Annotated in this window: 56 protein-coding genes, 1 pseudogene and 1 other annotated feature (1 of these 58 cut by a window edge); of the genes and pseudogenes, 20 read left to right on the top strand and 37 right to left on the bottom strand. The window is 36.9% G+C overall.

What is annotated here, in order from left to right; genetic code table 11:
* Positions 1-1,692: the 5' portion of a DNA polymerase III subunit gamma/tau gene (gene dnaX, locus AC4BBX_RS05520; protein WP_490455443.1), read on the bottom strand. Its footprint begins 42 nt before the window's first position; only the first 1,692 of its 1,734 coding nucleotides appear in the window; the start codon lies at positions 1,690-1,692; its stop codon lies off the left edge, out of view.
* Between the two features lie 178 nt (positions 1,693-1,870).
* Here dnaX and AC4BBX_RS05525 point away from each other — a divergent pair, with 178 nt between their 5' ends.
* The 6 genes from AC4BBX_RS05525 to celB all read left to right on the top strand — a co-directional run bounded on the left by AC4BBX_RS05525 (position 1,871) and on the right by celB (position 9,743).
* Positions 1,871-3,088 (top strand): SPFH domain-containing protein, encoded by a 1,218-nt coding sequence (locus AC4BBX_RS05525; RefSeq protein WP_490455444.1) that lies wholly within the window; start codon positions 1,871-1,873, stop codon positions 3,086-3,088.
* A 99-nt stretch (positions 3,089-3,187) separates the two neighbouring features.
* On the top strand, positions 3,188-4,294 hold the full coding sequence (locus AC4BBX_RS05530) for a TFIIB-type zinc ribbon-containing protein (RefSeq protein ID WP_490455445.1): 1,107 nt from the start codon (positions 3,188-3,190) through the stop codon (positions 4,292-4,294).
* On the top strand, positions 4,291-5,106 hold the full coding sequence (locus AC4BBX_RS05535; RefSeq protein WP_490455446.1) for a TPM domain-containing protein: 816 nt from the start codon (positions 4,291-4,293) through the stop codon (positions 5,104-5,106). Before AC4BBX_RS05530 ends, AC4BBX_RS05535 begins: the two co-directional genes overlap by 4 nt.
* A 698-nt stretch (positions 5,107-5,804) precedes the next feature.
* Positions 5,805-6,821 carry a branched-chain amino acid aminotransferase gene (locus tag AC4BBX_RS05540; RefSeq protein WP_490455447.1) on the top strand — a complete coding sequence of 339 codons (1,017 nt, stop codon included), beginning with the start codon at positions 5,805-5,807 and terminating at the stop codon, positions 6,819-6,821.
* Positions 6,822-7,001: 180 nt separating this feature from the next.
* The gene (locus tag AC4BBX_RS05545; RefSeq protein WP_490455448.1) at positions 7,002-8,402 is read left to right on the top strand and encodes a glycoside hydrolase family 1 protein; all 1,401 of its coding nucleotides are present in this window, start codon (positions 7,002-7,004) and stop codon (positions 8,400-8,402) included.
* A 6-nt stretch (positions 8,403-8,408) separates the two neighbouring features.
* A complete protein-coding gene (gene celB, locus AC4BBX_RS05550; RefSeq protein ID WP_490455449.1) occupies positions 8,409-9,743 on the top strand; it encodes a PTS cellobiose transporter subunit IIC in 1,335 nt (444 codons plus the stop codon).
* Positions 9,744-9,920: 177 nt separating this feature from the next.
* Here celB and AC4BBX_RS05555 read toward each other — a convergent pair whose 3' ends face one another.
* Positions 9,921-10,544 (bottom strand): response regulator transcription factor, encoded by a 624-nt coding sequence (locus AC4BBX_RS05555; RefSeq protein WP_490455450.1) that lies wholly within the window; start codon positions 10,542-10,544, stop codon positions 9,921-9,923.
* A 30-nt stretch (positions 10,545-10,574) separates the two neighbouring features.
* Positions 10,575-11,645 carry a sensor histidine kinase gene (locus AC4BBX_RS05560; RefSeq protein ID WP_490455451.1) on the bottom strand — a complete coding sequence of 357 codons (1,071 nt, stop codon included), beginning with the start codon at positions 11,643-11,645 and terminating at the stop codon, positions 10,575-10,577.
* Between the two features lie 676 nt (positions 11,646-12,321).
* Between AC4BBX_RS05560 and AC4BBX_RS05565 the strand changes: the two genes are divergently transcribed.
* The 3 genes from AC4BBX_RS05565 to AC4BBX_RS05575 are packed head-to-tail and all read left to right on the top strand — an operon-like array spanning position 12,322 to position 15,589.
* On the top strand, positions 12,322-13,254 hold the full coding sequence (locus tag AC4BBX_RS05565; RefSeq protein ID WP_490455452.1) for an ABC transporter ATP-binding protein: 933 nt from the start codon (positions 12,322-12,324) through the stop codon (positions 13,252-13,254).
* A 33-nt stretch (positions 13,255-13,287) separates the two neighbouring features.
* A complete protein-coding gene (locus AC4BBX_RS05570) occupies positions 13,288-14,418 on the top strand; it encodes an ABC transporter permease (RefSeq protein WP_490455453.1) in 1,131 nt (376 codons plus the stop codon).
* Entirely contained in the window at positions 14,405-15,589 is a 1,185-nt protein-coding gene (locus tag AC4BBX_RS05575) for an ABC transporter permease (protein ID WP_490455454.1), read from the top strand. Before AC4BBX_RS05570 ends, AC4BBX_RS05575 begins: the two co-directional genes overlap by 14 nt.
* A gap of 56 nt (positions 15,590-15,645) precedes the next feature.
* On the opposite strand, the gene AC4BBX_RS05580 is transcribed toward AC4BBX_RS05575, so the two are convergent.
* The 12 genes from AC4BBX_RS05580 to rpmG all read right to left on the bottom strand — a co-directional run bounded on the left by AC4BBX_RS05580 (position 15,646) and on the right by rpmG (position 24,012).
* On the bottom strand, positions 15,646-16,080 hold the full coding sequence (locus AC4BBX_RS05580; RefSeq protein ID WP_490455455.1) for a universal stress protein: 435 nt from the start codon (positions 16,078-16,080) through the stop codon (positions 15,646-15,648).
* 487 nt (positions 16,081-16,567) lie between these two features.
* Entirely contained in the window at positions 16,568-16,936 is a 369-nt protein-coding gene (rplL, locus tag AC4BBX_RS05585) for a 50S ribosomal protein L7/L12 (RefSeq protein ID WP_490455456.1), read from the bottom strand.
* Between the two features lie 70 nt (positions 16,937-17,006).
* Entirely contained in the window at positions 17,007-17,507 is a 501-nt protein-coding gene (rplJ, locus tag AC4BBX_RS05590; protein WP_490455457.1) for a 50S ribosomal protein L10, read from the bottom strand.
* Positions 17,508-17,551: 44 nt separating this feature from the next.
* Positions 17,552-17,677 (bottom strand) — a sequence feature (ribosomal protein L10 leader region).
* 64 nt (positions 17,678-17,741) lie between these two features.
* The gene (rplA, locus tag AC4BBX_RS05595; protein WP_490455458.1) at positions 17,742-18,431 is read right to left on the bottom strand and encodes a 50S ribosomal protein L1; all 690 of its coding nucleotides are present in this window, start codon (positions 18,429-18,431) and stop codon (positions 17,742-17,744) included.
* A gap of 106 nt (positions 18,432-18,537) precedes the next feature.
* Positions 18,538-18,960 (bottom strand): 50S ribosomal protein L11, encoded by a 423-nt coding sequence (gene rplK / locus AC4BBX_RS05600; protein ID WP_490455459.1) that lies wholly within the window; start codon positions 18,958-18,960, stop codon positions 18,538-18,540.
* Between the two features lie 418 nt (positions 18,961-19,378).
* Positions 19,379-20,251 (bottom strand): L-serine ammonia-lyase, iron-sulfur-dependent, subunit alpha, encoded by an 873-nt coding sequence (sdaAA, locus tag AC4BBX_RS05605; RefSeq protein WP_490455460.1) that lies wholly within the window; start codon positions 20,249-20,251, stop codon positions 19,379-19,381.
* A 60-nt stretch (positions 20,252-20,311) separates the two neighbouring features.
* Positions 20,312-20,977, bottom strand: coding sequence for an L-serine ammonia-lyase, iron-sulfur-dependent subunit beta (gene sdaAB / locus AC4BBX_RS05610; protein WP_490455461.1), 666 nt, complete (start codon positions 20,975-20,977; stop codon positions 20,312-20,314).
* A gap of 50 nt (positions 20,978-21,027) precedes the next feature.
* On the bottom strand, positions 21,028-21,672 hold the full coding sequence (locus AC4BBX_RS05615; RefSeq protein ID WP_490455462.1) for a zinc-binding metallopeptidase family protein: 645 nt from the start codon (positions 21,670-21,672) through the stop codon (positions 21,028-21,030).
* A 15-nt stretch (positions 21,673-21,687) separates the two neighbouring features.
* A complete protein-coding gene (locus AC4BBX_RS05620) occupies positions 21,688-21,888 on the bottom strand; it encodes a hypothetical protein (RefSeq protein ID WP_490455463.1) in 201 nt (66 codons plus the stop codon).
* Positions 21,889-22,930: 1,042 nt separating this feature from the next.
* Positions 22,931-23,476 carry a transcription termination/antitermination protein NusG gene (nusG, locus tag AC4BBX_RS05625; RefSeq protein WP_490455464.1) on the bottom strand — a complete coding sequence of 182 codons (546 nt, stop codon included), beginning with the start codon at positions 23,474-23,476 and terminating at the stop codon, positions 22,931-22,933.
* A gap of 166 nt (positions 23,477-23,642) precedes the next feature.
* Complete coding sequence (secE, locus tag AC4BBX_RS05630; RefSeq protein WP_490455465.1) at positions 23,643-23,813, bottom strand: preprotein translocase subunit SecE; 171 nt, start codon at positions 23,811-23,813, stop codon at positions 23,643-23,645.
* Positions 23,814-23,859: 46 nt separating this feature from the next.
* Entirely contained in the window at positions 23,860-24,012 is a 153-nt protein-coding gene (gene rpmG, locus AC4BBX_RS05635; RefSeq protein WP_490455466.1) for a 50S ribosomal protein L33, read from the bottom strand.
* A gap of 164 nt (positions 24,013-24,176) precedes the next feature.
* Between rpmG and cbpA the strand changes: the two genes are divergently transcribed.
* The gene (gene cbpA / locus AC4BBX_RS05640; protein ID WP_490455467.1) at positions 24,177-24,809 is read left to right on the top strand and encodes a cyclic di-AMP binding protein CbpA; all 633 of its coding nucleotides are present in this window, start codon (positions 24,177-24,179) and stop codon (positions 24,807-24,809) included.
* A 90-nt stretch (positions 24,810-24,899) separates the two neighbouring features.
* On the opposite strand, the gene AC4BBX_RS05645 is transcribed toward cbpA, so the two are convergent.
* Entirely contained in the window at positions 24,900-25,811 is a 912-nt protein-coding gene (locus AC4BBX_RS05645; RefSeq protein WP_490455468.1) for a ketopantoate reductase family protein, read from the bottom strand.
* Between the two features lie 185 nt (positions 25,812-25,996).
* On the opposite strand from AC4BBX_RS05645, the gene AC4BBX_RS05650 reads away from it, so the two are divergent.
* The gene (locus AC4BBX_RS05650) at positions 25,997-26,491 is read left to right on the top strand and encodes a QueT transporter family protein (protein WP_490455469.1); all 495 of its coding nucleotides are present in this window, start codon (positions 25,997-25,999) and stop codon (positions 26,489-26,491) included.
* Positions 26,492-26,590: 99 nt separating this feature from the next.
* Here AC4BBX_RS05650 and AC4BBX_RS05655 read toward each other — a convergent pair whose 3' ends face one another.
* Positions 26,591-26,860, bottom strand: a complete 270-nt coding sequence (locus tag AC4BBX_RS05655; protein ID WP_490455470.1) for a hypothetical protein — start codon at positions 26,858-26,860, stop codon at positions 26,591-26,593.
* Between the two features lie 1,516 nt (positions 26,861-28,376).
* On the opposite strand from AC4BBX_RS05655, the gene AC4BBX_RS05660 reads away from it, so the two are divergent.
* On the top strand, positions 28,377-29,333 hold the full coding sequence (locus AC4BBX_RS05660) for a diacylglycerol/lipid kinase family protein (protein WP_490455471.1): 957 nt from the start codon (positions 28,377-28,379) through the stop codon (positions 29,331-29,333).
* Positions 29,334-29,403: 70 nt separating this feature from the next.
* Here AC4BBX_RS05660 and recD2 read toward each other — a convergent pair whose 3' ends face one another.
* The 4 genes from recD2 to AC4BBX_RS05680 form a co-directional block, all read right to left on the bottom strand.
* Positions 29,404-31,926, bottom strand: a complete 2,523-nt coding sequence (gene recD2, locus AC4BBX_RS05665) for an SF1B family DNA helicase RecD2 (RefSeq protein WP_490455472.1) — start codon at positions 31,924-31,926, stop codon at positions 29,404-29,406.
* A gap of 30 nt (positions 31,927-31,956) precedes the next feature.
* On the bottom strand, positions 31,957-32,583 hold the full coding sequence (locus AC4BBX_RS05670; RefSeq protein WP_490455473.1) for a histidine phosphatase family protein: 627 nt from the start codon (positions 32,581-32,583) through the stop codon (positions 31,957-31,959).
* 13 nt (positions 32,584-32,596) lie between these two features.
* Entirely contained in the window at positions 32,597-33,100 is a 504-nt protein-coding gene (gene trmL / locus AC4BBX_RS05675) for a tRNA (uridine(34)/cytosine(34)/5-carboxymethylaminomethyluridine(34)-2'-O)-methyltransferase TrmL (protein ID WP_490455474.1), read from the bottom strand.
* Between the two features lie 350 nt (positions 33,101-33,450).
* Positions 33,451-34,293, bottom strand: coding sequence for a putative RNA methyltransferase (locus AC4BBX_RS05680; RefSeq protein WP_490455475.1), 843 nt, complete (start codon positions 34,291-34,293; stop codon positions 33,451-33,453).
* An 85-nt stretch (positions 34,294-34,378) separates the two neighbouring features.
* On the opposite strand from AC4BBX_RS05680, the gene AC4BBX_RS05685 reads away from it, so the two are divergent.
* Both AC4BBX_RS05685 and AC4BBX_RS05690 read left to right on the top strand, forming a co-directional pair.
* The gene (locus AC4BBX_RS05685; RefSeq protein WP_490455476.1) at positions 34,379-35,017 is read left to right on the top strand and encodes a copper homeostasis protein CutC; all 639 of its coding nucleotides are present in this window, start codon (positions 34,379-34,381) and stop codon (positions 35,015-35,017) included.
* A gap of 183 nt (positions 35,018-35,200) precedes the next feature.
* Positions 35,201-35,638, top strand: coding sequence for a hypothetical protein (locus AC4BBX_RS05690; protein ID WP_490455477.1), 438 nt, complete (start codon positions 35,201-35,203; stop codon positions 35,636-35,638).
* Positions 35,639-36,044: 406 nt separating this feature from the next.
* Here the strand turns inward: AC4BBX_RS05690 and mgtE are convergent, their stop codons facing one another.
* Genes mgtE through yjbM form a run of 4 tightly spaced genes read right to left on the bottom strand, consistent with a single transcriptional unit; the run spans position 36,045 to position 39,803 of the window.
* On the bottom strand, positions 36,045-37,412 hold the full coding sequence (mgtE, locus tag AC4BBX_RS05695) for a magnesium transporter (protein ID WP_490455478.1): 1,368 nt from the start codon (positions 37,410-37,412) through the stop codon (positions 36,045-36,047).
* Positions 37,413-37,417: 5 nt separating this feature from the next.
* Complete coding sequence (locus AC4BBX_RS05700; RefSeq protein WP_490455770.1) at positions 37,418-38,320, bottom strand: RluA family pseudouridine synthase; 903 nt, start codon at positions 38,318-38,320, stop codon at positions 37,418-37,420.
* A 5-nt stretch (positions 38,321-38,325) separates the two neighbouring features.
* Positions 38,326-39,132: an NAD kinase gene (locus AC4BBX_RS05705; RefSeq protein WP_490455479.1), complete on the bottom strand. Its 807-nt coding sequence runs from the start codon at positions 39,130-39,132 to the stop codon at positions 38,326-38,328.
* Entirely contained in the window at positions 39,129-39,803 is a 675-nt protein-coding gene (yjbM, locus tag AC4BBX_RS05710) for a GTP diphosphokinase (protein ID WP_490455480.1), read from the bottom strand. The genes AC4BBX_RS05705 and yjbM overlap by 4 nt, the downstream gene beginning before the upstream one ends.
* A gap of 204 nt (positions 39,804-40,007) precedes the next feature.
* Between yjbM and AC4BBX_RS05715 the strand changes: the two genes are divergently transcribed.
* Together AC4BBX_RS05715 and AC4BBX_RS05720 are read left to right on the top strand one after the other, a co-directional pair.
* On the top strand, positions 40,008-40,574 hold the full coding sequence (locus AC4BBX_RS05715; protein ID WP_490455481.1) for a CYTH domain-containing protein: 567 nt from the start codon (positions 40,008-40,010) through the stop codon (positions 40,572-40,574).
* Positions 40,575-40,675: 101 nt separating this feature from the next.
* Complete coding sequence (locus AC4BBX_RS05720; protein ID WP_490455482.1) at positions 40,676-41,326, top strand: DsbA family protein; 651 nt, start codon at positions 40,676-40,678, stop codon at positions 41,324-41,326.
* A 56-nt stretch (positions 41,327-41,382) separates the two neighbouring features.
* Here the strand turns inward: AC4BBX_RS05720 and AC4BBX_RS05725 are convergent.
* The 8 genes and pseudogenes from AC4BBX_RS05725 to AC4BBX_RS05760 all read right to left on the bottom strand — a co-directional run.
* Positions 41,383-41,475, bottom strand: a pseudogene (locus tag AC4BBX_RS05725) (glucosamine-6-phosphate deaminase); the annotation flags it as partial.
* 44 nt (positions 41,476-41,519) lie between these two features.
* Positions 41,520-43,337, bottom strand: a complete 1,818-nt coding sequence (gene pepF, locus AC4BBX_RS05730; RefSeq protein ID WP_490455483.1) for an oligoendopeptidase F — start codon at positions 43,335-43,337, stop codon at positions 41,520-41,522.
* Positions 43,338-43,473: 136 nt separating this feature from the next.
* A complete protein-coding gene (locus AC4BBX_RS05735; RefSeq protein ID WP_490455484.1) occupies positions 43,474-44,439 on the bottom strand; it encodes a competence protein CoiA in 966 nt (321 codons plus the stop codon).
* A gap of 549 nt (positions 44,440-44,988) precedes the next feature.
* Positions 44,989-45,981, bottom strand: coding sequence for a nuclease-related domain-containing protein (locus AC4BBX_RS05740; RefSeq protein ID WP_490455485.1), 993 nt, complete (start codon positions 45,979-45,981; stop codon positions 44,989-44,991).
* 80 nt (positions 45,982-46,061) lie between these two features.
* A complete protein-coding gene (locus tag AC4BBX_RS05745; protein WP_490455486.1) occupies positions 46,062-46,907 on the bottom strand; it encodes a glycoside hydrolase family 25 protein in 846 nt (281 codons plus the stop codon).
* Between the two features lie 81 nt (positions 46,908-46,988).
* Positions 46,989-47,201: a DUF2922 domain-containing protein gene (locus tag AC4BBX_RS05750; protein ID WP_490455487.1), complete on the bottom strand. Its 213-nt coding sequence runs from the start codon at positions 47,199-47,201 to the stop codon at positions 46,989-46,991.
* A gap of 21 nt (positions 47,202-47,222) precedes the next feature.
* A complete protein-coding gene (locus tag AC4BBX_RS05755) occupies positions 47,223-47,429 on the bottom strand; it encodes a DUF1659 domain-containing protein (RefSeq protein WP_490455488.1) in 207 nt (68 codons plus the stop codon).
* A gap of 65 nt (positions 47,430-47,494) precedes the next feature.
* Positions 47,495-47,980, bottom strand: coding sequence for an RNA polymerase sigma factor (locus AC4BBX_RS05760; protein WP_490455489.1), 486 nt, complete (start codon positions 47,978-47,980; stop codon positions 47,495-47,497).
* Positions 47,981-48,159: 179 nt separating this feature from the next.
* On the opposite strand from AC4BBX_RS05760, the gene AC4BBX_RS05765 reads away from it, so the two are divergent.
* From AC4BBX_RS05765 to AC4BBX_RS05775, 3 genes are all read left to right on the top strand, one after another.
* Entirely contained in the window at positions 48,160-48,972 is an 813-nt protein-coding gene (locus AC4BBX_RS05765) for a hypothetical protein (protein WP_490455490.1), read from the top strand.
* 121 nt (positions 48,973-49,093) lie between these two features.
* Positions 49,094-50,407, top strand: a complete 1,314-nt coding sequence (locus tag AC4BBX_RS05770; RefSeq protein ID WP_490454242.1) for an IS3 family transposase — start codon at positions 49,094-49,096, stop codon at positions 50,405-50,407.
* A 227-nt stretch (positions 50,408-50,634) separates the two neighbouring features.
* On the top strand, positions 50,635-51,747 hold the full coding sequence (locus AC4BBX_RS05775; RefSeq protein WP_490455491.1) for a GGDEF domain-containing protein: 1,113 nt from the start codon (positions 50,635-50,637) through the stop codon (positions 51,745-51,747).
* A 115-nt stretch (positions 51,748-51,862) separates the two neighbouring features.
* On the opposite strand, the gene AC4BBX_RS05780 is transcribed toward AC4BBX_RS05775, so the two are convergent.
* On the bottom strand, positions 51,863-52,582 hold the full coding sequence (locus tag AC4BBX_RS05780) for a hypothetical protein (protein WP_490455492.1): 720 nt from the start codon (positions 52,580-52,582) through the stop codon (positions 51,863-51,865).
* 102 nt (positions 52,583-52,684) lie between these two features.
* Between AC4BBX_RS05780 and AC4BBX_RS05785 the strand changes: the two genes are divergently transcribed.
* On the top strand, positions 52,685-54,739 hold the full coding sequence (locus tag AC4BBX_RS05785) for a methyl-accepting chemotaxis protein (protein WP_490455493.1): 2,055 nt from the start codon (positions 52,685-52,687) through the stop codon (positions 54,737-54,739).
* A gap of 427 nt (positions 54,740-55,166) precedes the next feature.
* On the opposite strand, the gene AC4BBX_RS05790 is transcribed toward AC4BBX_RS05785, so the two are convergent.
* From AC4BBX_RS05790 to AC4BBX_RS05800, 3 genes are all read right to left on the bottom strand, one after another.
* On the bottom strand, positions 55,167-55,697 hold the full coding sequence (locus tag AC4BBX_RS05790) for a nucleotidyl transferase AbiEii/AbiGii toxin family protein (RefSeq protein WP_490455494.1): 531 nt from the start codon (positions 55,695-55,697) through the stop codon (positions 55,167-55,169).
* Positions 55,694-56,287 carry a type IV toxin-antitoxin system AbiEi family antitoxin domain-containing protein gene (locus AC4BBX_RS05795; RefSeq protein ID WP_490455495.1) on the bottom strand — a complete coding sequence of 198 codons (594 nt, stop codon included), beginning with the start codon at positions 56,285-56,287 and terminating at the stop codon, positions 55,694-55,696. The genes AC4BBX_RS05790 and AC4BBX_RS05795 overlap by 4 nt, the downstream gene beginning before the upstream one ends.
* A gap of 389 nt (positions 56,288-56,676) precedes the next feature.
* Entirely contained in the window at positions 56,677-57,480 is an 804-nt protein-coding gene (locus AC4BBX_RS05800; RefSeq protein ID WP_490455496.1) for a DUF6574 domain-containing protein, read from the bottom strand.
* Between the last annotated feature and the right edge of the window lie 191 nt (positions 57,481-57,671).

Here is a 57,671-nt window from a genome sequence, read left to right on the forward strand (position 1 = left end):
GGCTTTTGTCACAACCGAGTCGTCTTGAGGCTCTTCTGGAAGTAAACTGATTTCCTCATCTTCCTCAAAAACTTCTGTTGCTTCTTCTTGGTTACCAGAGACAAATTCTTTTCGTAACTCTGGCCAACTATCCGCTGGAATAAAAATCGGATCAGGTGCATAATCAGCAATCATTCGACTCAAATTATTCTGGACCGCCAATGAAAAATCTGGGTCATTGGCTGCGCGTTGACAAATAATTTCATAATCAAAAGCAATTACCAAACCACTAGGACTAGCAGCTTTAGGTTCACTGGCACGCAACATCGCTTTTTGAGTGGCAGACAAACTGTCTAACAAATCATCCCACACCTGTTTAGTATTCGTCAAATGTTCCCTCGTAGCTTCTTTTAGCACTTGGAAAACTCGCTCCCGTGGAACTCGATACCCCATGGTACCTTTTCGTTTAGCTACTGTATTATTTGCTGAACTGGTTTGATTGGTCGGTCTAGCAGCCACACCCGTTTGTTTTAATTGCTGGATTTCTTGACGTAAACCTTGCAATTCACGTCTTAACTCTTGAACTTCCTGACTATCCGCCACTTCTGTTGATGCTAAAGCTAATTGTGGACTCGTCGTACTTGCCAATTTAACTGTCGCCACTTCTAAATAAATCGTTGGATTCGTCGTAAAACGAACATCATTTTGTGTATCATTTAGCGTATCAATCCATTGATAAATTTGTTCAGGAGAAGCTGTTTTTGCTAAATTTTGGAAGCCTTCCGTTAACTGACCTGTTTTTTCACTGAGTAAACGAGGAGCTTGCTGAAATACTAATAAATCTCGGCAATAAACCAATAAATTTTCCAACAGTCTACGTGCTTCTTTTCCTGAAGCCAACATTTCTGCTAACAATTCTAATCCATTAGCGACATTTTTTTCTTGGCAGTTTTGCATAAACTGATCCATCATTTCAAAGGTCAAACTACCCGTGACTTCCATGGCATTTTCCATGGTAATTGTTCCATCACTAAAAGAAATTGCCTGGTCCAAAATACTTAAAGCATCCCGCATGCCACCTTCAGCCGCGCGAGCAATTACTCGAATCGCTTGTTCTTCAAAATTGACATTGATTTCTTGCAAAATATGTTTTAAATGCTCAACAATATCTTCTGTTCGAATTCGTTTAAAATCAAAACGTTGAGTTCTTGAAATAATCGTTGCAGGAATCTTATGGGGTTCCGTTGTCGCTAAAATAAAAATCACATTTTTTCGCGGTTCTTCTAAGGTTTTCAAAAGGGCATTAAAAGCTCCAGTTGAAAGCATATGAACCTCGTCAATAATATAGACTTTGTAAGTTGCTTGAGTGGGTGCATAGTTCGCTCGATCACGGATAAAACGGATTTCTTCTACGCCATTATTACTCGCTGCATCAATCTCAATCACATCTTCTTGGCTACCTGCAGTAATTGACCGACACATTTCACACTCATTACAAGGTTCGCCATCTTGACTATTGGGACAGTTGACTGCTTTGGCAAGAATTTTTGCTGCACTGGTTTTCCCAGTTCCTCTAGGTCCTGTAAACAAATAGGCATGAGAAATCTGTTTTTGAATGATTGCGTTTTTTAAGGTTTGGGTAATTGCCTGTTGTCCAACTACATCTTCAAATCGTTGAGAACGCCATACACGGTATAGTGCTTGATATGCCAAACTTGCCACCTCTTTTCAAAATTCGCTATCTTATATTATACGCAATATTACGAAAAAAAACTACCAACTTAACGGAACTTCTCTCTTTTTCTACGACTATGGTCCGATACAAGAAAATGATTCTTTTGTGTTATAATTTATTCGTAAAGATTTTTTATTATCAAAGGAGGAACTCATCATGGGATTAATTAAAGCAGCTACAAGTACAGTTGGTGGTGGATTAGCAGACCAATGGTTAGAGGTTATTGAACCAAATGATATGAGCGATACAACCGTAATGACGAAAGGGGTAAAAGTTCGTCAGGATAGCAAACGTGGCTCCAACCGCAAAGGAACCGATGATGTAATTACTGACGGTTCAGTGGTTCATGTTTATCCAAACATGATGATGCTACTCGTTGACGGTGGACGTGTCATTGATTACACAGCAGAAGAAGGCTATTACACAGTTAAAAATAACTCTGCGCCTTCCATGTTCAATGGATCTTTAAAGGCAGCGATTGCTGAAACCTTTGACCGTTTCAAATTTGGCGGCGTAACTCCACAAAAACAACAAATTTTTTACATTAACTTACAAGAAATTAAAGGGATTCGTTTCGGTACCTCTTCTCCCCTAAATTATTTTGATAATTTTTACAATGCCGAGTTGTTCCTAAGAACTCACGGAACTTACTCAATTAAAGTGACAGATCCAATTTTATTCTACACCAATGCAATTCCAAAAAATAAAACACAAGTAGAAATTAACGATATTAATGAACAATACTTACAAGAATTCTTAACCGCTTTACAAGCAACCATCAATAAAATGTCTGCTGACGGCGAAAGAATTTCTTATGTTCCTTCTAAGAGCATGGAATTAAGTAAATATATGGGGAATGTATTGGACGAAAGCTGGCGGGAATTACGAGGTATTGAAGTCGTTTCAGTCGCTGTATCAAATATTTCTTATACTGATGATTCTGTTAAATTAATTAACATGCGTAATCAAGGAGCGATGTTAGGGGATGCTAATATTCGTGAAGGGTACGTTCAAGGTTCAATCGCCAAAGGCTTAGAATCTGCTGGTAGCAATCCTGGTGGTGCGGCACAAAGCTTTATGGGGATGGGTGTTGGCATGAATGCAGGCGGTAATTTTATGGGTGCTGCTTCTCAATCGAACCAACAACAAATGCAACAGCAAGCAAAATCATCTGCTGATACTTGGGTATGTCCTGAGTGTGACACAGAAAACACAGGGAAATTCTGCAGTAATTGTGGAACAGCGAAACCATCCGCAAGTGGTCCAAGCATCAAAATGAAATGTTCAGCCTGTGATGCAGTCGTAGACTTGTCTAATGGTGTACCAAAATTCTGTCCTGAATGTGGCAAACCATTCCAAGGAGTGCCAATTTAATTTTCTAATTAGATTTTGTTATCATTTTTAGTTTCATTATCTGATAAGAAAATAATTACTAATCATTGGTCTTAATTTTGTAACGGAGGTGTTGTTGGTATGGATGTTATTACACATAAATGTCCCAATTGTGATGGTGCGCTAACTTTTGATCCTAGCGATCAGAAGTTCCACTGTCCCTATTGTGGAAGTGTGTTTACAGAAGAAGAAGTCTCCCTCTATGAAGCAAATCAAAAAGAAGCCAGAATGAGTTCGGATGCGCCGACAGATAATCAGCCTGAAGAAACAGCTCGTAGCGAACTTTCAGATGAGGACGACGATGTTGGGGAAATGGATTTATTCACTTGTCCTAGTTGTGGCGCCGAGATTGTAACTGACGCTACAACAGCTGCGACTTATTGTTATTTCTGTCATAATCCTGTGGTGTTGACTGGAAGGTTGAGTGGGAAATTTTTACCTAATAAAGTGTTGCCCTTCTCGATTGAAAAAGAAGCAGCTACTAAACAATTTTTAGAGTGGGTTCAGAAAAAATGGTTTGTTCCCAAAGATTTCTTTGATGAAGCACAGATTGAAAAATTAACCGGTGTCTATTTCCCCTACTGGGTGGTAGAAGCCGATGCCGATGCCGAAATCAGTGGGACAGGAACTTCCATTCGTGTATGGCGTGTCGGCGATATCGAATATACAGAAACCAAAATTTATGATGTTCTTCGTGGAGGAACTATGAAGTTTCGAGATTTGGTAAAAAATGCCTTATCCAAAAATACGCAACAAAAAATGGTAGAAAGTGTCCAACCTTTTCCGCTAGGTAAAGCCGTTCCTTTTAAAAATCAATATTTGGCAGGCTTTCAAGCGGAGAAACGTGACATTGAATACCAAAAAATTCAGAAAAATGTCCAATCAGAAATTTCTAACTATGGTGAAACTATGCTACGTAACTCAATCAATGGCTACACCAGTTTTAATCGAAAACTTCGCCATGTCAATATTACAAACGAGGACAATCAATATATGTTACTTCCTGTTTGGTTAGTGACTTATCGAAATGACGAACAGTCAGATAAATTTTTTTATTATGCAATGAATGGTCAGACTGGAAAAGTCAGTGGTATTTTACCAATCAGTTACAAAAAACTTGGCTTAGCTACGGGTGGTATCTTCGCTATCTTGGCAATTCTCTTTATGATTGTGGGGTATTTGATATGAAAAAATTAATGACTCCCCTCCTACTTTTCTTTGGATTTTTTCTTTTAGCTACACCTGTCTATGGAGCTACTCAAACAGTCGTTGATGAGGCTGAATTATTTACTGCCGAAGAAATTGAAAGCTTCAATGAGCTCGCTCAGACAATCAATGAAAAAATAAAAGGTGAAGTATTTATTGTCACAACAGACACAAATCGAATCAAACCTGAAACGCATGCAGATAACTTATTGCGTGACCGAATTGGCAATGACAATAATGGTTCTTTATTGTTATTGGATATGCGACAAAGAGAAATCTTCATTGCCACTTCTGGAAATATGATTGATTATTTAAATGATCGACGGATTGAATCCTTATTAGATGATGTTTATGACGGCATGTCCACTCAAAATTACGGACAAGCCGCTCGCAGTTATCTGGTCGGTGTCTCTAATTATATTGATGAGGGTGTACCTAAAGGACATTATCGGATTGACCGTGATACTGGAAAAATTACCTATTATAAAGTACTGACAATGGTAGAGATAGCCATTGCTCTGATTATTGCAGCAGCTATCAGCTTGGGAATTTTCTTTTTTATCAAATCCAGATATCAAATGACTTCTGGCACCTTTAAGTATGATTCTACAAGAAATACTTCTTTTAACGTCTTACGCAAAGAAGATCGTTTAGTTAATTCATTCGTTCGCACTCGTCGTATTCCTAGGAATACATCAAGCGGCGGCGGTGGTGGAGGCGGTCGTTCTGGTGGTGGAAGCACCACTCGTTCAAGCGGTGGCGGTACTTTTGGCGGTGGCGGAAGAAAATTTTAAACTCTTCGATTTATTTCGAAGAGTTTTTTTGCTTTGCTAGCTAATTTCGGCTCGATGAGTGTTACTATAGAGAGTTTTTAAACAGGAGCTTTTGGACCTAGGTTCGAGTTTATCCGTTTTTTCGAACAGTGGAACTTTCCACCGTTTGAATTTCTCCTATTTTCGAACAGTGGAACTCGCCACCGTTTGAATTTCTCCTATTTTCGAACAGTGGAACTTTCCACCGTTTGAATTTCTCCTATTTTCGAACAGTGGAACTCGCCACCGTTTGAATTTCTCCTATTTTTGAACAGTGGAACTCGCCACCGTTTGAATTTTTCCTATTTTCGAACAGTGGAACTTTCCACCGTTTGAATTTCTCCTATTTTCGAACAATGGAACTTTCCACCGTTTGAATTTCTCCTATTTTCGAACAGTGGAACTTTCCACCGTTTGAATTTCTCCTATTTTCGAACAGTGGACTATTCCATCGTTTCGTTTTCTCACACAAGGTGGCCTTACACTCCTATCCCTCCTAATCTATTCCTAAAAAAATAATAAAAAAGGAAAATATCCTTCTTTCAGAAATAAATTTAGAAAATTTTCAGAATAATGACAATAATTTAATTTAGTGATATACTAGCTAAAAAATAAAAAGGGGTTATTTCTACAAAAGACGGTGTTAGATCAGTAGAAACAGCTAAAAGGAGTGCATTCTTATGAGTATTGATTGGAATAATTTAGGTTTTGAATATATGAAAACACCCTTCCGCTATTTAGCAAAATGGAAAGATGGCGCATGGGGTGAAGCAGAAATAACTGAAGATAATGTCTTGCATATCAGCGAGTCCTCTCCTGCTCTTCATTATGGTCAGCAATGTTTTGAAGGCTTGAAAGCTTATGGTCGTAAAGACGGTGGCGTGAACTTATTCCGTGTGGACGAAAACAGCAAACGATTAAATCGTAGTGCGACTCGTCTTCGAATGCCATTAGTTCCTGAAGATATGTTTATTGACGCAGTGAAAGCGGTCGTTAAAGCAAATAAAGATTTTGTCCCTCCTTATGGAACTGGAGCTACATTATATGTTCGCCCACTATTGATTGGTGTAGGCGATACAATTGGAGTAAAACCTGCTGCAGAATTTATTTTTACTGTATTCTGTATGCCAGTTGGTCCTTATTTCAAAGGTGGTTTAACGCCAACCAACTTTATCGTTTCGGATTATGACCGAGCAGCACCCAATGGAACTGGAGCAGCTAAAGTTGGCGGAAACTACGCAGCAAGTTTACTTCCTGGCGAAGAAGCTCATGAGAAAAACTTTTCAGATTGTATTTATTTAGATCCTGAAACACATACAAAAATTGAAGAAGTCGGTTCGGCAAACTTCTTTGGTATTACCAAAGACAATGAGTTTATCACACCAAAATCACCGTCTATTTTACCAAGTATTACGAAATATTCTTTATTACATTTGGCTGAGCATACTCTTGGATTGAAAGCTATCGAAGGAGATGTCTACATCAATGACTTGGATAAATTTACCGAAGCCGGTGCTTGTGGAACAGCGGCTGTTATTTCTCCGATCGGGGGTATTCAAACAAAATACACTTTCCATGTATTTTACAGCGAAACGGAAGTTGGACCAGTCACTAAAGAATTGTATGATGAATTAGTCGGCATTCAATATGGCGATCGTCCGGCACCAGAAGGTTGGATTTTTGACGCGGGAGTTTAAAAATATTCGAATAAACAAATAAATAAGTAGCACCGATGAAAATAGTCATTTCATCGGTGCTTTTTTCTTTGCAATGAAAGTCAAGACGGTTCGATTTTTTGACGGAATCAAGTATACTAAGATAGAAATCATTTATCTCTGAATTTCAGAGCAATTTATACCAAGAAGGAGTTAAAATTTATGACACATACTTTCCCAAAAGATTTTCTCTGGGGAGCTTCGATTAGTGCCCATCAAACAGAGGGAGCTTATCAAGCTGACGGTAAGGGATTAAGCGTTCAAGATACACGCCCAAGAGACAATCATGAAATTACTGATTTTACGGTGGCAGTCGATCACTACCATCGCTACAAAGAAGATATTCGTTTATTAGGAGAACTAGGTATCAAAGTTTTTCGTTTTTCAATTGCTTGGACCCGAATTTTTCCTCAAGGTCGCGGAGAAATCAATCAAACTGGTTTAGCACATTACAGCCAAGTCATTGATGAATGCCTAAAAAATGGGATCGAACCAATGATTACCTTAAACCATTTCGATTTACCTCAAGCCCTGGAAGATGAAGGTGGTTGGACAACACGCAGTACAGTAGACGCCTTTGTTGAATATGCTAAAACCGTGTTTACTGCTTATGGAGATCGAGTTAAAAAATGGCTGACCATCAACGAACCAAATATTATGTTATTGGTTGATAAAAAAATTCTGGGTCACACTATTCCTTTACAAGAGAAATACCAACAATTTCATCATTTAATGATGGCAGAAAAGTATGCTTTTAAATGGTGCCATGAATTGATTGAAGATGGAAAAATTGGACCCGTGCCAAATATTTCTTTGGTCTATCCTGCAACAAGTAAGCCTTTAGACAACCAAGCCGCTTTGTATTTTAACAGTGTACGAAATTGGGCTTACCTTGATTTTTCAGTCTTTGGTCGTTACAATGCCGTGTTTAAAGATTATTTATACAGACAAGGTGTAGAAATTGATTTTGCGCCAGAAGATCAAGAAGTGATGGAAAAGTATTTTCCTGACTTTATTGCGATGAATTTCTATACTACTGTTACTGTGGAAAAACCGGTCAAAAAAGATGGTATGTCTGATGGAATTAGTGATCAACAAAGTGAAGACATTATGGAATGGGGCTTTTACAAAGGTTATACCAATCCCTTCTTACAAAAAAATGAATTCAATTGGACGATTGATCCAGACGGTCTAAAAACAACCTTACAAACCTTGTACGATCGCTACCATCTACCAATTATTATTACTGAAAATGGGTTAGGTGCTCGAGATGAATTGACTACCGACGGACGCATTCATGATAGCTATCGCATTAATTATTTGGAGCAACATATCAGCCAGTGCTTGTCTGCGATTGAAGCAGGTGTTGATTTATTTGGTTACAGTCCTTGGTCAGCAATTGATTTGGTCAGCGTCCATGAAGGAATCAGTAAACGTTATGGTTTTATTTATGTCGATCGTAATGAAACCGACGAAAAAGAATTAGCTCGTTACAAAAAAGATAGCTTTTATTGGTATCAAGAATTAATCAAAACCAATCAGCTACCTTTGAAGAAAGGGTGATAAAAAATGAATCGAATTTTTCAGTTTTTAGAAACCAAGTTGATGCCACCATTAAATAAAATGGCGAATTTACGTTTTATTCGTGCAATTATGCAAGCCGGTGTCATCACTGTTCCTTTTACAATCGTAGGTTCTATCTTTTTGATTATTAACAATTTACCACAAATTATCCCTCCTTTAGCGCCATTTTTTGAGGGAACAATTTTGAAATTTTCTCCTTTATATAGTGTTGTTATCACGATGTCGATTGGTTCGATTGCTATTTTTTATAGCTTGGCAACAGCTTACTATTTAACCGATAGTTATCGTCAAGATGATAATCGCTTGAGTAGTTTTGTCGGGGCTATTTTAGGACTATTTGCCTTCTTACTAACAATTGTCCAAGTAGAAATTAGCGATGGCGGCGCCCAATTGATTCAAGAAACTACCGATACTTCCATGATTTACAATGGGGTGTCAATTGGTGGATGGATTAATCGTTTTGGTGGTGTTGGGATTTTTATTGGTATCATCACAGCCCTAATTGCAACGCAAATTTATCGTTTTTGTATCAAAAAAAATCTAACCATTCATATGCCTGACGGAGTACCTGATGGTGTCAGTAAAGCCTTTGCTTCTTTGATTCCAGCGATTTTAATTGCTTCAGTCATGGTACTGATTAATGGTGTATTGGCCTTTTTCCAAACCGATCTTCATGGTTTATTATCAAAACCTTTTGAATTCGTAAAAGATTTGACTGGTTCATGGTTCGGTATTGTTGTGATTATGTTGTTGATTCATTTACTTTGGGCTGTTGGGGTTCACGGAACGGCTATTATCAAAAATAGCTTTATCAATCCAATTCTTTTGGTGGCTTTAACTGAAAATATTGAAGGTGCCAATAATATTTTTGCCGGTGATTTTATCAATATGTACATCTTTATTGGCGGTGCCGGTAGTACTTTAGGGTTGGTTTTATTGATGATCTTATTTGCAAAATCCGATCAACTAAAAGTTCTTGGTCGTGCAGCACTTTTACCAGGCTTATTTAATATCAATGAACCCGTTATTTTTGGAGCACCAATTGTGTATAATCCTTACCTGATTATTCCTTTTATTATTACACCCATTGTCACTGCTTCGATTGCTTATTTGGCAACTTCTATGAATTTCGTCAGCAAAGTTTTAACAGGTATTCCTTGGATTTCACCTGTTGGAATTGGTGCCTTTCTAGGAACAAGTGGAGATTGGCGTAGTGTGATTCTTGCCTTTGTTAATCTAGCCGTTTCCATGCTGATTTATTATCCATTTTTCAAGATGTATGATGGAAAATTGTATACCGAACAAACGACTTCAAAATAAGAGTTAATTACAAAAAAGGACTGTGACATAAGTAAAAACAAGACAAAAATATCCGAATAAAATAGAATGCATTTCGTTCATTAGAGACGAATTTGCGATTCGGACCAACTGGACCGCAGGTGCAACCTTCTATCTTTCGGATATTTTACTGTTAAACTACTTATGTTACAGTCCCTTTTATGTTTGCAGATTCTTGTAATAATAAATGGCCAATTGTGTACGATCTCTGACTTCTAATTTGTCTAACAATTGACTAATATAATTACGCACCGTCCCCTCACTTAAATACAAGATTTGGGCAATCTCTTTATTGTTTTTCCCCTCAGCAATTTGCTCTAGAATTTCTTGTTCTCGATCAGTTAATTCAATCGTTATTCCTTTCGCCTTTTGGCTTAAAATACTCGATAATTTACCAACAATTTCATTACCAAAAACCGATTGACCTTTATTAACAGCTTTAATTGCTGGAATAATGTCTGCTAAGTTTTGCTTGATGAGATAGCCTTTCACACCAATTTGCAATGCCTCACGAATGTATTCTTCATCAGAAAAAGTAGTCAATAACAAAACGACCGCCTCTAAATCGAAGGAAAAGATTTTTTTTGCTGCATCAATTCCTGTATGCTCTCCCATTCGAATATCCATCAACATAACATCTGGTTGAAATTCCTGATACAGACTGACTGCTTCCTCAGCGGAGTGACCAATCGCAGGTACTCTAATCTCTGAATCAATCTCTAAAATTGTTCGTAAGGATTCTGTCACCAAACGATCATCGTCCACTACAATGACACTAATCATCCAATCCCCTCCCTTTCTTGCATACTATCGTCAAATTTTTGGTAAAATCATCGTCACAGTAAAACCATTATCTGTTTGATTGATGTGAAGCTGACCACCAATTTCTTCCATTCGTTGTTGCATACTCAATAAACCAATCCCTTTTTGACCAACTGATTGCTTAGTCCCATTGTCCACAATTCGACAGCGATAAAAAGCAGGTAAATTGGACTGCTCAATCCTTACTTGAGTTGCATTACTATGTTTCATAATATTTGCCAAAGCTTCACGAATGACCGTCAGAAAAATTTGATTTTCTTTCTCAGACAACTCATCTGAAAAATCACCTTCAATGGTAACTGGACAAAAATGAAAATCTTCAACTAAAAGCTCCAAACCCTTTTTAAATGCCAATGAAGTTTGATGTAAGTCATGGACACTTTCACGAATTCGATTCATTCCTGTATGCACAGTTTCTTTTAATTGAGTTAAAGGTTGTTCTAATTTTTCATCTTGATTAACGACTTCCAATGCTCCTAATTGAATAATTGCACTCGACAATAAATGTCCCACATTATCGTGAATATCTCGAGCAATTCGATTACGTTCCTCGGCAATTTCTAAATTTAACATCATCTCTTGCGACCTTTGTAATTCTTCATTTTTTCTTCGTAGGACTTGTTCTTTTTCCCAACTATCATCTTTTAATTCCAATAACTGATGCGTCATATCTAAATAATTAAACCGTAAATAGCTGAGGTAGACAGTCAATAAGATTAGCACTGCGACTGTTACTTTAACAATCCACAATAAATCTAAGAAAAATATCCCAATTAGCCCAATTGCCGACCACCAAATTGGCACAATCTCATATCGATTAATCACCCACCAAGCTGCTGGCAAAAAATACCCTATTTCCGGAAAAAAAAGACTAACGCCATAAAAAATAATTAACGTTACACTCTTTCCTCTTACACCTTCAATAAATAAGGTGGGAAACATAAAAATGATACTCAATAATAAAAACAACACAAACAGCGGTTGGAAACCTTCTTGAAAGAGCAACAAAAAACTTAAACTTTGTAAAAAAAGATACACAATAAAAAAAGACTGTCTTTCCATCGTTTCCTCCTTATTTCTATTAAAGTATTAAAATTTCTAAAAATCGAAATTTTAGTTCGATTGAAATGCCGTATACCATTCCACTAGCTTAGAGGTCCTAGTAAGTGGAACTGGCATCCTTATTTCTATTTGAAATATAAGCTACTTCGATTTAGAGTAATCAAATTTTCGAAGTACAAAAATTTGAATTTTATTCTCTATACGCATACCATTCCGCTAGCTTGGTGTTCCTGGTGCTACTTCGTCTTAATGTAATCAAATTTTCGAAGTACGAAAATTTGAATCTTATTCTCTATCGCATACCATTCCGCTAGCTTGGTGTTCCTAGCGCTGCTTCGATTCAATGAATTTAAATTTCTGAAAAACGAAATTTAAGTTTGTTCCTCTTCACGCATACCATCTCACTAGCTTGGTGTTCCTAGTGCTACTTCGTCTTAATGTAATCAAATTTTCAAAGTACGAAAATTTGAATCTTATTCTCTCTACGCATACCATTCCGCTAGCTTGGTGTTCCTAGTAAGCGGAACTGGCAAAGTGAGACTGGCAAAGCGGAACTGGCAAAGTAGGACTGGTAATATGACAAATGTCATGTTGCTTTTAGCCAATCGACACTACTATCCATGACTTATTTCTATTATAGTCAGAGTATAAAGAAAAAGAAAAGGAGTTTTTCATTATGGTGATACAAATCGAAAATTTAGTCAAACGCTACAAAGATTTATTGGCTTTGAATCATTTTAATTTAGTAGTTGAAGAAGGAACAATTTTGGGCTTACTTGGTCCTAACGGAAGTGGGAAATCTACTGCTATCCACTGTATGCTTTCCTTATTGAATTACGACAGAGGATCAGTAAAATTGTTTGGCGAAGAAATGTCTCCTACTCGTTTTGATATTAAACGTCGGATTGGGATTGTGCCACAAGAAGTAGCAATTTTCCAAGAATTAAACGTCACTGAAAATATTGACTATTACTGTGGATTATATGTTAGTGATAAAAAATTACGTCAACAGTATGTAGAAGAGGTCATTGAATTAGTCGGATTGGATAAATTTCGAAAATTTTTACCTAATCAATTAAGTGGTGGCTTGAGTCGTCGCCTGAATATCGCTTGCGGTATTTCTCATAAACCTGAACTAATTTTCTTAGATGAGCCAACCGTTGCGGTGGATCCTCAAAGTCGGAATAAAATTTTGAGTAGTATCAAAGAGCTCAATAAGCAAGGAGCAACGATTGTTTATACCACTCACTACATGGAAGAAGTCGAAATTCTTTGTGATCAGATTGTCATTATTGATCAAGGACAAGTTATCGCTAAAGGAACCAAAGAAGAACTAAAAGACATGGTTCGAACAGGTGAAAAATTATTGCTGGAAGTTCCTTCATTCACAGAGACTGCCAAAGAAGATTTAAAAAATATTCCTGGTGTATTAGATGTTGAATACGATCAACTAATCTTAACTTTAAGAGTTGAATCAACCAGAGATAGTTTATTGCCGATTTTGACTTATTTAGAAAATCAACAAATCGCCTATGCTAATCTGCACACCGAAGAAGTCACCTTAAACGATGTCTTTTTGGAAATTACCGGAAAAGAATTACGAGATTAAGCAGCTACTAAACAAACAAGGAGGAGAAAGTTTATGTTTTGGCATTTATTTACCTATCGCTTAAAAATTTTATCAAGAAATCTTTCATTAATTTTCTGGACGATGTTATTTCCTATTCTCTTAGGACTTTTGTTTATGGCAGCATTCGGCAATCTATCATCTCCAATCTCATTAGAAACTTCCCCAATTGCTATCGTAACAAATGGCGAAGACAGTGCAGCATTTGAAGCTATTTTGGAAGAAGTAAAATCTGATGATACTGTGTTGTTTGAAGTCCATCACTTAGAAAAAGCAGAAGCAGATGAACAACTTGCTACCGACGATATTGTCGGCTACTACGAATTTACTGAAGGAGACATTGAATTATTTGTTGGACGTAATCAAATTCCTCAGTCAATTTTATTGGACTTTTTAAATCAATATCTTCAATCACAAGACAAAGTCGAAATTTTGATGGCAGCAGGTCTTTCCTATGAAGAAATCGCCTCAGAATTAAGTCAACAAACCAACTTTATTACCGATCAAGAGCAAGCTCATGCCAATCAAAGTGATTATTTTTTCTACACTTTAATTGGAATGTCTATTATGAACGGTTTAATTTGGGGACTGGGTAACACGAATGACCAGCAAGCCGATCAATCAGCCAACGGCATTCGCGTCTGTCTCTCACCTAGAAAAAAATTTGTTGTCTCTTTAGCCAATTTACTTGCTAGTTTTGTCCTATTTTTCGCACAAACATTGATTATTTTAGCTGTCTTTCACTTTATTTACGGAGTCGAGTTTGGTAATCAGTGGCAATGGCTCTTAGTCCTCGTTGCTTTAGGCGTGCTAAACGCCTTATCTTTAGGCACCTTGTTAGGTAATTTTTCTTCTAAAATTACCTTTGAACAGAAAATTAGTATTGGTTCCACTGTCACGATGATTATGAGTTTCTTAGCCGGAATGATGGGTACCGTTGACTTAAAATTTTGGATTAGCCAAAATTTACCGATTCTGGGACGAATTAATCTAGTCAATTTAATTAGCGAAAGTTTTTTCCAATTATTTTATTATCAGTCACTAACTCCTTTTTATCATAATCTTATATGGTTAGGTGGATTTACTATACTCTTTTTCTTAGCAAATGTTTATTTTGAAAGGAGAGTTTCCTATGAACATTTATAAAACAGTCTTTAAAATTTTACGATCAAATCGAGGAACGTTATTACTTGGTGTAGCAATTACTGCTTTTATTATCTTTGCTCAATCTGGTGCTATCAGTACAGATCATGAAGCACAAGCACGCAAAGCCAATATCACCATTTTATCTGAAGATGATTCCTTGATTACTCGTGAGTTGATTGACTACTTGGAAGAAGAACAGAATGTGGTCAAACTTGCAGATACCTCCGAAAAAGCTTTGGATGATGCTTTGTATTTTGAAGAAATTGCTTATATTTTGACAATTCCTGCTTCTTTCAGCGAGGAATTGTTACAAGGCAATCCTCCCAAATTAGTCGCTCGGACCAGACCAGGAACCTTTTCCAAAGTTCTTGTGGATACATCAATTAATCAATTTTTGAATACTTATTTACTTTTCCAAAGAAATCAACCAGAAGCTTCACCAGAGACAATTTTACAGCAAACAAGAGAAACCTTACAAACAGAAAAAAGTTATCAACTCGATTCGGGATACAACCAACGTGTGAGAAAAAGTGTCGCTGCTCGTTTAGTTAATCTTTTAGCATATGGTTTATTTACAGCTATTTTCTCAGCCTATGGACTAGTCAATGTCTCCTTTAATCGTCCAGTTGTTCGCATGAGAAATAATTGTTCACCCATGTCTCGTCGAAAACTTTCCCGAAAAGTCGGTACTGCTAATCTGCTTTACTCTTTGATATTGACCATCGGGTTTGGTGCTTTTGTCCTATATTTCTCTAAAATACAAGACTTACAGATTCTCGGACTGTTTGTGGTGAATATTCTGGCATTTTTCTTCACCATGATTGCTTTTTCGATAATGGTCACCAATCTAACCAACAATATTGATACCATCAACGGTGTTAGTAATATCTTTATTCTGGGAAGCTGTTTTATCAGTGGTGTGTTTGTTCCGTCAGAGATTCTGCCCGATATTGTCAATCGTATTGCAGCTTTTACACCTTCTTATTGGTTCATTCAAAACAATCAATTGATTGGTGAAAGTCCAAGTTTTGGCAATGATTTTTATCAATCATTTGGTTTGAATCTATTCGTTCTACTTGCTTTCTCTTTGGCTTTTCTAATCGTTCAATTTATTAGTACCAGAGAAAAAAGTTTAGATGTCTTAAATAAAAGTAAACGCACTGCAAGATAAATAAAAAAAATATCCTAGTGATAGACAATTAAATTCTATCACTAGGATATTTTGATTTACTTGATAACCATCACATTACAAGGGGCTTGATTAACTACATAAGAAGTCGTTGATCCGACCAACATCTGCTGAACAGAATCTTTTCCAGTTGATCCCATAATAATCAAATCAATGTCATATCTTGCAGGCAATTCCGTAGCAAGCATTTGTTTAGGAGCACCCATTTCAATAACTACTTCAATATCTTCTACTCCAGCTTCTTGCATTTCGTGAATACGATTGGCAATCATTTCTTCCACACGCACTTTTTCCTCATTTAACAAACCGGTATACGTAGGATCCGTAGTAGAAAATTCAGAGTCATTGATAATCCAAGTTAAAAACACTTTTGACTTATTTCTTTTCGCAATACTCGTCGCTTCCAAATATGCCTTTTCTGACTGAGGAGACCCATCTATTGCAACCAATAGCCGTTTGTATTCCACAAACATTCAAACCGCCTCCTTTAGTTAATTACATCACAATTTAATTCTTGTTTAAAATAATAGCTTAACGGTTAGAATTGATAATTTGGTAGATGAATAGCGTAAATTATCGATTTTTTGTTTTTTAGACAGTCAGGCAAGTTTGTGTTTGATGGTTTTCGAACAGATGTAGGATTTTGTGTACGATTATTTCCGATTTTCGAACAAAAGATAAAGTTTGTGTTTTATTTTCCCAGTTTTTCGAACACAAGACAATCTTTATGTTTCATTTTCCCAGATTTTCAAACACAAGATGATGCTTGTGTTTCATTTTTCAAGTTTTTCGAACACAAGATGATGTTTGTGTTTCATTTTTTCAGATTTTCAAACAAAAGACAATCTTTATGTTTCAATTTTTCAGTTTTTCGAACACAAAAATTTATTTTTATAAACAAAAAAAAGACCAGAAAGCCTAATTTAATAGGTTTTCTAGTCTCATCATCTTTAAATAAGATTATTTTACAGTTACAGTAGCTCCAACTTCTTCTAGAGAAGCTTTTAATGCTTCAGCGTCTTCTTTAGAAACGCCTTCTTTAACTGGTGCAGGAGCGCCGTCAACTACAGCTTTAGCTTCTTTCAAGCCTAGGCCAGTTGCTTCACGAACTGCTTTGATAACTTTAACTTTTGAATCACCAACAGCTGTTAATTCAACTGTGAATTCAGTTTGTTCTTCAGCAGCATCACCAGCACCACCAGCAGCTACAGCTACAGGAGCAGCAGCAGATACGCCAAATTCTTCTTCGATAGCTTTAACTAAGTCGTTTAATTCTAAGATTGTCGCGCCTTTTAGCTCTTCGACAATGTTTTCAATGTTCAATGCCATTTTTGTTTTCCTCCATATAATAGGTAATTTTTTAGTTTTTGTTATTTACGATACGTGTATCATGCGGCAATTAAGCTGCATCTCCGTCTTTTTCTGCCACTGCATTGATAGCGTAAGCCACGTTGCGGACTGGCGCTTGAAGTACAGATAAAAGCATAGATAGTAAGCCTTCGCGGTTTGGTAGTTTTGCCAAAGCAATAACTTCCTCCAATGAAGAAACTTTACCTTCAATGATACCGCCTTTGATTTCCAATGCTTTAGCATCTTTAGCGAAATCGTTGATGATTTTCGCAGGTGCTACTACATCTTCATTACTGAATGCTACTGCTGTCGGGCCAGTGAATACTTCACCCATGCCTTCCAAACCAGCTGCTTCAGCTGCACGTGAAAGAATAGAGTTTTTGATAACTTTCATTTCCACGCCTGCTTCACGCAATTGTTTACGTAAACGAGTAACTTCATCAACTGTTAATCCACGGTAGTCAACGACTACTACAGATGCAGCTTCTTTGAACTTAGCACTTACTTCTTCAACAATTGCAGCTTTTTTAGCGATAGTTGCTTCACTCATTATTAAAATTCACCTCCTGGTTTTGATGGAAGAGTTCTTTTGTCAAAAGACAGAAAAAAACTCTATGCCACCGTAGACATAGAGGGACAATTGAAGTTTCTCAATAAATGTCCTCGGTAGGAATTATGACGAATGTCACCTACTGTCTTCGGTACAGTTAATTATTTAACCTCAAACACCTTACCATAAGAAAGGTGTTTGAGTCAATAATTTTTGTATATTTTTTCTATTTAATTAGAAAGAAGCTGAATCTACATGAACACCAGGACCAAATGTTGTAGTCACTGTAATGTTTTTCATGTAAGTACCTTTAGCAGCTGATGGTTTAGCTTTCACTAATACATCATGAATAGTTTTAAAGTTTTCAACTAATTTTTCGTTGTCAAATGATACTTTACCGATTGGAACATGTACGTTTCCGTTACGGTCAACACGGTAAGTTACTTTACCAGCTTTAACTTCTTCAATCGCTTTAGTAACGTCCATTGTTACAGTACCAGTTTTAGGGTTAGGCATTAAACCTTTTGGTCCTAAAACGCGTCCTAGTTTACCAACTTCAGCCATCATATCAGGTGTTGCTACAACGACGTCAAAGTCGAACCAGCCACCTTGAATTTTTTTAGCTAAGTCGCCTTCACCTACGTAATCAGCGCCAGCAGCTTCTGCTTCTTTCGCTTTTTCACCTTTAGCAAATACTAAAACTTTTTGAGTTTTACCAGTTCCGTTTGGTAGTACCACTGCACCACGGATTTGTTGATCCGCTTTTTTAGGGTCTACATTTAGACGGTAAGCAACTTCAACAGTTGCGTCGAATTTTGCAATATTTGTTTCTTTTGCTAATGCTACAGCTTCTTCAAGAGCGTACGCTTGGTTAGCATCAACTTTTTTTAATGCATCTTGCATTTTTTTGCTTTTTTTAGCCATTTTTGTGTTTCCTCCTTGATGTGGTTATAACGGTAGAACCTCCCACGTGTTCTATATCTTTCAATACAGATCCGACTGAGAAGCTACTTCCTTGGGTCAGCAGAAATTATTCTACAGTGATTCCCATGCTTCGTGCAGTACCTTCGACCATGCGCATTGCTGCTTCAACGTCAGCTGCGTTTAGGTCTTCCATTTTCAACTCAGCGATTTCTTTTACTTGATCGCTAGTTACTTTAGCAACTTTAGTTTTGTTTGGTTCGCCTGAACCTTTTTCAATTTTTGCAGCTTTTTTCAATAATACTGCTGCTGGTGGTGTTTTTGTAACGAATGTGAATGAACGGTCTTCGTATACAGAAATCACTACAGGAATGATTAAACCTGCTTGTTCAGCTGTACGAGCGTTGAATTCTTTTGTGAATCCCATAATGTTAACACCCGCTTGACCTAATGCAGGACCTACTGGTGGAGCTGGTGTTGCTTTACCTGCAGGAATTTGCAATTTAACGATTTTTTCTACTTTTTTTGCCACGAGACATACCTCCTTGAGTCCGTGATGTGGTTAATTGGAGATCAAAATTTCTCCTCCCACTTGTTACCTGCGCACAAAAACAACATGTTTTATGCACACTGGAATATTATAGCAGAATCAAAAATTAATTCAAGTATTTTTGCTCTGTTTTTTATTCTTTTTGAAAATTAGCAGCACTAATGACAATTAAACAAGAAAATAAAAAAATCCTTTCTCTAACTTATACAAAAAAAGAATTTGTAAGTGACCAGCCTGATTTGCTTTACATCAGTTTCAAACCTTTCAGTATTCAACTCTTAGTGTCTTTGTTACTTAATCAGTGTTGTCAGCAGCCGATGAGACTGAGGCTCTCGGTGGTCTCAAACGAACCATCACCAATCAAAAAACTGACCTTCGCTAAGAAGATCAGTTCTACTATTTACGATTGTTTAGCTAAAATTTCTTTAGTTAAGCGTTTGGCTGTTGGGGTAACGGCTAAGCCACCTTCTGCTGTTTCACGGAATATCGCGGGCATTTGACGTCCTACTTGATACATCGCTTCGACTACTTCATCCGGTGGAATCACACTAGAAATACCTGCCAATGCCATATCAGCAGAAATGAAGGCTTGTGAAGAACCTAGAGCATTACGTTTCACACAAGGTACTTCCACTAGACCGGCCACTGGATCACAAATTAATCCCATCATATTCTTTAGGGTAATGGCAACCGCTTGAGCGGATTGGTAAGCACTGCCGCCCTTAGCTGCAACTAACGCCGCTGATGCCATCGCACTAGCCGAACCTACTTCGGCTTGGCAACCACCTTCTGCACCAGAAATTGACGCATTGTTTGCCATCACTAGCCCAAAAGCTCCAGCGGTAAATAAAAAGTCTAGCTGTTCTTCTCGTGATAGATTTAAAGTTTCACGACAAGCCATCAACACACCGGGAACGACTCCGGCACTTCCGGCGGTTGGCGTGGCACAAATCAAGCCCATTTTTGCATTGACTTCATTTACAGCAATTGCATTCCGAACCGCATTTAAGATCGTTTTTCCACTTAAAAAGTCCCCCGCTGCAATATAATCATTCATTTTAGGAGAATCTCCACCTGTCAGACCAGTTACAGAAGTGACTCCTGCAATCCCGTCTTCCACTGAGCGCTCCATTACTTGTAAATTGCGTTCCATCAATTCGAAAATCTGTTCTCGTGTTCGCCCAGTCAATTCGATTTCTGTCGCAATCATTAATTCAGAAACTGAGGAATATTCTTCAGTCTGTTGAACCAATTCTTCTATTGAATAAAACATTATTTCCACCTCATTCTAAGGAATTCAAGCCTTTATAAAAACATTGAGTAACATTCGTATTTATCCAAAATAAGAAGCACTATGGATAGAATCCAATGTATTAATCTGTTCCAAAATCTCTGCGTTACGATCATCTACTTCAATAATCATAATGGCTTTTTCCCCTTTGGACTCACGAGTAACCGTCATTGTACTAATATTAATGTTAGCATCTGAAAGTAAATTACTCACTTTTGCAATCATTCCAGGCACGTCTTGGTGCACAATAATAAACGTCGGCACACCTAATGAAAGCGAAAGTTTAAAGCCATTCAGTTCGGAAATTTGAATATTTCCACCACCGATTGATTTACCAGTCACCGTTAATTTTCGGTCACCTTTAGTAATTTTTAATTGCACCATATTGGGATGTTCTGCTTTTTCTTGTTTTGGAACAAACAAAACTTCCATGCCATTTTCATGGGCAATTTTTAAAGAGTCTGGCAAACGTGGATCATCTGGTTCCATGCCCAAAAGTCCTGCAACCAAAGCAATATCGGTTCCATGTCCGCGATAGGTTTTGGCAAAAGATTCGTAGAGATAAATATCTACTGTATCAGGTTGTTCCCCAAAAATTTTGCGGACAACTTTCCCAATTCTAGCAGCTCCTGCTGTATGAGAGCTACTTGGGCCAACCATTACTGGTCCAATAATGTCAAAAACACTCCGATATTTTAATTGATCCATCTTCATTCCTCATTCACTTTTTATATATTTGTTGCTATTTGCAACAAGAATTACTTAGGAAAAACATCCGTTGGAATCGCTGAACGATACGTTTGTTTTCCTAAAGTTTTTTGATGTTCTAATTTTGCTTGTTCTACTAATTCTGGCTGAGTTAACAAGTCATATGCCGTTGTAGCAATCATTTTTCCTGCTGACAAGAGACCCTTGTGAGCAATCTCTAATTTTCCGTTAGCTACCCATTGCCATGAATATGGCGGTGTTCCTTGAGGTTCACAGCCAATTAAAACTTGTGCAGTTGGACAAATCCAACTTACATCACCTACATCTGTCGAACCATTTGTTGCATCCGAAAAGACTAGTGGAGCAACCTGCTCAGAAATCGGCAACGTACCTAAATGCTGAATTTCTTCTTCAGAAAGTGAGTGACCAATTGCGGCTGCACGGTTAATTAAACCTTCCTTAGCTTCCGATGTTAACGTTTCGAAATAACGACTGCCATAAGCTTGTTCCTCATCTGTTAAATCCAGAGAACCATAGGCTGTTAAATTTTCATACATGGCAGAAGTTGTTACATGGTTCGGCAGGAAATTATAACATGCTGAGTCGAATTCTATCATCAATTCTGTCTCAGTCATCAAAGCTGCCACCTGACTTAAGTTTGCCAAGGCATCATATTCTGCTAAAATACCAATCACTGGCTTACCACTTCCTTAAGTTGCAACAAAAGCATGCTCCATATGAGCCACACCTTTTTCAATTGAAAAGCCTTCTTCTAATATACGATAAAAAGGTTGCACCGATTGTTCCACTGCAAAACGCGTCTCAGGAGTTTCCCAAATTTCATCTGCAGCATCTGTAAATTTTTTCGCTTTTGCATCGATCATTGCAAAAATCCTTTGTTTTTCTTCCATCTGACCCTACCCGTTTTTTTAGTTTATTCAAAGATCATTTTCTTCCAAAAATATACTCCCTTAAATTTTAATCTTCTACTATTATACAAGAAAATAATTGAATTACTGCAAAAAAGATTTTTTACGAAGAAAGTTAAGTTATCTAATGACATTTTTGTTATTCTTCAATAGAAAGCTTAAATTCTATTGAAAACTTCTGATTTTTCTGAAAATCATCTTCTTTTCATTGCCATAGTATGTGAAACATCCAGAACAAAGCTCCGAAAATTGTTTACACTTTAATTTCAGCCAAACACTTTTGGATATGGAGAGACACAACTATACTGTTTGGTCCTCTTTTTCTTATTGTTCGGGATGATTTTTGGCGATTTTCGTCCATTTAGCACTGTTTTTGCCGTTTTTTAGTACATAACTCAGCAATATTCAGCGCTTTACACCTTTTTTCACCGATTTTGGTGCAATACTCGGCACTTTGCACCTTTTTCCACTAGTTTTGGTGCAATACTTGGCACTTTGCACCTTTTTCTACCAGTTTTGGTGCAATACTCGGCACTTTGCACCTTTCTTCACCGATTTTGGTGCAATACTCGGCACTTTGCACCTTTTTCTACCAGTTTTGGTGCAATACTCAGCGCTTTGCACCTTTTTCTACCGATTTTGGTGCAATACTCAGCGCTTTGCACCTTTTTATACCAGTTTTGGTGCAATACTCGGCACTTTGCACCTTTTTCCACTAGTTTTGGTGCAATACTTGGCACTTTGCACCTTTTTCTACCAGTTTTGGTGCAATACTCAGCGCTTTGCACCTTTTTTCACCGATTTTGGTGCAATACTCGGCACTTTGCACCTTTTTCCACTAGTTTTGGTGCAATACTCGGCACTTTGCACCTTTTTCCACTAGTTTTGGTGCAATACTTGGCACTTTGCACCTTTTTCTACCAGTTTTGGTGCAATACTATGAACTTTATCCCTTTGAAAACTTATACTAAAAAAAAGAGACAGCCCGCTAAAAATCCAGCGTTCTATCTCTTTAAAAAGTTTATTAATCAATTTTGTCAACTTGTTCGAAATCTAGTTCAGTACTTGTTTCACGACCAAACATATCGATATTTACTTTCAGTTTTTCTTTCTCACCGTCTACTTCAGTCACTTGGCCTTCAAGACCAGAAAAAGCACCTTCGATGATTTTAACTGTTTCACCAACTTCTACTTTTAATTCTACTGTACGAGTACTCATACCTAGTGAACGTAAAATAGAGTTGATTTCATCTTGTAATAGTGGTGCTGGTTTGCTTCCTGCACCATGAGAACCGACAAATCCAGTTACTCCAGGAGTATTACGAACAACATACCAAGACTCATCTGTCATTGTCATTTCCACTAATACATAACCTGGGAATGTTTTATGCACGATTTCTTTTTCTTTCCCATTTTTTACTTCTGTTTCTGTCTCTTCTGGTACAACAACACGGAAAATAAAATCACCCATTCCCATGCTTTGAGCACGAGATTCAATATTTGCTTTTACACGATTTTCATAGCCAGAATACGTATGTAGGACATACCAACTTTTTTCAAAAGACTCCATTCTTTTGTCTCCTCTATTCATTAAATTGAATCTCTTCATTCAAGGCGAGATTCGGCCTTTTTTTTACATTTTAAGAATAATAAAAAAACCTCAGTCTGCCCGAAGTTTTTTCCACAAGGTTATTATAGCACCATTTAGGTGATTTCGCTAGTCCGAGATTTAGAGCTTATTTTAAAATCCAGTTAAATACAGTTTGAATTCCTGTATCCATCAAATAAAATAAAGCTGCAAAAATCAATGACGTTTCAATAACAACGATAACATCACGACGCAATTGTTTGCCACTCGGCCAAGTTACTTTTTTCATTTCATCTTTTACACTTGCGATAAATTTCATGGGAGATCCTCCTTTAAGAGTCGTTCATTCATTCAGAGTGAGACTTTTATTTAGTCTCTCTATGTAATGTATATTGATTACAGTATTTACAGAATTTATTTATTTCTAAACGTTCGCCTTTTTTTCCTTCGCTCACTGATTTTGAGTAGTTACGTGAACCACACACAGAACAAGCCAAAGCAGCTTTTTTAACAGCCATTTCTTTGCCCCCTGATGGAATCTAGATTCCATTTATTTCATATGAAGTTACGTTACCATGATTTTAGAAACCTGTCAATTCCCTAGTCAGTTTTACGATATTTTATGTTATTATAGAATTACCGAAATAAATATTAAATTTTATACATTTGGGGGAGTAAATATATGTTACTAAAAACCATGGTTTATAAGAAAAAAGATTTAACTACTGTTAAAGAAACAAATACGCTGGAAGAAGCGTTAGCTATTTTAGAAGAATCTGGTTTTCGTTGTGTTCCTATTCTAGATGAATCATCGAAAATATTCCGCGGAAATATCTATAAAATGCATATTTACCGTCATAAATCTAACGGTGGTGATATGACGTTACCTGTAACGCATCTGCTAAAAAATGCCACAAAATTTATTCATGCGAGAGACTCTTTCTTTAATGTCTTCTTTTCAATCAAAGAATTACCCTACATCGCAGTTTTAGATGAAAACAATCAATTTTACGGAATTTTGACTCACAGCTCATTATTAAATATGTTGGCTCAATCTTGGAACATCGATACAGGAAGTTATGTTTTAACGGTTGCTTCTACTGGAAATCAAGGCGATTTAGCGACTATCACTAAAATCATTGCTAAACTTACAAATATTGCCAGCTGTATTACTTTAGATGTCGGTAAAGATGAATTTATTCGTCGGACATTAATTACTTTGCCAAAAGGAACAACCGAAGAATTACGTGACAAAGTGATTGCTCAACTAGAGAACAAACATTATAAAGTCGTTGAAATTGAAGAGTTAAATTAATAAAAAAGAGGCTACAACATAAGCGTAAGTAGAATATCCCAACTTTATTCGTTCAGATATTTTACTCTTAGCTTATGTCGTAGCCTTTTTCTAATAAGTTGCTTCTAATTCTTGAATGTGTTGATAAAAATCTTCGTTAATCGGGATAGCAATTTGATGTTTTTTTGCTATTTGTCGCAAAGTTCCTGAGAATAACATCACTTCAGAATAACGTTTTGCATCTGCATCTTGTTTCATCGAAGGTGTCCCCTCGGCACGCAAAGTATTTAGAACAGGTATCCAGTAGTCTATCTCTGATTCATCTAGTGGAATGTTTTCTGCTTTTGCTACTGCTAATACTTCTTTCATGGCACCCAACATTGCTTCACGACTAGCTCCTTCACTCTGCAAACCACCATAGTCCGTATCAAAAACCAAAGAAGCTTGATTCACTCCACAATTAAACATAAATTTACTCCACATTTTTACATGCATATCCGCAGGTGTTTCATAAGCGATCCCAACACTATCAAAAAAGTCAGTCAACGCTTTTACTCTAGGAGTTGGTGCTTGGTTTTCTTCTCCTACCCGTAAAATCCCCATCGTTTGATAATCAATTTGATTGCCTTCACGAACGGCATCCATGCCTTGCGCCACACAATAAATGACTTTTTCTTTGCCAAAAGCCTCAGCTAAAAGTCGTTCACTGATAATGCCATTTAATAGTGTAAAAATCATTGTATTAGGCCCAACGATTTTTTTTACTGATTCAATGGCCGCATTCAATCCACTATATTTTGTACCAATAATTACCACGTCTACCGGTTCTGATTCTTCCTCTGGTGTCATATAATCAAAATCGCAGGCTTTCCCATTGATATAGATGCCTTCTTTTTTATAACGTTCCATTCGTTCTGAATCTAAAATCACTCGAAAATCTCCTTTGAAATTTTCTTGGATTTTTTGACTGAACATTGCCCCTAAAGCGCCTAAACCAATTAACCGTACCTTTTTAATTTTCATATTGTCTTTGCCCCCTTTTTAGTAGTATACTCAATAATTTACTCTGAGAAAACTATTATTTCTATTGACTTTCTCCCCTAAGAAACCTAAAATGATAGCTGTTGTAAAATGAAGTGTCCATTTTACACTCCGCGGTTCATCAACCATCCCGCGTAATCAAAACTCGGAGAAAGAAGGTATTAAATATGGAAAACAAAAACAATTCGCTACGAACACTGGTAGCAAACGCAATTATCATGGGCTTATATGTTGTTTTAAGTCTGGTACTCCCTTTTTCATCAGGAGCCATTCAATTTAGACTATCAGAAAGCTTAAATCACTTAGTCGTCTTCAATCGTAAGTTAATGTGGGGCGTCATTGGCGGAGTAGTCATCTTCAATTTATTTTTTGGTTTTGGTATTCTCGATGTCGTTTTCGGAGGAGCACAAACACTTTTAGCACTGGCAGCTACAGCTTTCTTGCATGATCGTGTGAAAAATGTGAAAGTTCGTATGGGCTTAAACATCTTGTTCTTTACAGCAAGTATGTTTATGATTGCGATTATGCTGAATATCACGGCAGATCTTCCTTTCTGGCCAACTTATGGAACAACTGCCTTGAGTGAACTAATTATTATGACCATCTCTGCACCAGTTATGTACTATATCGATAGTAAAATTAACTTTGCAGAAAAAGTATAATTGACAAAAATCCCCGAGAAGCCTAACTTCTCGAGGATTTTTTCATTTATTAATATAAAATTTTAGCCGTGGATTTTGTTTATCCCCGTCTCTAAATAATTAACTAGCTTTTAAGTAAACTGCATCGGATTTTTTTCTAACTGTATTATTCTCACTGGAAGTTTTTTTCTGTTGAAACTTACGTTGTTGATTACGTCGTCTTAAAGTATACATAAACATCGAAAAGCTATAACTTACAAATAAAATAGCTTGCAATATAAAAAAGGTTTTTCTAAGAAAATAAAACAGTTCAAATTCTAACACATTCTGTAAAAGAAACTGTATAGCAAATAAAATACTTGATAAGCCAATGAAATGGTAATACTTCATAAAGTTAGCATCCTCCTAAACATAAGAGGATTATAACAGAATCTTATAAGTTTCGTAATTAATTCGCTCATTTGATTGTTATTTTTTAGTTAAACATGTAAATAAAAACTTCCAGTCCTATCGTTCAAAAAAGAAACTTCTTGCAAGAAACCGCTTTGAGACTCCCATGATTAATTTGAGGAGTCTCAAAGTTTTCGGCGTTCAAACATATTATAAAGTAAGTAAAAAATTACTACTTTCTACAATATGTAATTCATCCTTATTACTACCTTGCGATAAGTTTTTTTCACAACTGGACTTCCAATTTTTGTCATTTATTCGTTTTAATTTTATAAACTAGCAGCTGATTTAAAAGAGAGGTAGTAACAGAGACTGGAGGAACACAAGGAGAAAGTTTCTTGTCGTGAGCTAAAGATCTGAGTGAATTACACTGACCTAGTGCGACTAGCACTTAGTCAGCGTTGAACGTCAACAGCCTAAGAGACTCTGACAATAGGCTCGTAGCAATCTCGCACAACAAAAAAATTTTGGAGCTTTGTTCTGGAAGTTTCCAACATGTTACTATTCACAGCAAACTTGATGCTTCACTGTGAGAGAGGCTTGCTTAGGTCAGCCCGGAACCGCTCCAAGCCTGTAGTCTTGGAGCTTTCAAGCTTCTCACGCACAGTAACCAATCAATTGGCAACTGTGCGTTGTTCACATTGAATTCTTGACGTGGCGACAACACAAGCCTCTCTCAACGTTTACGCTGTAGGTTGATTGATAAGCGGTACCTATTGAACTCATTTCTGTCATTATTTTTAATGTACGTAATCACCTATTTAACCTACAGAAATGTTGAAAGCTATCTAGCGTAACGGAACAACGAAAGCTGCGCTGTCACCGTGAAAAGGAGTCAATGTGAATTACTGTCACTTAGCGCAGCGAATAGTGACAGTTTGAAGCTTGACAGACTGGAGACTAAAGGCTCCAGTTGGTCCCACGGTCGACAAAAGCAGACTTCGTTGTGTAGTGTAGCCTATGGATTAAAAAAGTAACTGTGAATAGTAACTCCAACACAATAAAAAAATTATCCTCTGAATGAAAACGCTTGCAATTAATGTGGAAGTATGGTATAAAATAAGTGTAAGGGGTCATAGGAATTCCCAGTAAGGTAGCCGAAGTAGGAGCTACTCAAAAAGAATTGTTGTGAATCTTAGAAAAACCGTAAAGGAAGTGGGAATTTGAGAATCTCCTTACTAATTGAATAAGAATCCGATGAGTTTACACAGACAGAAGTGGACATAAGAACCTTCTAATGTGCATCACACTTAATCTATGAAACAACTGTAGATTTTTGAAAACCTCTCTCATCGGATTCTATTTTTTTGTCCAAATTTTTTTGTTCTTTAAGAACCACGAGTAAACTTCTTTTAATGCGTTTATTTCCATATACTAATGAAAATTTCTTTTTTCGCACTTCAATTCGTTCCATGTTATAATAGCAATCAGTAAAAAAATCGGGAGAATTTTAACAATGAAATTTCATTATCATGTATTGATAAATCAAGCTGCTGGTGGCGGAAATGGTAAAAAAGCCAGCCAGAAAATTATCCATCTTCTTAATAAAAATAACTTTCCCTATACAACTTATTTCACAGAGTATCCTAATCATGAACTAGAGCTTGTTGAAGAATTAGCCGAGGACGTTCTGATTCCTTGGGAAGACGAGAATACAGATACTTATCCACTTTTATTAGTAATTGGTGGTGATGGCACTTTACATCAGATTATTAGCCAACTTAAAAAAATGCAAAAAGAACTGCCTATCGCTTATATACCAGCTGGTTCAGGAAATGATTTTGCCAGAGGAGTCGGTCTGTCTAGAGAGCCAGAAAAAGCTTTTTGGCAAATGTTTAAAACACAAAAACCTCAAGCGATTAACATCTTAACTTATAATGAACAGGTTAGTGAGCAAAAAGGAATTAGTGTTAATAATATCGGTATTGGTTTGGATGCTGCGATAGTCAATCGCGTTAATCAATCCGTCACCAAAGAAAAACTGCGCAAATTTAATTTAGGTTCTTTGTCTTATATTGCCACCGTTTTGTCGGTTTTATTTAAACAAAAAGGATTTCCAATCTTAGTCGAAGCTAATGGAAAAAAATTTAATTATGATAAAGCTTTCTTGTGTACTGCCAATAACCACCCCTATTTTGGTGGTGGCGTAGCAATCGCACCCTCGGCAAATATTGCTCAAAAGAAAATGAATTTCATTGTTGTCGAAAGAATTCCACTTTATAAAATTTTGTGGTTAATCTTATTACTTTTACAAAAAAAACAAGAGAAATCAAAATACTTCCATCAAATTGAAACAAACAAATTACGAATTGTTTCCACCACTGCTCAATTTGCTCAAGCCGATGGTGAGGAATTAGGTGATGGTGCCTACGACATTGTCTATGCCATGGATCAGCAATTATTTTGGTTGTAAATACAAATATCCGAATGATAAAAGAGCTACTTCATTAGAAGGAAGCTACTTTCTATCATTCGGATATTTGTTATTTTCCACTTAATTGAAAATCATAAGGTGATACATTTTCCATCCCAATCATCGGATCTATCAAACTGTTTTTAACCATTTCAACAGTCAAATAATCTGGAAGGTCATTGTTCTCAATGATTTCTTCTGAAAACAAGGAGGTTTGGGTTTCTTCCTCGACTGTTTTTTCGACTTTTTTCTCAGAAATAGCCTCTTGCATGCTATCCGTTGTTTCTGCTTCAAATGCTTCCTCGGCTTCTTCAAACTGATCAATTTTTTCTTTTTGACTGAGAGAAAGCTGATCCACACCTAAGATTCGTTGTTGCAAAGTCGTGTTTCGTAAATTCGATTCTTGTTCTACACACTGTTGATAAGCATTCGGTTCACCAAATAAAATCAGTTTTTCTTTACTTCGTGTGATGGCTGTATAAAGTAAATTCCGTTGTAACATTCGCCGATGATAACTTAACATCGGCATTAAAACCATTCGAAATTCGCTCCCTTGTGCCTTATGAATCGTACAACAATAAGCCAAGGTAATTTGATGCCATTCGCTTCGTTTATAAGTGACTTCATTGGCATCAAATTGAATCACCAATTCATCTTGTTTGTCCTCAGAATCCTTGGCATAAATAATACCAACAATCATCCCCATGTCACCATTAAAAACATTTTCTTCTGGTGAATTGACTAATTGTAGGACTTTATCCCCAATTCGATAGACTTCATCCTTGCCGACAACCTCTTTGTTGGTCCCCATCGGATTCGGATTAAAAATCTCTTGCATCGTTTTGTTTAATTCATTGACCCCACCAGGTCCGCGATACATTGGAGATAACACTTGAATATCTTGGGCGGTAAATCCAGATTCTTTCGCTTTTTGAGCAACCTGCCTTATACCAGCTTGTACGGTTTGTTCATTCCTTGGAATAAAGGAACGGTCGCTTTGTTTTTGTAAAAAATCTTTAGGTAAATGACCATTTTTAATCTCATGAGCCAAGGAAATAATGGTGGAATCATTGCCTTGACGATAAATTTTCGTTAACTCTTGTTTAGGAATTTCCTCAATACTCAATAAATCATGCAAGACTTGTCCTGGACCGACAGAAGGTAGCTGATCTTTATCCCCTACAAAAATAATTTGCATATTTGTAGAAATAGCTTTTAACAAAGTATTGGCTAACCAAGTATCCACCATCGACATTTCATCGACAATTAACAAGCCACCCTCTAATTCTTTGGGTGACATCGCCACACTTTTTTCTCGTCCATTCAAACCAAGTAGACGATGAATTGTACCACTGGGTAAGCCCGTCGTTTCATTCATACGTTTGGCTGCTCGACCCGTGGGAGCGGCTAATAAAATTGGAAAAGTTTCATCAGTATATTTACTCGGATCTAAGTCCACTTCATTTAACTCCGCAAATAATTGGACAATCCCGTTAATAATTGTTGTTTTTCCGGTCCCAGGTCCACCAGTTAAAATAAAAAACGGCGAACGAATAGCTTCACGAATAGCAACTTCTTGAGAGTCTCCATAAAGTATCCCTAATTTTTTTTCAATCTTGCGAATCACTTTATCGACTTGCTTTTCTGGATAATTGATTTCTTTTTTCCGTTGCATCAAACGTTGAATAGAAGTCGCAATTCCCCATTCCGCAAAATATAAACTATTTTCATAAAGATTTGTGCCTTCTTGTTGAATCTTGCCCTCTTCAACCAACTCAATCATCACATCAGCAAGTTGATCTGGACGGATTTCAACTGGACGACTCGTTTCCAATAAATCAATCGTTTGACTCAATAAAATTTTCGCTGGAATAAAAGTATCACCAGAATTAGCTGAATGGGCAAATATCTGATGTAAAATAGCTGCTCTCATTCGTTTGGGGGAAGTGGCTCCAATACCAATTCTTTCAGCAATATCATCGGCTTTTTTTAAGCCAATTCCTTCGATATCTTCAACTAATTGGTAGGGATTTTCTTCAATGATTTCCAAAGCTTCACTCTTGTACATTTGATAAATATCAAATGATAATTTACTTCCAAAACCATAACGTCCCAAACCAACAATAATTTGATCCATGCCGTAATTTAAACGAATGGTTTCTAACATCATTTGTTGTTTTTTTTCAGTTAATGTGGGTATTTGCTTTAAAAGACTTGGATCTTCCAACATCCGATCAATCGCTGATTCTCCCAATAAATCAACAATTTTTTCAGCAGTCTTTTTCCCAATTCCTGGAAATTTTTCACTGGATAAATAATTAATAATTCCATTTTCTGACGTTGGTTGTTCTTTTTGATACGTCTCACAGTTAAACTGCTCGCCATACTTCGCATGACTCCCCATCTGTCCAAAGAACCGATAGCTTTCGCCTTCTTGAATATCACCAAAACTTCCTGTAATTTTCATTTCCTCTTCTTTAAAGTCGGTATTCGTTTCTTGGACCTTAACACTTAAGACCTTATAAAAAGTGCTTGGACTTTGAAAAATAATATGGACCAACTCGCCTGAAACAAATAATTGCTCTGGAAACACACTTCTCCCCCCTTTCCTTGTCTTTTTGTTTTACTCAGTTAAAAAATCAAGACAATTCCATTTGACTAAGTCGTAAGGTAAACTTTTGTCTCTAGTTTCCAAGATCGTTAAACTATTATTGGCTAAGCCCCCCATTGAGCGCAAATCAGCCAATTCTTTTCCTAATAAATATTGAATCGCTGCTGTCATTGAACTTCCATGTCCAACAAACAAAAGCGGTCCATCATGTTTGGAAACCGCTTGTTGAATAGATTTCATCATGCGACGCAACATTATATCCGTCGCCTCTCCTTTAAATTCAGAAGGATCATAGAGATGTAGATGATGTTGACGATTAGTTAAGGCTTGTTCATACAGCTTGTAACTTTCGACAATGCTTTTTCCCTCTAAGTCACCATAACCCATTTCTCGCAAATCCTGATCCAAGAAAATATCTACAGGTCGAGAAAGTTTTTTACTAATCTCTTCCGCCGTCACTCGGGCACGCTTTTGAGTACTAGCATAAATCGCTTGAAAAGGAATTTCCTTTAGATGATTTCCTAATAATTGAATTTCTTTATAACTCCTTGGCAACAAGGGAGAATCTCCGTGCATTCCTTGAAAGCGACCGGCTTCATTCCATTCTGTTTTTCCGTGTCTAGTAAAATAAAGTTTCAATTATTTAACTCCTTTAATCGATTTTATCGTTTTCGTAATGATGTGTTAGCTCTAAATCAGGGAATCCTTGTTGACGTAAAGCTTCATAAGCAATCATCGCTGCCGTATTAGATAAATTTAACGAACGAACATGTTCATCATTCATCGGAATACGCAAACATTTCTCTGCATTTTCTCGCATAAATTCTTCAGGCAAGCCCGTTGTTTCTTTTCCAAAAATAAAATAATGGTCTCGTCCATCTGCAAAATTTTCATCGCTATAGACCTTGTTGGCAAATTTTGAAATCAAATGTAAGGGTTGGTCGCCAATACTTGCTAAAAAATCAGACAAATTTTTATGATAAGTAATATTCACATCGTGCCAATAATCTAGACCTGCACGCTTCAATTGCTTGTCGTCTGTTGAAAATCCTAATGGTTCAATTAAATGTAACGGCGAATTGGTCGCTGCACAAGTACGTGCAATATTCCCAGTATTCGCTGGAATTTGTGGTTCAAATAAGACAATATGGTTCACAAAAAATCCTCTTTTCTCGATGTTTTTTTCCTTTACTATGATAACGCAATTTTCTTTATTTTGCCATCTTCTAATTCTTGAATAATTAATACTCATTGTTACTTTCTTGGTCTTTAAATAAATAAAAAAGTAGATAGCTCATGAAATAAAGCTTTCTACTCACGTTTACAAAAAAAAAAACGTAACTCCTCGGTGTCTAGCACTGCGAGTAGTTACGTTAGTGAAGCTCTCTTCACTAACTTTTATCAGAACAGGATGCTGATAAAAACCAATGAAAAACGACTTGAAATTAATATATCATTCCTATGTGATGATTGCAAGCGTTAAAACTTAAAAAAATCAAAATTTCTTCACATTCTTTTAGCAATCAAAATATCCAAATCAATGGTTATTTGTTTGAGTGGATTTTTTTGGAGTTCTGCTTTTCTTTCTGGTGACACACCCCATTCAAGTGGAGACATCTCTAATAATGAGAGTCGATTTTTTTCGGGAATGTCAAAAACGTAGGTCAAACGCTCTCTTTGAGACTCTGGATAAACCTGTTGGAATTTCTCAATAACTTGTTGATTCGAATAACTTTGTTTGCTTTCATCATCTGGGTAAAAAGCAGCTCGCAATTCTTTTAAATAATTCGCCCCAGGTACTACTTTGATAATTTGTCCCTTCTCTTTTAGAATTCGTTCAAATTCTTGGTAATTTGAAGGAGAAAAGATATTCAAAATCGTTGAAAATGATTCCTCGGAAAAAGGTAAGTTGGTTAAGTCAGCAACGCACCAAAATAAATCAGCTGGTTGATTGGTTGCCAAATAGACACCTTCTTTAGAAATATCAAAACCAATTCCATTTGTTAGAGTTGTTTTTTCAGCAATCGCATTCAAAAAACTTCCCTCTCCACAGCCAACATCTAGCACTTCTTGCTGTTCACAATAACTAGCAAGTTTGTCAATTAAAGGCTGATACATCCCACTTTTAATCATATTGCCACGATGGGCGAACATTTCATTGTCATATTCGGTTTTAATTTGATGATCCAAAAAATACAAAGTACCTTTTTTCGAAAGGTCAAAACGATGATTATTTTGGCATATGATCCCTTTTTCAAGTGCAGTTATCGGTTGATGGCACAAAGGACATTGAAATAAAGCGGCGTTTTCTTTTAGAAATATAGCGCTGCGATCAATTTTTTTTAACATGTGATTCCCTCATCTTTCTTTCACTACTTTAGCATATTCTTATGTTAAAATGCTATATATAAACTGAAAAGGTAGGCTTACAAAAATGATTAAAGAATTTTGTGCAGAAAATTACACACAACTACCCCATGCAATTGCCAATGGAGCGGGCCGAATTGAACTTTGTGATAACTTGGCGGTTGGTGGGACTACTCCAAGTACAGGTGTGATTGAAGAGGCACTGAGTTATGCAGGGGAAAAAGGCATCCCAGTGATGACGATGATTCGTCCTCGTGGTGGAGATTTTATCTATAATGATATCGAATTGCGCATGATGCACACGGATTTAATTGAAGCAAAAAAACTGGGTACAGACGGGGTTGTTTTCGGTTGTTTAACCCCAAATAATTGGTTGGACGAAGACGCCTTAGAGATGTTAATTGATAATGCAGAGGGTTTGCAAATAACTTTCCACATGGCGTTTGATGCAATTCCTAAAGAACGTCAACTCGAAGCGATCGACTGGTTAGCAGAACAGGGCGTGACTAGAATTCTAACCCACGGTGGAACAGCCGAAACACCGATTACTGAAAACCTAGATTATTTAAAAGAGTTAGTGGAATATGCAGGGGATCGAATTGGGATTCTTCCTGGTGGTGGAATTACGCATGAAAATGCTGGGGAAGTTGCTACTGCATTGGATGTAACCGAAGTACATGGAACAAAAATTGTTCCATTAAGCTAACTATTAATTAAAACAAACTATTACTAATGAAAGCGGACAATCTCCAGCCCTTTAACTGCTACTGATTGTCCACTTTTTATTTAAATTTGTAGATATTACACTGCTCATCCTTAAAATACATATTGTTGATAAAAAGCGTTCTTTTTATACTAGAAGTATCAAATAACGCAAGGAGTTTAACGAATGAAAAATTTTGTTTTACTCAATCAATTCTCTGTAGAACGAGTTGCAGGTAGCAAGCAAGAATTTAAAGCTGCGCAATTTATTAAAAAAATAGCGCAAAAATATTGTAAGGACCTTCAAATAGAACCTTTTGAAATTGAATTTCCCGAAGTTGTAAGCGCCACACTAGAGATTACTGAACCAGAAGTCTGTTCTTTTGAAATCACAGGTGTGAGAATGGCGGGAATCACTGATAGTTTAGAAGCTGAATTTTTTTATGGTCCAACGATTCATTCTAAAAAAGATGTCTTAGATTACTTGAGTATCCCATCATTTAATCAAAGTGTGGCGTTTATTATTGCTTTTGCCACAAGAATCATTGAAGCAAAAGTCATACCAATTCCTTCTACTATGCCAAAAGATATGAGAGAAGAATTGGATGAGTATCTTGCTCGCTAAAAATAATATATGCCAAGGAGTTTTTAAAATGACAATTGCCTTTTTGATATTGGAAAATATGTTTATTTAAAGAGGAACAGTTGAGCCATGTGAACCAATTTGTAACCCCAAATAACTTTAATGAGATACAAGAAAAAATGAAATGAATTATTACCAGTTACGAAGAACCAATCACAGGTGTCGCTATCAGTTCCCCTGGTGCAGTCAACGAAAAGGAGCGGGCTACTTTTTTCGATTTTTTTAAAGGTGGCTTACCCTACTGTCTGAATTTCTCCTTTTTTCGAACAGTGGAGCTCCCCACTGACAACTTCCCCTAACAACCCCCTCCCCTCCTCTCACTAAATCAAAACTAAACACAACAAAAAAGGATAGAAAACCTATCAACTAGGTTTTCTATCCTTTATACTTACCCGATAAAATGGATCATAAACATGCGGGCGATATTAAAATAAATCAAGACACTGGTTAAATCACTTAAAGTGGTAATAAAAGGTCCACTGGCTACGGCTGGATCAAAGCCTATTTTATCCATCAACATAGGGATTAAGCTTCCGGCTAAATTGGCTACTGTAATTGCTACCATCATCGCCATTCCAATTACAAAGCCTAAAATTGGATTGCCTTGCCAAACGGCTACAATTCCAAAGATAGTCAGACCGGTAATTGCTCCGGTCACTAAGCCAGTTAAAACTTCTCCGACAACTGTCATAAAGAAACTACTGGCTTTTTTTTCATCACTGACGGCTAGTCGGCGAACGGCTACGGCCAAGGATTGGGTACCCGCATTACCGGCTGTTCCGGTAATCAAAGGAATAAAAATTGCTAAGACGCTGGCTTCGCTCACTAAATCTTCGTAGTGACTGATTAATGTGGCAGTTGCCATTCCTAAAAATAATAAAGTAATCAACCACGGCAAACGTTTTGCCGCTGCTTTAAAGGGATGTTCATCCACTTCGTCAACGTTAACCCCGGCCAAACCAGAGTAGTCACTTACAGCTTCTTCATCGATAACGTCAATGATGTCATCGACGGTTACAATCCCTAATAGTCGGCCTTCATAATCAGTAACCGGCAAAGCTAGGAAATCATAATCACGGAAAGTTTGTGCAATGTCTTCTTGATCATCTTCCACGTGAACCGAAATTACGCGTTCACTCATAATATCTGCAATCATTGTATCATCTGAAGCAACAATCAAATCTCTTAATGAAAGCACACCTACTAGACGTTCTTCATTATCTACAACATAAATATAATAAATCGTTTCTGCGGATTTGGCTTCATTTTTTAAAACATACATTGCCGAGCGAACGGTTTGATTGGCCACAATGGAAACAAATTCTGTCGCCATGATTGATCCCGCCGTGTCGTCTTCATAGTGTAGCATGACACGCAGTTCATCGGCATCTTCTGGATTCATTAAACTCAAATACCGAGCCACTTGTTTTTTATCCAATGTATTCAACAAATCGACCGCATTATCGGTATACATTTCAGACAACATTTCTGCGGCATAACTTGGACGCATTTCTGAAAGATAATCTTTCATAAATTCGTTGTCTTCTTCAATGACATCAAACATATCCCCAAGTTCTTTTGGAGAAAGGTACGTATACAAACGCAATCGTTGTTCTTCGGTTAAAGATTGGTAAAACTGTCCTTGTTCATAGGTATGAATATCTAAAAAAGTTTCTCTAAAATCCTGGAGATTCCCCTCATCCAAGTCCTTTTTTAATTGTTCAAAACATTCTTCTAATTCTAGTGTTTCATCCAATCTTCTCACCCCGCTTCAATTATCTGCTTCATCTCTTTCATATCCTGTGGTAATTCACAAGTTAAATCTAACCATTCTTTCGTAAAAGGATGTCTAAAATGTAGTTGGTAACAATGTAACGCTTGTCTTAATAAAGGTAAATCCATTATTCCCCCATACATATCATCGCCAACCAGTGGACAACCAATTGCTGAAAAATGCACACGAATTTGATGGGTTCGCCCAGTATGTAGTTGAATATCAACTAGCGCTAACTCATCGGTTCGTTTTTCTAACCAATATTCTGTATCCGCCATGCGTCCTTCTGTGGACACCATTCGTTTAATAATCGACGTCATATCACGACCAATTGGTAACTCAATTCGGCCATGTTCTTCAAGTATCCCTACCTCACCAGAAAGCAAGGCTTGATACTTTTTAATCAATGTTTTTTCTCTTAATTGTACATCTAATTTGGCATGGGCAAAACCGTGTTTGGCAAACAACATCAAACCTGACGTGTCTCTATCCAAACGAGTCACCACATGAACAACTTGATTTGCGTAACCTTGTCGTTTGTAATAAGCTTTGACACGATTTGCCATCGTTTTATTAGGATGGTACTGTGCTGGGATTGAAGAAATACCAGCCGGTTTATTGACCACTAATAAATGATCGTCCTCGTACACAATCTCAATCGGTGTTTCATCTAATAATAACGTCTCATGTTCCCCTTCGTCAGGAATCATAATTTTGACAATATCTTGTGCTTTCAATTCATACAATACATTCTGAATAGACTCATTGACAAAAATTTTGCCTCCTTGAAACTTAATTTTTGCCAATAGCCCTTTTGAAATTCCTTGTTCCTTTAAAAAGTACTTCACTTGCTGAGAAGTACTTTTTTGATACTCATAACTAAACTCCATCATTCCTAAACTTCTCCAATAAAGGCATCTCTGACACGGTGCCAAAAGTGCATGTGTCGATAAGACGCAAAATGAATTCTTTCCTCGGCAATTTTATATTCGATGGATTCAATTTCATCCTGTTGAATATTAAATTGATCGATGGTTACTTGATAATCTGCACTTTTTTGCAGTTTAATTTCTAGCCATTCTTCTTTAGCGACAATCACTGGTGAACCTAATGTTCGAAAAACTCGGTTATTCAAAGAAGCTATTTCTGCCAATTGAAAGGCATTGATACTTGGATGGAGAACCGCTCCCCCAACACTTTTATTGTAAGCTGTCGATCCAGTTGGTGTGGAAACAGACAAGCCATCTCCTCTAAAGCGCTCAAAAAGTTCCCCCTTAATCGACACATCCGCCACCATTGTTCGGTTGCCACGTTTAATTGTTGATTCATTTAAAGCTAAAAAATGTTTATCTGGTTTGCCATTACTATACTTAATTCGAACATCTAACAAAGGATAGCTGACACTTTTCCCAGGATCCGAACACAAAGAATTGACTAATTCTTCTAATTCGTAGTCTCGCCAATCTGTGTAAAATCCTAAATGTCCTGTATGGACGCCTAGAAAACGAATTTGATCCAACTTATGATTATACAAATGAAAGGCCGATAACAACGTACCATCGCCACCGATTGAAATTACAATATCCGGTGAATCACGATCAATTTTATGTCCACTTGCTTCTAATAAATGATAGAGTTTTTCTGCCGCCTCCAAGGATTTTGGCACATGACTGTGGATGACCGCAACTTTTAAGTTATTCATTTACTTTCATCCTTCCATTCAACGATTCGTTGGAAATTTGTAGCTATCGAAGCACCCTTCCCATGAGAAAATAAATGTTGTGCTTCTTGAATTTCACCTCTAATTTGAGACATTTCTTCATCCAATTGATAGGCAGCCTCAGCCGCTTTTTTCAAACGGTCACCAATTTCTTGCGGGAAATCTCCCTGATATTTGTAGTTCAACGAATGCTCAATCGTTGCCCAAAAATTCATCGCCAAGGTTCGAATTTGAATCTCAGCCAAAATTTTCTTTTCACCTGAAACCAACTGCACTGGATACTCTATCACTAAATGGTAAGAACGGTAGCCACTGACTTTATTGTTGGTCACATAATCCCGTTCAATAATCACTTTCATATCTTTGCGACTACGTAACAAACGAACCACTTCATGAATATCCTCCACAAATTGGCACATAATTCTGAGTCCAGCAATATCCGACATTTCATTTTCTAAACGCTCAACGGGAATATTCCTTAATTTAGATTTCGCTAAAATGCTCTCTACTGGTTTCACTCGACCAGTAACAAACTCAATCGGTACATGTTGGTTGGTTTCACGAAATTGTTTACGAATTCCTCGTAATTTTACTTTTAGTTCTGCTACTGTTTGCTCATAAGGGGCTAAAAAACTATCCCAATCTTTATCCATCTACAATCCCTCATTTCTTCAGCTAACATTCACTTTTCATTTTAACATAAGTCTACCAAAAGCTTTAGTATTGCTCATTAGTTTTCCTAAAAAGTTGACGAAAAGTGTCCTTTAAGATACAACAGAGTTAATAGAAAGAATGACAACTGTTACTAATTAAATTTAGGTAACTTTACCTAATGATTAAACAAGGAGCTGAAAGTCATGAAACAAGTCGAAATTGAATTTAAAAGCTTATTATCTGCTGAAAAATACCAAGAACTTTGTGAATATTACCAACTAAATGAGGAGGCCTTTCATACTCAAACCAATGTCTACTTTGATACACCCACTCATGATTTACAAACATTAAAATGTGGATTACGCATTCGCCAATATGCAGATTATGGTGAAATCACGCTGAAAACACCTCAAAAGGTTGGACTATTGGAAACGACCGACCCATTGACCTTAGAAGAATGCCAAAATTATATCGCGAGCCAAAGTATCCCAAAAAAAGAAGTTTATCAAGCATTATTAGACTTAGGTGTTGTCCCTGAAAAATTAGCAGTCATCGCTGAATTAACAACTAAAAGAGCCGAATTTCCAATTAATGAAGGTCTGTTGGCATTAGATGAAAGTTGGTATAATCAGCAACATGATTACGAATTAGAATTGGAAGTCAACGACCATCAGAAAGGAAAAATTGCCTTTGAATCCTACCTGAATCAATTCAATATTCCTTATAGTCCAGCAAAAAACAAAATTGTGCGTGCAATTCAAACAAAATAAAAAGGTTTTCATTTTATTTTTTCCCACACTTCTGATAAAGTGTAGGTAGTAAAAAATAATGATGTTTACATAAACACGCATTCTATTTGGAGGAACACCCCGTGATTGAGATTTATTTATTTGTACATCCCTTTAGTACCAAGTGTTACGACCAAGAATTGCGAATCATCGATTTTATTCACGAGCAACCACTTAAAATCGATTTGCAAATTTTACCATTAGTCAATTGGTCGTCTAATCGACAAGCAATGATAGAACACGGTTGGGATAAAAAAGTTTTAACCGCTCGAAATAAATTTAATAACTTCGCCTATCTAGCTGCTTTGGATTATAAAACCATTCAATTACAAGGCAAAAAAGTAGCCCGCAGATTTTTGATTGCGATGCAAACGGCCCTTTTTCATCAAAGAAGAGAATATTCGCCTCAATTAACTGCCGAACTCATCCAAAAAATTGGTGGCGATTTAGCGATATTTAATGAAGATCGCCCATCTGATTTAATCGATGAATTATTCTGGCAAGACCAAAAAATAGCTCGTGAACTTGGCGTGCAACAAAAAACTTCTGCCGTGGTTTATAATTTTTACAAAAAAGAAGAATTCGGTACCCTCCTCCAAGGAGCAGAAGCGTTGGACACAATTAACAGCTTATGCCAAGTAAATTCAGATACTTATATTCAAATTAATAACACTTATTTGAAACAAGCAGGCAAAAAAATATTACATCATACACCGAAACTGACATTATTATAAATAAACAAGCCTCGAATCTCAGCTTTCTTACTGAGACTCGAGGCTTTTTTTTACGTTTATTTTTCTAAAAGACTAGCGGCCGCTTGATCAAGAATTACCGTCAAATTAGGATGCATTCTTAAAATAGACGCTGGGATTGCTTCTTGGATTTCGTAAAAAAAGAGCACTGTCTTTCAACAATGCTCTCAACTAATTATTTTTCTAATTCAGCAACTAAAGCTTCTAGCTCATCTAAACGAGCTTCAAAAGTCTTCATCGCATCTTCAATATAAGTTGCTTGTGTCATATCTACACCAGCTTTTTTCATTACTTCAATCGGATAATCGCTGCTACCAGCTTTTAGGTAATTTAAGTAATGTTCCAACGCTTCAGGTCCTTCATTTAGAATCTTCGCAGACAACGCAGCAGCCGCAGAGAAACCTGTAGAATATTGGAAGACATAATAGTTATAGTAGAAATGAGGAATACGAGACCATTCCAAACGAATTTCTGGATCGTCTGTCAATGCATCACCATAATATTTTTTATTCAATTCTCCATAACTTTCGCTTAGGAATTCACTTGTTAAAGGTGTTCCTTTCGCATCTTCCACATGCATGAAGTGTTCAAATTCCGCAAATTGTGTTTGACGGAAAACAGTTCCTTTGAAGCCATCTAAATAATGATTCAAAACATACGCTCTGACACGAGGATCAGATTCTGTTTCTAATAAGTGTTCCGTTAGAATATTTTCATTAGTAGTTGACGCAATTTCTGCTAGGAAAATAGAGTAATCGCCGTAAACATACTCTTGATTGCTACGAGTAAAGTAGCTGTGAACACTATGACCCATTTCGTGAACCAACGTATACAATTGATCCAAGGTATCATGCCAGTTCATCAAAATGTATGGCAAGGTATCGTAAGCACCAGAAGAATAAGCTCCACTACGTTTCCCTTTGTTTTCTACCACATCAATCCAACGATTGTTGAAGGCTTCTTTAACCACAGTCATATATTCTTCGCCCATTGGTGCCAAAGCTTCAATCGCTTTGTCTACTGCTTGGTCGTAAGTATAGCTGATGGTTGCTTCTCCTAGTAAAGGTGTGTACACATCATACATATGCAATTCGTCCACTTTTAATAGACGTTTGCGCAATTCCATATAACGGTGTAACAATGGCAAGTTTTTATTAACCACATCCACCAACGTATCATAAACACTTTCTGGAATATGGTTATTACTTAACGCTGCTTCACGAGCAGAAGCATATTTACGAACTTTCGCTTTGTAGTTGTGAGATTTCACGTTAGTACTCAACGTTGAAGCAAAAGTATTACGGAATTGCTCATATACACTGTAAAGTCCTTTGAAAGCTGCTTCGCGAACTTCACGATTTGTGCTTTCCATCAATTGTCCATAAACTCCATGAGAAAGTTGGATTTTTTCACCGTTTTCTCCATCAATTGTTGGGAAAACTAAATCCGCATTATTTAAGACCGCAAACGTGCTGCTTGGTGAACCAAAAATTTCACCCGCACCTGCTAATAAAGCTTCTTGTTCTGCTGGCAACACATGGTCACGGTTATCAACAATTTGTTTCACAAAATGACGGTATTCTGCTAATTTTGGTTCTTCGTCAAAATAACCCCAAATCGTTTCATCGCTTAAAGTTAAAACTTCCGGTTCAAACCATGAAATAGCTTCTCCGGCTTGAGCAGCTAAACTGCTAGCACGAGCGTATAATGCTTGGTAAGTCGTATTGGCTGTGTCTTGATCATTTTTTAAATGACTGTAGACATAAATTGTTTCAAATTTACGAGAAAAATCTAAGACGTATTCCAAAGCCGCTAAAAATGCTGCGCCGCCGTCTTTTAGCGTTCCTTTGTAAGAATCCGCTTTCGATAATTCTTCTTGAACTTCTTTGAATGAAACCTCAAAAGCAGCATCGTCAGCAAAGATTTTTGTTAAATCCCATGTAGATGCTTCTGCGACTTCTTCACGTGTTGGTAATTGTTTCGCTTCTGACATAATGTTTCCATTCCTCCTCAAATATCTGATCAAACTTATTTTGAAAACCAATCATTGATTTTCTATGAGATTTTTTGTAGAAATCTCCAATAAAATAAGTGTATCATATTTTAGAAATATTCACATAAAAAAAATCCTATAGATTCTGCTTGTTTTTTAATTCCACCGCTTCTTGATAAACCGCCAGTAAAATATTTTTTTGCGAAACTAACGGATAAGACCAAACAAACGCTCCTTGTTTGAGATATTGTAACCACCCTTTAAAGGAGTCTGTTTTTAAAACGGCAAACCGCAAAAATAACAACCAATCCCCAAAATAAAAATAGAACTCACTAGCTTGATAACACCAGCTAGGCAAGCTTTGAATATTGCCACCCATCGGATAAAGATGTTCTTGAATGAGTAGGATTTTCGATTCTTTTCTGAAGAACTTTTTACGAATCGAAAAGCGATACGCTTCCCATTCCCAAGCAAACAGCGGTTTTTCTTCCATCTGAAAACCCAATAAATTCGTCAAAGAATCTTTGGTTGAGCGCCATTTTTTTACATGAAAAATAACTCCTAGTTGATAATGCTGACGAATCGCATACATCAACCAGATTTCTTGATGATTATGAATATGCCAAAGATGAATTCCTTTTCCCTGATCGTAATAAGTAAAAGCCTTCTGCAACTGACTCCAACGATTTTTCGGAACTAAATTATCTCCAACAATCCACCAAGGGAAATACCGATGCTTCTGATAATTTAAGGTTCGCTCCTCCATCCGCTCCAAAGTCAACGTCGAACACTGCACTTCCACAGCTAAAAAATCAATCAACAAATCCGGTCGCTGCTGTAGGTCTGGCAAGTAAGCTTCCAAAATTCCAGTGCGACTCCACTTTTGAAGGAATTCTTTACTTAACAAGTGCTCCTGCGTTTCCCCCTCGCTAAAACTGTCGCAATGACTATTTGGATAATGGGCAAAATGCGCCTGCCGAATCTTTCCCCTTTTGATTGCCACCGGCTCCTTACAACAAGGACAAATCAACGACTGCTCAAATGGCGTCGGCAACTCACCAATATGCATCTTTTCTCCTAAAATAGTTTCCGCAATAATCATCCTCTTCACCTCTTTCAATTAAATACGTAAAAAAAGGAAGATTTTGTTAAAATAATTCAAGAGATTTTAGTGGGAGTGGTGTCGGATAGGAGCTTGGACTGATTTTTTAGTAGTGGTATTATCCACTGTTTGATTTTTCCTCTTTTTCGAACAGTGGAGCTCGCCACCGTTTGATTTTTCACTTTTTTCGAACAGTGGGACTCGCCACCGTTTGATTTTTCACTTTTTTCGAACAGTGGAACTCGCCACCGTTTGATTTTTTCTCTTTTTCGAACAGTGGAACTCGCCACCGTTCGAGTTTCTCAGTTTTTCGAACAGTGGAACTCGCCACCGTTTGATTTTTCTGCTTTTTCGAACAGTGGGACTCGCCACCGTTCGAGTTTCTCAGTTTTTCGAACAGTGGAGCTATCCACCGTTTGATTTTTTCTCTTTTTCGAACAGTGGAGCTACCCACCTTTTGATTTTTTCTCTTTTTCGAACAGTGGGACTCACCACCGTTTGATTTTTTCTTTTTTTTTAAACAGTGGGACAAATCTCTTCATTTTTTTACTAAATTAATTCAGGATAATCGGATAAATTGAATGGAATCTTCTTATTAATATAGTACGTGTATCTGCTATTCCCCATTTTACCAAAATATTTTTGTAACACATTTCGTAAGCTGTATTTAGAAACCTGATTATCAAAAAACTCCAGCAGTTCTCCTATTGATAAGTTGCTTTCGAAATTGAGTACGCCGTATTCGTGGATGGTTCGCAGAATGGCTTTTTCTTTTGACTCGGAAGCTCCACAATTTCGGCAATTAATCGAGTTGCCCTGCTTCTCGATTTGGAAGCTCTGACAAGCTTCGCAATGAATGCCTTTTTTCAATTGACTATAGGTTGAAGAATCTACGGGTTTGGGTGCATAGGGATTTTCCACTCGATATTTTTGACAAACTTTCAGTACTAACTCACTAGTGTTTCCACGCAGAGGCTGACTTTTAGCCTTAGCCACAATTTTTTTAAGATATAACAAAAATTGGTTCGCCATCAAAATTTGAATCCCACTCACTTCGGATTTGATATCCACCCAATTATCTGGACTGATAAAAACGAGTACGCCATGCACTTGAATAGTGGAGGAGACTTCTCGAATCATGGCTTGCAAATTGATGTGGGCTTTTTTGGTTTGAGCAATGCAGTTGCTGGCGATAACTTTGTCGTCAACTTTACAGCTGCCATTTTCGTAAGTAAAAATGCCCGAATAATTCTTAATTTCAAAAACAATCACTTGATCGATGTCGGTCACTAGCAACAAATCAAACTCACAAGTACCATTAAAATCCACCCACAAATTCTGAATAACCGTCCAATTTTCTGGAATACAACGACGAAGATAATCCAATGCCTGCTGTTCTCCCACCATCCCTCTTTCCAAACGATGAAATTGTTGCTCTCTTTTGCGATCAAACTGTTGGCGACAGGCTATCACTTGCTCAAGTTCATACCTAGAAGGCACTGAATCCAAGTCCCCGGACAATTTCCCATTAAAAAGTTTCATTTTCTTCCCTACTTTCTTTTTTAACTTCTTATATAAATACGCAAAAAAGAGCGACCTCAGTCACTCTTCTCCAAAATATTTTAAATAAAATTTCCGTAAGGCTCAAATACACCTAAAGCTACATACCCTCGACTTCCGTCCTTGCGCAGTTGTTCCCCCCACAAATAAGCTTCGCCAATGGCTAATTGTTGAATCAAAATTTCCTCACCTTTTTTCAACAAAGTGATCGAATCGGCTGTTGTTCTTGGTGCTTTTCGCAAATAAATAGCGGTATCCAAACAAAAGCGAATTCCTTTATCTGCCACTACTACTTTATTATGACCGAAAAAGTAAGCAAGTTCTCCTTTGACCAAGCGATTAAAATCCAGATTTCCCGCATAACCAGTCAGTTTGCCAGCCGAAGTGTATTGATGTAGATGATAATTTTTACTGGCAGTCGGCGTGTAACCCTCATAAAGTCCAGTATTTTTGCCATAAGTCGGCAACCAAATACCATCAAATTTTGCGACGTCCAAATTAAATTTTCCATATAAATGATTGGCAATATAGGCTCCGACTTTTTTAGCTCCCAACTGCTTGAGCTTTTTTCGAAAAGCTTCACAGCCTGCTCGCATATCTGTCATCGACTGTTCTTCCACATCCAACCACCAAAAAGTCGGTTGAAAAACATTCCCTCGTTGGTAAAAATCAATCGCTTCTTGTTCCATCGCCTTTATCGATGTCCCTCGCACCCAAGCATAAACAGCAACTGGAATATTTCGTTTCTGAAATTCACGAATATGCGTCTGAAAATGTTTGTCCACATAATTACTACCATACTGAATCCGCACAATCACGCCTGCTACCTGTCGAGCCAGTTGATCGTAATTTATTTCACTAGGAAGCTGCCACTCACTTATATCAATGATTAATGGTTTAGGAATCATTGTTTTCCTCCTTTTTATCCTCAGTTATATTCAAAAAAAGGCGGTGAACCAAGCCTTTGCCCGTCCACCGTCTCCAATTGATTAAAACAATACGGTTTCGATTGTTTCTACATATTTAGCGCCAGCCGCTTCTTGATAAAGTTGCACGCCATTTTTCTCAAAAATCGCTAATTCCGTCAACTGTTCCATCGCTGAACGCACTTGTCCAGAAGTTAAGTCCTCCGCAGCTACTCGTGGGACAAACTTGTGTTTTTTATCCTCACTATTCGTAAACGTTAAATGTAATTTTTTCATCTTAAATTCCTCCTTCTATTATTAGTTATTGTATTGGTATTCCACAGTTTCAATTACTGATGCTGTTTCGATTGTTTCCGGAGCTAGATTGCTGACGATCTCACCTAATGCCAAAACGTCTGCTTCCCCAACGTTTTCTTTCACATTCGTAAATCCTTGGCGAATCAATTTTTCTTCCCCTTCTTGCGCTAGTTGCACTGTTAACTTCGTTTGTTTGTGTGCTCTCATGTTTGTTTCCTCCTCAATTATTTTTTATAAGCCGTACGTCTTACACTACTAAGAACGAAAACTTTTTAGAAAATGTCACCACTTTTTTGAAAAAAATCAAATTTCTTTTTAAAATAACGACGATAGCGACTGCGACTTTGTCTAGTCAGCTCTTCGTTCAGTAAAGCCATGACCTTCTTTTGATCCTTTTCTGACAACTGCTGATAAAACTGGTGAAAACTCTCCATCGTCTCAACATCAGAAAATTCATTTTTACTTTCTAGCATCGTCAACAAAACTTCATCTTGAACTTCTTCTTTTTCTGGCGCAGGTTTTCGCTTCTGATCAATCACATACCACAACAAATATTTAAAAAGATACCCCACCTGATTTTCAGCTTCAAAAAATCCACGGGAAGGATATTTTTTTGCTCTTAAATAAAATAAAATCCGTAATTCTTGCAAGTAATCTTCAAAATCATTTTGTCCGGGAAAAATACTGCATTTTCTCAAAACTTTATAAAACAATGCTTGATAATCATTCACTAAGTCTGTCAATTCTTGTTCATTCATCTGTTTTTCTTCCTTTGTTCTTCATTCCTCGAGGTAGATATAGTATAGGAATAATCCCATCAAAAGAAAAACTAGCTTAATGCATATTTTTTCACAATAATAGTTATCTTTTAAAGATAAATCATGTATAATCAAACTAGATACAAATGTTCACATAACACTACACAGGAGATGATTAAATGACCGCTGATGAACCATCGAAATCTGTTAAAAAAAGAAAAATCCCTGTTTCAAAAAGAAAATATCGTCCCAATTTAGAAGAGTTACCTGCATTTTCCATGTCCAAAGAAGCCACCCCAATCAACGTTCTCGAGCTCAGTAAAAGTATCCATCTGAGCATCCAAGCTGATTATTATGATGAAATTTATGCGATTATCCCGATAATCGAGTCATTATCAGTCAAAAGTTGCATCATATATAGGGAAACTGCCCAATTAGTGGATGCTGCCCCTGCCTACATTGCCAAAAATCTTTTAAAAACTTTTGAGAACTTTGAGTATGATCAGTATACTCACACCTTTAACGAACTACTCTGCAGTAAGAAACGTATGATTCCAATTGCGATTAAAGATTACAGTCTTTTTCCAACTGGTGGTGTAACAAACAATGATACATTCTGGATTAACCCAGGACGCATCGAAGAACTACATAACCGTCACAGCAAAACCAACATTATCTTAGAAAACTTATTTTGTCTGGAAGTCGATAGAAAAAAATCGGCTATCCAACGTTGCATGGAAAAATCCTTCATTGCTCATGCTATCATAAAAAGAGAACATGACTTTGGCAACACTCGTCCACATATCAGTGTTTTGGAATTTCTGAATGTAAGCTCTTCCATAGAAACTCGCTTTATTCTAAAAAATTTACAATTCCAGCATATTCCTGGTTATCCCAATGAATTTCGGACTCTTTATGACAACTATCAGAAAAATATCTATCAAGAAGCTGGGCGAAAACATCTCCACAAACTTCTTAACATTGAGTTTTAAAAAACAAAATCCTCCGTTTTGTAAAATGGACCCATAGATAAGGACAGTTTGAAAAAACACCTTACCTATAGGTCTGTTTTTGTGTACACTTAAGATAATAAATGACAGGAGGAATGACTAGATGACTGTAAAGTATTTTACACCAGAACAACTTGAAATCTTACTTGCCAATCCAAATGTAGTCACTGCGAGTTCAAAAGCAATTACCTATTCTGTTGATTTTAAAATGAAATTTATTGAAGAATATGAATTGGGAAAATCACCTTCACGTATTTTTGAAGAAGCAGGATTTGATGTTCAAGTACTCGGTACAGAGCGTATCAAAACAGCCACTTTTCGTTGGAAGAAAGCTGTAAAAAATGATGGGACTTTAGGATTACGAGATACTAGAAAAGTAAAGAGCGGACGTCCATTAAAACGAACATTAACTCCTGAAGAACAAATTGCAAAATTAGAAGCAGAAAATCTTTATTTAAAAGGAGAATTAGATTTCATAAAAAAGTTAGAGCTGAGCGAAAAAGGAAATCGAACCAATAAGTTAACAGCAGAACTTACCTTTTCGCTCATCGAAGAACTTTCTAAGAAATCTAGTCGCTCCATCAGTTTATTTTGTCGCTTAGCAGGTGTCTCTCGTAGTGGTTACTATGCCTATAAGAAGCGTAGTTTTAACGTACAGAAACAGCATCGAGAATTGGTACTCAAAAAAACAATTGAACAAGCACTTGCCTTTCGTTCGAAAGACAAAGGCACGCGATCCATTGTGATGACACTCAAAAACACATTTGGAATTATCATGAATCGAAAGTGTGTTCAACGAATCTGTCGTAAGTTTGGGCTACTTTCATCTGTTAGAAAAGCAAATCCTTATCGAAGACTAGCCAAAGCTACGAAAGAGCACAGTGTTGTAGAAAATAAACTTAAACGAGCTTTCAAACCTGGTATAGCAGGAAAAGTTTTACTGACAGATATCACCTACCTTCCCTATGGAAATCAAGCTATGGCTTATTTGTCGACCGTTAAAGATGCACAAACAAATGAAATCTTGGCTTACCAACTTTCAAATAACTTAAAAATAGATTTTGTATTGAACACAATGACACAATTAGTTGAGAAACATGGGCATCGTTTAGATACAGAAGTATTGATTCATTCAGACCAAGGTTCCCACTACACAAGTCCTAAATTTCAAAAATTGGTAAAATCTTTTGGAATTACTCAATCGATGAGCAGACGAGGAAACTGTTGGGATAATGCCCCGCAAGAATCCTTTTTCGGTCATATGAAAGACGAATGTGATTTTGATAATTGTCAATCTTATAAGGAAGTTCAATCCGTAATAGACGATTATATGGATTACTATAATAATGATCGTGGACAATGGAATTTGAAAAAGCTGGCACCGATTGATTACCGGTACCAGCTAATAGCTGCCTAAAAATTATTGGTTTCTTTTTGAAGTGTCCTTGACTTAGGGTCCACTTTATTGTTTGGAGGATTTTTTTATTCTATATAAAATGAATCTACCATTAAAAAAAATCGATCAACCAATGACGATTATGATAGTAATTGTCCTCATATTGACTTTGTTTAGTCAGATTGATACATTTATATCAGCTTTAGCATGCTTTACACCAAGGATTTAAGAGAACAAGGGGGCTTCTTATGGAAAAAATTACATTGATTTTAATTGTCTTTCCCGTCATTTTTATTAGCGCCTTGATTGCGTTAGCATTTTTTTACCACAGCCTTTCAAAATTTAAAATTACACCCACAATTAAATATAGCGTCGTTTTTTTACTTTATATGATTTATGCCTATGTCACACTATCGTTTTCCTATAATTTAATGGGATTCTATAGTTATACCTTTGTCTTGGAAACTATTATTGCTTTCTATTTTTTCCCCAGTTTCGGTAATATTCTCTATCTCACAACACCCGTGTTAACCATGATTTATTATCCACTCGTTGGTAGTTATAACAGCAATGAAGAAATATTCTTTTTAGTTTTAGGTGTCTCCCTTTTCTTTTTCACCTTATTATTAAAAAATTGGGGCCGACTAGTAATGATTTACGAAGTCATTGCCACCTTTATTTTTAAATTTTTTGTTATTGTAGTTTTTTACTTACTATCTAATCAAATGTTTGCCTCTATCATAGACGATGCATTAATTTTAGTCGGTTCACTAATTATCACCGCCGTGCTTTGGAGTTTTTATCGTTTAAAACAAATCGAAGACGACCGTATGCGAAACGTGATTAGTCAGAGCCAAATTGACGCTTTGACAGGAGCTTTCAATTTTCAAAAACTCGGAGCAGATTTGCTCAAGTTTCAAGAAAATAAGCAGTTTTTCTCGTTAGCCATGATTGATCTAGACTACTTCAAAGAATTGAATGATACCTTTGGGCACGCAGAAGGAAACGAAGTACTAAAAGAATTTGCTGAACTGCTAAATGTTATTTTTACCCAACGCAGAGGTAAAGGGAATTTTGCCGTCTACCGTTTTGGTGGAGAAGAATTTTGTGTCATCCTCTTCGATTGCGCAAAAAAAGAAGCCCAGCAAGAATTCAAGCATTTCAAAAAGAACTACATGAAACGTCATCGCCTACTATCAAAAGGCTACACCATCACCTTTTCAGTCGGCATTGAATCCAATAAAATTCACTATTATGATGGCATGAAAACCATGGAGTACGCCGACGCCGCTCTCTACGATGCAAAAAGAGCCGGCAGAAACCAAATTTTTTTATATACCAGTACAAATGCCTATAGATAAAAAAACGATTCCACTCTTCAAAGCAACTTGTCTTGAAGTCGGAATCGTTTTTTAGATTGTGTTTGGTAGGTTATCGGTTACTACTACCTTTATGTTTGTTAAAGGAGGGCGAGTTTCAGGCAGTGGATCTGTCGGGCCACAGTTTGAGTTTCTTCGTTTTTCTAACGCTGGAGGTCTCCACTGTTCGAGTTTCTCCGTTTTTCGAACGCGGGAGGTCTCCACTGTTCGAGTTTTTCCATTTTTCGAACGCGGGAGGTCTGCACTGTTTGAGTTTCTCCGTTTTTCGAACGCTGGAGGTCTCCACCGTTCGAGTTTTCCCGTTTTTCGAACGCGGTATGACTCCACTGTTCGAGTTTTTCCATTTTTCGAACGCTGGAGGTCTCCACTGTTTGAATTTTCCCGTTTTTCGAACGCTGGAGGTCTCCACTGTTTGAATTTTCCCGTTTTTCGAACGCTGGATAGCTCCACTGTTCGAGTTTCTCCGTTTTTCGAACGCTGGAGGATTCCACTGTTTGAGTTTCTTCGTTTTTCGAACGCTGGAGGGCTCCACTGTTTGAGTTTCTCCGTTTTTCGAACGCGGTAGGACTCCACTGTTCGAGTTTCTCCATTTTTCGAACGCTGGAGGGCTCCACTGTTCGAGTTTTTCCATTTTTCGAACGCTGGATAGCTCCACTGTTCGAGTTTCTCCATTTTTCGAACGCTGGAGGTCTCCTCTGTTTGAGTTTTCTCTTTTTTCGAACGCTGGAGGGTTCCTCTGTTCGAGTTTTTCCGTTTTTCGAACGCTGGAGTTTCTCTTAGTCAAATTCCCTACTTCAAGTCCCTCAATCCCAATCAAAATTTTTTCTCCTAGAAAAGGCTTACTTAAATTAACTATTCCAAAGAATAACCGATAAAGAAATGAGTAGCAAAGAGAATTTTTGGGAAAAGGGGTTTGAAAGTGAAAAAAAAGCAGAAAAGTATTAGCGGTATTATTATCATGGCCTTGCTTGTCTTGGCGTTACTACCAATTGGGGTCATGCTGGCGAGTTCATTTATGACAACAACCAATTTATTAAGAGAAAGAAATTTAGATAGTCAAATCAGCGGTACTGAAACGGTGATGACTGAAACAGAAGGTCTTTTAAATAATACGGAATCTCGTTTGAATAATTTAGCGGAAGAGGCGGTATTTCAGGAAGAATTTGATTTAGCAGAAATTCGTCCTGTTTTAAGAACTTCAATGGGTGGAGACACTCATATCACAGCAATCACTTTTGCTACTTTTGATAATCAATTTATCGCAACAAATGATTTGCCGAGTGACTATCGTCCAAGTGAACGTCCTTGGTTCCAAGACGCAGTGGCAGGAAATGGGAAAAGTACTTGGTCGGTCCCTTATCAAGATTTAGTGACAGGGCAGTTTGTCAATACGATTTCTAAGCAAATTTCTAACAACCAAGGGGATTTGGGTGTTCTTAGTATCGATGTCTCTTATGGAAATATTACGAAAATGTTGGAAAGCTTAAATGTTGGACGCACAGGGCATATTTCACTAATCACTAGTGAAGGAATCATCGTGGCAGATACCGATCCCGAGCGTATCGGTGCTGACGGTGGTAGCGAAAGTCCGTTATTCCAAGTCGTTTCAGAAAGCACTGAGCCAGGCTTGTATCTGAGAGACAATTTGCCTGAAGGTGTTGAAAGTTTCTATTTTAATAAAGGAAACCGTGGAGACGACCTAATTTGGGCTTTCTCAACAATTCATACTGGAGAATACACGCCGGAAATTCGTGCGTTGCTGATTTCTTCAATCGCGGTTTCTCTTATTATGCTTCTGATTGTCACCGTGTTTGCTTTTGTTATTAAAAATATTATCCAAGAAATGTTGATGGTCTTGGTAGATCGTTTTGCAGAAATCAAACAAGGGACCTATCGTAAAATTTCTGATAAACAACCAAACACACCAATGATGAAGTTATCTCAGAAAGCTAGAAATTATTTGTATCCTGACGAAAACGGAAATGAAATCCATCGCTTAGCGGCAAGTTACAACGACATGATTGATGGTGTGGAAGTTCTAACTAATAATTCACAACAGCATAGTGAGCGTGTCGCTGAAATGGCTGATTCTTTACTAGAATTAGCGGAACAAACAACTTCAGCAACTAGTGAAGTGACCGATACAATCACAGGTGTTGCCCAAGTCACTGGAACACAAGCGCAGGAAACAGAACACAGTGTGAGACAAATGCAGCAACTATCAGAAGTCATTCAAAAATTAACTTCAAGCGTTATTGCCTTAAATAATCAGTCTCAAGATGCCAATGCTAGCAACCAGCAAAGTATGGAAGTCATGAATGCCGTGAATTCTAGCTGGCAAAAAGAAATGGAACAAATGTCTCAATTAGTTAACGGAATGGATGGGATGAATAAGAGCATCCAAGCAATCACTCAGATTATCAATGTGATTAATGATATCTCGTATCAAACCAACCTATTGGCTCTAAATGCCTCAATCGAAGCCGCTCGTGCCGGTGAATCAGGTAAAGGCTTTGCCGTTGTTGCCTCTGAAATTCGTCAGTTGGCAGAACAAAGTAAAAACTCGACTACAGAAATCGAAACAATCATTGGAACGATTCAAAATCAATCAAAACAAATGGTTGAGCAAACATCACGTTCTTTAGAGGGTGGCGAAAATCAAACCCGTCTAATCAATCAAGCCATCACTTCAGCGCAAGATGTTTTCGAACGTACTACAGCAATGTTTGAGAACATCCAAAGCATCGAAGGTTCTACCGATAATATCGTGAATATTCAAGGTAATGTACTAGGAAATCTAGAAAGCATCTCTGCTTCCACAGAAGAAAATGCTGCAGGAACCCAAGAAGTTTCTGCCAATGCCGAAGAAGTTCTAGCAACCATGGAAGAATTCGCGGGACACGTCGGTGATTTACAAGGAATTGCGGATGAGTTAAAACGAATGATGGCCGCTTTAACAGTTATCAAAGAATAAAATTGAACGTATGACATCTGTGCTTTTAAAGCGGAGGTCATACGTTTTTTGATTTGAGGCTAAAATCTTTAGGGCTGTGAAGGTAGTATATTATCTTGTGTCCTTTTTCGGATTTTCGAACAATAACTCTTGCTTTTGTTCCAGTTTCTCGATTTTTCGAACAATAACTCTTGCTTTTGTTTCAATTTCTCAAATTTTCGAACAATAACTTCGGCTTTTGTTTCAATTTCTCAATTTTTCAAACAATAACTTCGGCTTTTGTTTCAATTTCTCTATTTTTCGAACAATAACTTCGGCTTTTGTTCCATTTTCTCGATTTTTCGAACAATAACTCTTGCTTTTGTTTCAGTTTCTCAAATTTTCGAACAATAACTTCGGCTTTTGTTTCAGTTTCTCAAATTTTCGAACAATAACTTCGGCTTTTGTTTCAGTTTCTCGATTTTTCGAACAATAACTTCGGCTTTTGTTTCAATTTCTCGGATTTTCGAACAATAACTTCGGCTTTTGTTCCAGTTTTCTCGATTTTTCGAACAACAACTTCGGCTTTTGTTTCATTTCCCCCCATTTTCGAATAACCACTCCTCTCTTCACTACTCCCGTTTCTATAATAAAATTCCTCTTCTCGAATTTCATGAATTTTCGTTAAGCTAAATTTGATATTATCAACAGAATCATCTTGGAAAATGTCATTAAAAACAGACAAAAGTTGCTCTTGTTCTAATTGAATCCCAGTAATCGTAGCATCAATATCTTTCGTTGTACGATTCTCCATACCAATCAACGAACCAATCAAAAAACCTCCTTTGATAATAAAATTTTCTCGGTAATCGGATTTACTTAGTCGTTCTAGCACTCTTTCCAACATAAAATATTTTCTAGCTAAATCTGGTACAATATTTCTGTTTTGCGCAAAAGTTCGTAAACGGTCTGTAATTTGTCGACGATTTAATTGTGTCATTTTAACATCTCCAATACTTTGATTAATTCTGTACTTAAATTTAATTTCTTTAAATAACCCGGCAATAAAAATTGTTTTCTTCGTGGGTGTTTTACATAAGCTTTCGCTGCTTGTGTTTTCAATGCCACATCCATTTTATTTCTAGGATTCCAAACATCGCATAGTGTTCTCTCTAAATTATAGACTTTGATGGGATTTCCTTGAGCAGACAACATCTTTTCAATACCTAACTCATAAATTTCCATCGGTTTATAGATTCCCTTGATATGATATTTTGATAAGTCAGGATTTCGATAACCTCTTGGAAAAGTCATGACATAGTATTTAGGAATCAAATCTGTTAAATCATGTAAGACTAAAGCAGATTCTAAAGAGTAGATTCCTCTGGTAAAAACTTGTAGGCGGCTGTAATAAGTATCTTCTAAACGATCCTCTTGTACCAGAATACCTGAAATAGGTGAATACACTTCCCCTGCATCTAACATTCTTTTTAATGTGTTGGGATTAATACCAGCATTTAATGCTTCTTTTCTAGACAAAGTGCCCTTTCTTTTTTCAAGTAGTTGATAAACCTGTTCTTTTTGTTCCATGCTTTTCACCTCGTTTGTAACTACTGTACTACATTTTCTTATTTTTGTAGTATAATAGTTACCAAAGAAACATTTTACTCGTATTTAAGACAAATAAAAAGTGGTAGAAAGTTTGTCGTACTAAGCTTTCTATCACCTGAAAAGTAATAATCTCTTTAAAGACAAAAAAGAAGAGGCAGGGCAAAAAGTCTCTTAAAGTTAAATAACGCATGAAACCTGCTTTTTCAAACGGTGATTTCATGCGTTTTTTTATTTTTTTTATGAAGAAAACTAGGTGATTTTAGGCTTTCTGCCCAGCCTGATTCTCTCATTTCTGGCTTTATATTTTTACCTAATAAAACCTTCTACCTGATATTTCTAGCTTGATTTTTTCAGCTTTAAGATTTCTTTTACTGTAAAATATTCATGATTAAAATATCAATAATGGCGATAATGACTAAGGTTAAAGAGACACTGTAAAAAGGAGTCCATTTACGAATTACTTCATTTTCCTCTTCCGTAACCAGAAGAATGATTGCAATCACACTGACAAAGAAACCTGCTAACAAAGTAAATATACTAACAGTCATTGAGGTTAGATTAATTAAAGTACAAAAAGCAACGACTAACGATAACACTGTTATTGCACTGAAAACAGAAGCAAACTTATTGACGATATCATGAATTTTCACTGGTGCTTTAAAAATAAAATGAATGACTAAATACGTGATTCCCACACTTACGACAACAAACAGTAAGAATGAAATAAATATTTTAAGATAGTCGCCGAACCCTACTTCAAATGTTGAGCTTAAGCCAGGAGAAACCATTCCCAACATACTACCAAATAATATTCCCGCTCGTTTAATCTCTGCAAAGATAATTAATGTTTGAAAGAAAGTAAACAAAAGAAGCGTGACATAACCAAAATAAGTCGTTGCTTGTTCGATGACAAGTGTTGGTTTCTTTAATTTTTCCAAAAAATAACTCAAATAATTTTTCCCAGCAGAAATTGTTTGCTGAACAGTTTCATTCTCCATAATACTCGTCTTATTTTCAGGCGGCACCTCTTGACTAGTTGTATCTTCGTTTGGTATCTCTTGACTAACACTTTTTTCAGGAGTCACCTCTATGTTTTGATCTTGACCACAATTTTCGCAAAAAATCGCGTCCTCTTCCATTTCATGCCCACAATGTACACACTGTTTCATCATTCATCTTCCTCCTTTCAGATATTTGAAAACATTCATTTGAAATAATCAGCTAGGAACTTGTTAACAATTATTACATTTAGTTTACAAGTTAATCGAGTGATTGACAACAAATAGGTACCGTATTGAGACACTTTATATCCATAAACAAAAATCTCTGTTATTCCTAGTGATAGTCTAAAATTTACTTCTCA

Source organism: Enterococcus sp. AMC1157, assembly GCF_058216555.1.

Excerpts from the sequence above, each read along its gene's own strand:
- AC4BBX_RS05765 (WP_490455490.1), top strand. The coding sequence starts at position 48,160 with ATGACCGCTGATGAACCATCGAAATCTGTTAAAAAAAGAAAAATCCCT.
- AC4BBX_RS05645 (WP_490455468.1), bottom strand. The coding sequence starts at position 25,811 with ATGAAAATTAAAAAGGTACGGTTAATTGGTTTAGGCGCTTTAGGGGCA.
- AC4BBX_RS05685 (WP_490455476.1), top strand. The coding sequence starts at position 34,379 with ATGATTAAAGAATTTTGTGCAGAAAATTACACACAACTACCCCATGCA.
- AC4BBX_RS05680 (WP_490455475.1), bottom strand. The coding sequence starts at position 34,293 with ATGTTAAAAAAAATTGATCGCAGCGCTATATTTCTAAAAGAAAACGCC.
- AC4BBX_RS05525 (WP_490455444.1), top strand. The coding sequence starts at position 1,871 with ATGGGATTAATTAAAGCAGCTACAAGTACAGTTGGTGGTGGATTAGCA.
- AC4BBX_RS05790 (WP_490455494.1), bottom strand. The coding sequence starts at position 55,697 with ATGACACAATTAAATCGTCGACAAATTACAGACCGTTTACGAACTTTT.
- sdaAB (WP_490455461.1), bottom strand. The coding sequence starts at position 20,977 with ATGGATCAATTAAAATATCGGAGTGTTTTTGACATTATTGGACCAGTA.
- AC4BBX_RS05580 (WP_490455455.1), bottom strand. The coding sequence starts at position 16,080 with ATGTTTGTGGAATACAAACGGCTATTGGTTGCAATAGATGGGTCTCCT.
- AC4BBX_RS05800 (WP_490455496.1), bottom strand. The coding sequence starts at position 57,480 with ATGATGAAACAGTGTGTACATTGTGGGCATGAAATGGAAGAGGACGCG.
- AC4BBX_RS05570 (WP_490455453.1), top strand. The coding sequence starts at position 13,288 with ATGTTTTGGCATTTATTTACCTATCGCTTAAAAATTTTATCAAGAAAT.
- AC4BBX_RS05560 (WP_490455451.1), bottom strand. The coding sequence starts at position 11,645 with ATGGAAAGACAGTCTTTTTTTATTGTGTATCTTTTTTTACAAAGTTTA.
- nusG (WP_490455464.1), bottom strand. The coding sequence starts at position 23,476 with ATGGAGTCTTTTGAAAAAAGTTGGTATGTCCTACATACGTATTCTGGC.
- pepF (WP_490455483.1), bottom strand. The coding sequence starts at position 43,337 with ATGTCAGAAGCGAAACAATTACCAACACGTGAAGAAGTCGCAGAAGCA.
- AC4BBX_RS05555 (WP_490455450.1), bottom strand. The coding sequence starts at position 10,544 with ATGATTAGTGTCATTGTAGTGGACGATGATCGTTTGGTGACAGAATCC.
- yjbM (WP_490455480.1), bottom strand. The coding sequence starts at position 39,803 with ATGGATAAAGATTGGGATAGTTTTTTAGCCCCTTATGAGCAAACAGTA.
- AC4BBX_RS05705 (WP_490455479.1), bottom strand. The coding sequence starts at position 39,132 with ATGAATAACTTAAAAGTTGCGGTCATCCACAGTCATGTGCCAAAATCC.
- AC4BBX_RS05620 (WP_490455463.1), bottom strand. The coding sequence starts at position 21,888 with ATGGAAGAAAAACAAAGGATTTTTGCAATGATCGATGCAAAAGCGAAA.
- celB (WP_490455449.1), top strand. The coding sequence starts at position 8,409 with ATGAATCGAATTTTTCAGTTTTTAGAAACCAAGTTGATGCCACCATTA.
- AC4BBX_RS05565 (WP_490455452.1), top strand. The coding sequence starts at position 12,322 with ATGGTGATACAAATCGAAAATTTAGTCAAACGCTACAAAGATTTATTG.
- AC4BBX_RS05700 (WP_490455770.1), bottom strand. The coding sequence starts at position 38,320 with ATGGAGTTTAGTTATGAGTATCAAAAAAGTACTTCTCAGCAAGTGAAG.
- AC4BBX_RS05770 (WP_490454242.1), top strand. The coding sequence starts at position 49,094 with ATGACTGTAAAGTATTTTACACCAGAACAACTTGAAATCTTACTTGCC.
- AC4BBX_RS05795 (WP_490455495.1), bottom strand. The coding sequence starts at position 56,287 with ATGGAACAAAAAGAACAGGTTTATCAACTACTTGAAAAAAGAAAGGGC.
- cbpA (WP_490455467.1), top strand. The coding sequence starts at position 24,177 with ATGTTACTAAAAACCATGGTTTATAAGAAAAAAGATTTAACTACTGTT.
- AC4BBX_RS05760 (WP_490455489.1), bottom strand. The coding sequence starts at position 47,980 with ATGAATGAACAAGAATTGACAGACTTAGTGAATGATTATCAAGCATTG.
- AC4BBX_RS05530 (WP_490455445.1), top strand. The coding sequence starts at position 3,188 with ATGGATGTTATTACACATAAATGTCCCAATTGTGATGGTGCGCTAACT.
- AC4BBX_RS05540 (WP_490455447.1), top strand. The coding sequence starts at position 5,805 with ATGAGTATTGATTGGAATAATTTAGGTTTTGAATATATGAAAACACCC.
- AC4BBX_RS05715 (WP_490455481.1), top strand. The coding sequence starts at position 40,008 with ATGAAACAAGTCGAAATTGAATTTAAAAGCTTATTATCTGCTGAAAAA.
- secE (WP_490455465.1), bottom strand. The coding sequence starts at position 23,813 with ATGAAATTTATCGCAAGTGTAAAAGATGAAATGAAAAAAGTAACTTGG.
- rpmG (WP_490455466.1), bottom strand. The coding sequence starts at position 24,012 with ATGGCTGTTAAAAAAGCTGCTTTGGCTTGTTCTGTGTGTGGTTCACGT.
- AC4BBX_RS05775 (WP_490455491.1), top strand. The coding sequence starts at position 50,635 with ATGGAAAAAATTACATTGATTTTAATTGTCTTTCCCGTCATTTTTATT.
- AC4BBX_RS05575 (WP_490455454.1), top strand. The coding sequence starts at position 14,405 with ATGAACATTTATAAAACAGTCTTTAAAATTTTACGATCAAATCGAGGA.
- sdaAA (WP_490455460.1), bottom strand. The coding sequence starts at position 20,251 with ATGTTTTATTCAATAGAAGAATTGGTTCAACAGACTGAAGAATATTCC.
- AC4BBX_RS05535 (WP_490455446.1), top strand. The coding sequence starts at position 4,291 with ATGAAAAAATTAATGACTCCCCTCCTACTTTTCTTTGGATTTTTTCTT.
- AC4BBX_RS05740 (WP_490455485.1), bottom strand. The coding sequence starts at position 45,981 with ATGAAACTTTTTAATGGGAAATTGTCCGGGGACTTGGATTCAGTGCCT.
- AC4BBX_RS05545 (WP_490455448.1), top strand. The coding sequence starts at position 7,002 with ATGACACATACTTTCCCAAAAGATTTTCTCTGGGGAGCTTCGATTAGT.
- AC4BBX_RS05655 (WP_490455470.1), bottom strand. The coding sequence starts at position 26,860 with ATGAAGTATTACCATTTCATTGGCTTATCAAGTATTTTATTTGCTATA.
- AC4BBX_RS05660 (WP_490455471.1), top strand. The coding sequence starts at position 28,377 with ATGAAATTTCATTATCATGTATTGATAAATCAAGCTGCTGGTGGCGGA.
- AC4BBX_RS05745 (WP_490455486.1), bottom strand. The coding sequence starts at position 46,907 with ATGATTCCTAAACCATTAATCATTGATATAAGTGAGTGGCAGCTTCCT.
- rplA (WP_490455458.1), bottom strand. The coding sequence starts at position 18,431 with ATGGCTAAAAAAAGCAAAAAAATGCAAGATGCATTAAAAAAAGTTGAT.
- AC4BBX_RS05650 (WP_490455469.1), top strand. The coding sequence starts at position 25,997 with ATGGAAAACAAAAACAATTCGCTACGAACACTGGTAGCAAACGCAATT.
- AC4BBX_RS05755 (WP_490455488.1), bottom strand. The coding sequence starts at position 47,429 with ATGAGAGCACACAAACAAACGAAGTTAACAGTGCAACTAGCGCAAGAA.
- AC4BBX_RS05750 (WP_490455487.1), bottom strand. The coding sequence starts at position 47,201 with ATGAAAAAATTACATTTAACGTTTACGAATAGTGAGGATAAAAAACAC.
- rplJ (WP_490455457.1), bottom strand. The coding sequence starts at position 17,507 with ATGAGTGAAGCAACTATCGCTAAAAAAGCTGCAATTGTTGAAGAAGTA.
- rplL (WP_490455456.1), bottom strand. The coding sequence starts at position 16,936 with ATGGCATTGAACATTGAAAACATTGTCGAAGAGCTAAAAGGCGCGACA.
- AC4BBX_RS05735 (WP_490455484.1), bottom strand. The coding sequence starts at position 44,439 with ATGATTATTGCGGAAACTATTTTAGGAGAAAAGATGCATATTGGTGAG.
- AC4BBX_RS05690 (WP_490455477.1), top strand. The coding sequence starts at position 35,201 with ATGAAAAATTTTGTTTTACTCAATCAATTCTCTGTAGAACGAGTTGCA.